At 54.5% G+C, this 57,671-nt stretch carries 49 protein-coding genes (2 of these 49 running past the window's edge); 24 read left to right on the top strand and 25 right to left on the bottom strand.

Annotated features, from left to right (window positions below; all coding sequences use genetic code 11):
- The 6 genes from menD to pmrD all read left to right on the top strand — a co-directional run.
- Window positions 1-224: the end of a 2-succinyl-5-enolpyruvyl-6-hydroxy-3-cyclohexene-1-carboxylic-acid synthase gene (menD, locus tag QQZ17_RS23320; RefSeq protein ID WP_152403392.1), read on the top strand. 1,447 nt of this gene lie to the left of the window's left edge; 224 of the gene's 1,671 nt are visible here — the last part of the coding sequence; the start codon falls outside the window, past its left edge; it ends in the stop codon at window positions 222-224.
- Entirely contained in the window at window positions 221-979 is a 759-nt protein-coding gene (gene menH, locus QQZ17_RS23315) for a 2-succinyl-6-hydroxy-2,4-cyclohexadiene-1-carboxylate synthase (RefSeq protein ID WP_152403394.1), read from the top strand. The genes menD and menH overlap by 4 nt, the downstream gene beginning before the upstream one ends.
- Before the next feature lie 14 nt (window positions 980-993).
- Window positions 994-1,851, top strand: a complete 858-nt coding sequence (gene menB, locus QQZ17_RS23310) for a 1,4-dihydroxy-2-naphthoyl-CoA synthase (RefSeq protein WP_046482766.1) — start codon at window positions 994-996, stop codon at window positions 1,849-1,851.
- Window positions 1,851-2,813 (top strand): o-succinylbenzoate synthase, encoded by a 963-nt coding sequence (gene menC, locus QQZ17_RS23305; RefSeq protein WP_152403396.1) that lies wholly within the window; start codon window positions 1,851-1,853, stop codon window positions 2,811-2,813. The genes menB and menC overlap by 1 nt, the downstream gene beginning before the upstream one ends.
- A complete protein-coding gene (gene menE / locus QQZ17_RS23300) occupies window positions 2,810-4,180 on the top strand; it encodes an o-succinylbenzoate--CoA ligase (protein WP_152403398.1) in 1,371 nt (456 codons plus the stop codon). Before menC ends, menE begins: the two co-directional genes overlap by 4 nt.
- Window positions 4,181-4,278: 98 nt before the next feature.
- Window positions 4,279-4,542, top strand: coding sequence for a signal transduction protein PmrD (gene pmrD, locus QQZ17_RS23295; RefSeq protein ID WP_152403400.1), 264 nt, complete (start codon window positions 4,279-4,281; stop codon window positions 4,540-4,542).
- 3 nt (window positions 4,543-4,545) lie between these two features.
- Here the strand turns inward: pmrD and arnF are convergent, their stop codons facing one another.
- Genes arnF through arnB form a run of 7 tightly spaced genes read right to left on the bottom strand, consistent with a single transcriptional unit; the run spans window position 4,546 to window position 11,919 of the window.
- The gene (gene arnF / locus QQZ17_RS23290) at window positions 4,546-4,932 is read right to left on the bottom strand and encodes a 4-amino-4-deoxy-L-arabinose-phosphoundecaprenol flippase subunit ArnF (RefSeq protein ID WP_152406286.1); all 387 of its coding nucleotides are present in this window, start codon (window positions 4,930-4,932) and stop codon (window positions 4,546-4,548) included.
- On the bottom strand, window positions 4,932-5,267 hold the full coding sequence (gene arnE / locus QQZ17_RS23285; RefSeq protein ID WP_152403402.1) for a 4-amino-4-deoxy-L-arabinose-phosphoundecaprenol flippase subunit ArnE: 336 nt from the start codon (window positions 5,265-5,267) through the stop codon (window positions 4,932-4,934). The genes arnF and arnE overlap by 1 nt, the downstream gene beginning before the upstream one ends.
- On the bottom strand, window positions 5,264-6,919 hold the full coding sequence (gene arnT, locus QQZ17_RS23280; protein ID WP_152403404.1) for a lipid IV(A) 4-amino-4-deoxy-L-arabinosyltransferase: 1,656 nt from the start codon (window positions 6,917-6,919) through the stop codon (window positions 5,264-5,266). Before arnT ends, arnE begins: the two co-directional genes overlap by 4 nt.
- A complete protein-coding gene (gene arnD / locus QQZ17_RS23275) occupies window positions 6,916-7,818 on the bottom strand; it encodes a 4-deoxy-4-formamido-L-arabinose-phosphoundecaprenol deformylase (RefSeq protein ID WP_152403406.1) in 903 nt (300 codons plus the stop codon). Before arnD ends, arnT begins: the two co-directional genes overlap by 4 nt.
- A complete protein-coding gene (gene arnA, locus QQZ17_RS23270) occupies window positions 7,815-9,797 on the bottom strand; it encodes a bifunctional UDP-4-amino-4-deoxy-L-arabinose formyltransferase/UDP-glucuronic acid oxidase ArnA (RefSeq protein ID WP_152403408.1) in 1,983 nt (660 codons plus the stop codon). The genes arnD and arnA overlap by 4 nt, the downstream gene beginning before the upstream one ends.
- Window positions 9,794-10,777 carry an undecaprenyl-phosphate 4-deoxy-4-formamido-L-arabinose transferase gene (gene arnC, locus QQZ17_RS23265; protein WP_152403410.1) on the bottom strand — a complete coding sequence of 328 codons (984 nt, stop codon included), beginning with the start codon at window positions 10,775-10,777 and terminating at the stop codon, window positions 9,794-9,796. The genes arnA and arnC overlap by 4 nt, the downstream gene beginning before the upstream one ends.
- 2 nt (window positions 10,778-10,779) lie before the next feature.
- On the bottom strand, window positions 10,780-11,919 hold the full coding sequence (gene arnB / locus QQZ17_RS23260) for a UDP-4-amino-4-deoxy-L-arabinose aminotransferase (protein WP_152403412.1): 1,140 nt from the start codon (window positions 11,917-11,919) through the stop codon (window positions 10,780-10,782).
- 280 nt (window positions 11,920-12,199) lie between these two features.
- Here arnB and QQZ17_RS23255 point away from each other — a divergent pair, with 280 nt between their 5' ends.
- Window positions 12,200-12,805 (top strand): histidine phosphatase family protein, encoded by a 606-nt coding sequence (locus QQZ17_RS23255; RefSeq protein WP_284554186.1) that lies wholly within the window; start codon window positions 12,200-12,202, stop codon window positions 12,803-12,805.
- Window positions 12,806-12,853: 48 nt separating this feature from the next.
- Here QQZ17_RS23255 and nudI read toward each other — a convergent pair whose 3' ends face one another.
- On the bottom strand, window positions 12,854-13,279 hold the full coding sequence (gene nudI, locus QQZ17_RS23250; RefSeq protein ID WP_152403416.1) for a nucleoside triphosphatase NudI: 426 nt from the start codon (window positions 13,277-13,279) through the stop codon (window positions 12,854-12,856).
- A gap of 311 nt (window positions 13,280-13,590) precedes the next feature.
- On the opposite strand from nudI, the gene QQZ17_RS23245 reads away from it, so the two are divergent.
- The 6 genes from QQZ17_RS23245 (at window position 13,591) to yfaU (ending at window position 19,833) form a co-directional block, all read left to right on the top strand.
- A complete protein-coding gene (locus QQZ17_RS23245; protein WP_152403418.1) occupies window positions 13,591-14,133 on the top strand; it encodes a YfaZ family outer membrane protein in 543 nt (180 codons plus the stop codon).
- Window positions 14,134-14,247: 114 nt separating this feature from the next.
- Entirely contained in the window at window positions 14,248-15,444 is a 1,197-nt protein-coding gene (locus tag QQZ17_RS23240) for a nicotinamide mononucleotide deamidase-related protein YfaY (RefSeq protein WP_152403421.1), read from the top strand.
- A 211-nt stretch (window positions 15,445-15,655) separates the two neighbouring features.
- Complete coding sequence (locus QQZ17_RS23235; protein WP_152403423.1) at window positions 15,656-16,438, top strand: IclR family transcriptional regulator; 783 nt, start codon at window positions 15,656-15,658, stop codon at window positions 16,436-16,438.
- Between the two features lie 14 nt (window positions 16,439-16,452).
- Window positions 16,453-17,658, top strand: coding sequence for an L-rhamnonate dehydratase (gene rhmD / locus QQZ17_RS23230; RefSeq protein WP_152403425.1), 1,206 nt, complete (start codon window positions 16,453-16,455; stop codon window positions 17,656-17,658).
- A gap of 56 nt (window positions 17,659-17,714) precedes the next feature.
- A complete protein-coding gene (locus QQZ17_RS23225) occupies window positions 17,715-19,004 on the top strand; it encodes an MFS transporter (RefSeq protein WP_152403427.1) in 1,290 nt (429 codons plus the stop codon).
- 25 nt (window positions 19,005-19,029) lie between these two features.
- Window positions 19,030-19,833, top strand: coding sequence for a 2-keto-3-deoxy-L-rhamnonate aldolase (gene yfaU / locus QQZ17_RS23220; RefSeq protein WP_152403429.1), 804 nt, complete (start codon window positions 19,030-19,032; stop codon window positions 19,831-19,833).
- Window positions 19,834-19,878: 45 nt separating this feature from the next.
- On the opposite strand, the gene QQZ17_RS23215 is transcribed toward yfaU, so the two are convergent.
- From QQZ17_RS23215 to glpA, 4 genes are all read right to left on the bottom strand, one after another.
- A complete protein-coding gene (locus QQZ17_RS23215; RefSeq protein ID WP_152403430.1) occupies window positions 19,879-20,817 on the bottom strand; it encodes an Rpn family recombination-promoting nuclease/putative transposase in 939 nt (312 codons plus the stop codon).
- A 182-nt stretch (window positions 20,818-20,999) separates the two neighbouring features.
- A complete protein-coding gene (gene glpC, locus QQZ17_RS23210; protein ID WP_152403431.1) occupies window positions 21,000-22,190 on the bottom strand; it encodes an anaerobic glycerol-3-phosphate dehydrogenase subunit GlpC in 1,191 nt (396 codons plus the stop codon).
- Complete coding sequence (glpB, locus tag QQZ17_RS23205) at window positions 22,187-23,446, bottom strand: glycerol-3-phosphate dehydrogenase subunit GlpB (RefSeq protein ID WP_152403432.1); 1,260 nt, start codon at window positions 23,444-23,446, stop codon at window positions 22,187-22,189. Before glpB ends, glpC begins: the two co-directional genes overlap by 4 nt.
- Window positions 23,436-25,064, bottom strand: a complete 1,629-nt coding sequence (gene glpA, locus QQZ17_RS23200; RefSeq protein ID WP_152403433.1) for an anaerobic glycerol-3-phosphate dehydrogenase subunit A — start codon at window positions 25,062-25,064, stop codon at window positions 23,436-23,438. The genes glpB and glpA overlap by 11 nt, the downstream gene beginning before the upstream one ends.
- A 272-nt stretch (window positions 25,065-25,336) precedes the next feature.
- Here glpA and glpT point away from each other — a divergent pair, with 272 nt between their 5' ends.
- From glpT to inaA, 3 genes are all read left to right on the top strand, one after another.
- Window positions 25,337-26,695, top strand: a complete 1,359-nt coding sequence (glpT, locus tag QQZ17_RS23195; protein WP_152403434.1) for a glycerol-3-phosphate transporter — start codon at window positions 25,337-25,339, stop codon at window positions 26,693-26,695.
- A 4-nt stretch (window positions 26,696-26,699) separates the two neighbouring features.
- Entirely contained in the window at window positions 26,700-27,776 is a 1,077-nt protein-coding gene (glpQ, locus tag QQZ17_RS23190) for a glycerophosphodiester phosphodiesterase (RefSeq protein ID WP_152403435.1), read from the top strand.
- Between the two features lie 214 nt (window positions 27,777-27,990).
- Entirely contained in the window at window positions 27,991-28,629 is a 639-nt protein-coding gene (inaA, locus tag QQZ17_RS23185) for a lipopolysaccharide kinase InaA (protein ID WP_152406287.1), read from the top strand.
- A 6-nt stretch (window positions 28,630-28,635) separates the two neighbouring features.
- Here the strand turns inward: inaA and yfaE are convergent, their stop codons facing one another.
- From yfaE to ubiG, 4 genes are all read right to left on the bottom strand, one after another.
- Entirely contained in the window at window positions 28,636-28,890 is a 255-nt protein-coding gene (yfaE, locus tag QQZ17_RS23180; protein ID WP_046482703.1) for a ferredoxin-like diferric-tyrosyl radical cofactor maintenance protein YfaE, read from the bottom strand.
- Window positions 28,890-30,020, bottom strand: a complete 1,131-nt coding sequence (gene nrdB, locus QQZ17_RS23175; protein ID WP_042317865.1) for a class Ia ribonucleoside-diphosphate reductase subunit beta — start codon at window positions 30,018-30,020, stop codon at window positions 28,890-28,892. Before nrdB ends, yfaE begins: the two co-directional genes overlap by 1 nt.
- Before the next feature lie 439 nt (window positions 30,021-30,459).
- The gene (nrdA, locus tag QQZ17_RS23170) at window positions 30,460-32,745 is read right to left on the bottom strand and encodes a class 1a ribonucleoside-diphosphate reductase subunit alpha (RefSeq protein ID WP_152403436.1); all 2,286 of its coding nucleotides are present in this window, start codon (window positions 32,743-32,745) and stop codon (window positions 30,460-30,462) included.
- Between the two features lie 436 nt (window positions 32,746-33,181).
- Window positions 33,182-33,910 carry a bifunctional 2-polyprenyl-6-hydroxyphenol methylase/3-demethylubiquinol 3-O-methyltransferase UbiG gene (ubiG, locus tag QQZ17_RS23165; protein WP_152403437.1) on the bottom strand — a complete coding sequence of 243 codons (729 nt, stop codon included), beginning with the start codon at window positions 33,908-33,910 and terminating at the stop codon, window positions 33,182-33,184.
- A gap of 146 nt (window positions 33,911-34,056) precedes the next feature.
- Here ubiG and gyrA point away from each other — a divergent pair, with 146 nt between their 5' ends.
- From gyrA to QQZ17_RS23140, 5 genes are all read left to right on the top strand, one after another.
- Complete coding sequence (gene gyrA / locus QQZ17_RS23160) at window positions 34,057-36,693, top strand: DNA topoisomerase (ATP-hydrolyzing) subunit A (RefSeq protein ID WP_046482694.1); 2,637 nt, start codon at window positions 34,057-34,059, stop codon at window positions 36,691-36,693.
- Window positions 36,694-37,046: 353 nt separating this feature from the next.
- Complete coding sequence (gene srlA / locus QQZ17_RS23155) at window positions 37,047-37,568, top strand: PTS glucitol/sorbitol transporter subunit IIC (RefSeq protein ID WP_042317872.1); 522 nt, start codon at window positions 37,047-37,049, stop codon at window positions 37,566-37,568.
- A 9-nt stretch (window positions 37,569-37,577) separates the two neighbouring features.
- On the top strand, window positions 37,578-37,976 hold the full coding sequence (locus tag QQZ17_RS23150; RefSeq protein WP_152403438.1) for a PTS glucitol/sorbitol transporter subunit IIA: 399 nt from the start codon (window positions 37,578-37,580) through the stop codon (window positions 37,974-37,976).
- Window positions 37,957-38,973: a PTS glucitol/sorbitol transporter subunit IIB gene (srlE, locus tag QQZ17_RS23145; protein WP_152403439.1), complete on the top strand. Its 1,017-nt coding sequence runs from the start codon at window positions 37,957-37,959 to the stop codon at window positions 38,971-38,973. Before QQZ17_RS23150 ends, srlE begins: the two co-directional genes overlap by 20 nt.
- 11 nt (window positions 38,974-38,984) lie before the next feature.
- On the top strand, window positions 38,985-40,001 hold the full coding sequence (locus tag QQZ17_RS23140; protein ID WP_152403440.1) for a Gfo/Idh/MocA family protein: 1,017 nt from the start codon (window positions 38,985-38,987) through the stop codon (window positions 39,999-40,001).
- Between the two features lie 95 nt (window positions 40,002-40,096).
- Here the strand turns inward: QQZ17_RS23140 and QQZ17_RS23135 are convergent, their stop codons facing one another.
- The 7 genes from QQZ17_RS23135 to atoS all read right to left on the bottom strand — a co-directional run bounded on the left by QQZ17_RS23135 (window position 40,097) and on the right by atoS (window position 48,333).
- Window positions 40,097-40,852: a MurR/RpiR family transcriptional regulator gene (locus tag QQZ17_RS23135; RefSeq protein ID WP_046482684.1), complete on the bottom strand. Its 756-nt coding sequence runs from the start codon at window positions 40,850-40,852 to the stop codon at window positions 40,097-40,099.
- Window positions 40,853-41,080: 228 nt separating this feature from the next.
- Entirely contained in the window at window positions 41,081-42,265 is a 1,185-nt protein-coding gene (locus QQZ17_RS23130; RefSeq protein ID WP_152403441.1) for an acetyl-CoA C-acetyltransferase, read from the bottom strand.
- 30 nt (window positions 42,266-42,295) lie between these two features.
- On the bottom strand, window positions 42,296-43,618 hold the full coding sequence (locus tag QQZ17_RS23125; protein ID WP_152403442.1) for a TIGR00366 family protein: 1,323 nt from the start codon (window positions 43,616-43,618) through the stop codon (window positions 42,296-42,298).
- Window positions 43,615-44,265 (bottom strand): 3-oxoacid CoA-transferase subunit B, encoded by a 651-nt coding sequence (locus tag QQZ17_RS23120; protein WP_152403443.1) that lies wholly within the window; start codon window positions 44,263-44,265, stop codon window positions 43,615-43,617. The genes QQZ17_RS23125 and QQZ17_RS23120 overlap by 4 nt, the downstream gene beginning before the upstream one ends.
- Window positions 44,265-44,927: an acetate CoA-transferase subunit alpha gene (gene atoD / locus QQZ17_RS23115; protein WP_046482674.1), complete on the bottom strand. Its 663-nt coding sequence runs from the start codon at window positions 44,925-44,927 to the stop codon at window positions 44,265-44,267. The genes QQZ17_RS23120 and atoD overlap by 1 nt, the downstream gene beginning before the upstream one ends.
- Window positions 44,928-45,124: 197 nt before the next feature.
- A complete protein-coding gene (gene atoC, locus QQZ17_RS23110; RefSeq protein ID WP_152403445.1) occupies window positions 45,125-46,510 on the bottom strand; it encodes an acetoacetate metabolism transcriptional regulator AtoC in 1,386 nt (461 codons plus the stop codon).
- Window positions 46,507-48,333 carry a two-component system sensor histidine kinase AtoS gene (atoS, locus tag QQZ17_RS23105; protein ID WP_152403447.1) on the bottom strand — a complete coding sequence of 609 codons (1,827 nt, stop codon included), beginning with the start codon at window positions 48,331-48,333 and terminating at the stop codon, window positions 46,507-46,509. Before atoS ends, atoC begins: the two co-directional genes overlap by 4 nt.
- Before the next feature lie 172 nt (window positions 48,334-48,505).
- On the opposite strand from atoS, the gene rcsC reads away from it, so the two are divergent.
- A complete protein-coding gene (gene rcsC / locus QQZ17_RS23100; protein WP_152403449.1) occupies window positions 48,506-51,352 on the top strand; it encodes a two-component system sensor histidine kinase RcsC in 2,847 nt (948 codons plus the stop codon).
- Between the two features lie 112 nt (window positions 51,353-51,464).
- Here rcsC and rcsB read toward each other — a convergent pair whose 3' ends face one another.
- Both rcsB and rcsD read right to left on the bottom strand, forming a co-directional pair.
- Complete coding sequence (rcsB, locus tag QQZ17_RS23095) at window positions 51,465-52,115, bottom strand: response regulator transcription factor RcsB (RefSeq protein ID WP_001061917.1); 651 nt, start codon at window positions 52,113-52,115, stop codon at window positions 51,465-51,467.
- A 15-nt stretch (window positions 52,116-52,130) separates the two neighbouring features.
- Window positions 52,131-54,800 (bottom strand): phosphotransferase RcsD, encoded by a 2,670-nt coding sequence (gene rcsD / locus QQZ17_RS23090; protein ID WP_152403452.1) that lies wholly within the window; start codon window positions 54,798-54,800, stop codon window positions 52,131-52,133.
- Window positions 54,801-55,540: 740 nt separating this feature from the next.
- Here rcsD and QQZ17_RS23085 point away from each other — a divergent pair.
- Together QQZ17_RS23085 and apbE are read left to right on the top strand one after the other, a co-directional pair.
- Complete coding sequence (locus tag QQZ17_RS23085; RefSeq protein WP_284554185.1) at window positions 55,541-56,671, top strand: porin OmpC; 1,131 nt, start codon at window positions 55,541-55,543, stop codon at window positions 56,669-56,671.
- Between the two features lie 115 nt (window positions 56,672-56,786).
- On the top strand, window positions 56,787-57,671 hold the 5' portion of the coding sequence (apbE, locus tag QQZ17_RS23080) for an FAD:protein FMN transferase ApbE (protein WP_152403456.1). 171 nt of this gene lie beyond the right edge of the window; 885 of the gene's 1,056 nt are visible here — the first part of the coding sequence; the start codon lies at window positions 56,787-56,789; its stop codon lies off the right edge, out of view.

Here is a 57,671-nt window from a genome sequence, read left to right as displayed (position 1 = left end):
GCGAACGTGAGCGCTTCTATCTGATGCCGCAGAATGTCCATTTTGAACACGCGGCCGCAATGTTTAACCTCAAGTACCATCGCCCGGAAAGCTGGGATGAACTGGAGGCGGCGCTGGCGGGTGCATGGCGTACCCCGGCAACCACGGTGATTGAACTGGTGGTCAACGACACCGACGGCGCACAAACTCTGCAACAATTGCTGGCGCAGGTAAGCCGTCTATGATCCTGCACGCGCAGGCAAAAGACGCACAGCCAGGTTCACCCTGGCTGGTTTTTCTGCACGGCTTTTCGGGTGACGGTCAGGAGTGGCAGCCGGTTGGCGAGCAGCTTACGAATTTTTCCCGGCTGTATGTTGATTTACCCGGTCACGGCGGATCGACAGATATTCGCGTCAGCGGATTTACCGATGTCATTGCTTTGCTGCGTAATACCCTTATTAGTTACAACATACTAAACTACTGGCTGGTGGGATATTCGCTCGGCGGCAGAGTGGCGATGATGGCGGCCTGTCAGGAGATGCCGGGGCTTTGCGGCCTGGTGGTTGAAGGCGGTCATCCGGGACTGCAAAGCGAGGCTGAACGCGACGCGCGCCGACGTTCCGATCATCGCTGGGCGGAACGTTTTCGCCATGACGCGCTGGCTGACGTGTTTACTGACTGGTATCAGCAGCCGGTGTTTGCCTCGCTGAACGCGCAGCAACGAGAAGCGCTGGTTGTTCTGCGTAGCCAGAATAACGGCGAAACGCTGGCGGCAATGCTGGAGGCCACTTCGCTGGCGGTCCAGCCTGATTTACGCGAGGCGCTCAACGCGCGCGCATTTCCGTTTTATTATTTATGTGGTGAACGTGACAGCAAATTCTGCGCTCTCGCGACGGAGTTAGCGGCGACCCGCCATGTGATTCGTAACGCCGGACACAACGCGCATCGGGAAAATCCCGCGGGCGTGGTGGACTGTCTGGCTCAGATTCTGCGTCTCTGACTAAAGGACACACTATGATCTATCCTGATGAAACAATGCTTTATGCGCCGGTAGAATGGCAAGATTGCTCCGAAGGCTACACCGACATTCGCTATGAGAAATCGACCGACGGTATCGCAAAAATCACCATTAATCGTCCACAGGTGCGCAACGCATTCCGTCCTCTGACCGTCAAAGAGATGATTCAGGCGCTGGCGGATGCCCGTTACGACGATAACGTGGGTGTGATTATTCTGACTGGCGCAGGCGATAAAGCCTTCTGTGCCGGCGGCGACCAGAAGGTTCGCGGCGACTACGGCGGCTATCAGGATGACTCCGGCGTGCATCATCTGAACGTGCTGGACTTCCAGCGCCAGATCCGTACCTGTCCGAAGCCGGTTGTGGCGATGGTGGCGGGTTACTCCATTGGCGGCGGTCATGTGCTGCATATGATGTGCGACCTGACGATCGCGGCGGAAAATGCCATCTTCGGCCAGACCGGCCCGAAAGTCGGTTCTTTCGACGGCGGCTGGGGCGCATCTTACATGGCGCGGATCGTTGGGCAGAAGAAAGCGCGTGAAATCTGGTTCCTATGCCGTCAGTACGACGCTAAACAGGCGCTGGATATGGGGCTGGTCAACACCGTGGTTCCGCTGGCGGATCTGGAAAAAGAGACCGTGCGCTGGTGTCGTGAAATGCTGCAAAACAGCCCGATGGCGCTGCGTTGCCTGAAAGCCGCGCTGAACGCTGACTGTGATGGTCAGGCCGGCCTGCAGGAACTGGCGGGTAACGCGACCATGCTGTTCTATATGACGGAAGAAGGTCAGGAAGGCCGTAACGCCTTCAACCAGAAACGTCAGCCTGATTTCAGCAAATTCAAACGGAATCCGTAATGCGTAGCGCGCAGGTATACCGCTGGCAGATCCCCATGGACGCGGGGGTGGTTCTGCGCGACAGGCGGTTAAAAACGCGTGACGGGCTGTATGTCCGTCTGCACGACGGCGAGCGTCAGGGATGGGGAGAGATCTCTCCACTGCCGGGCTTCAGTCAGGAAACCTGGGAAGAGGCGCAGGTTGCGCTGCTGGCCTGGGTTGACGGCTGGCAGCAAGGAGAAGACGCATTGCCGACAATGCCTTCTGTGGCCTTTGGCGTCAGCTGTGCGCTGGCGGAACTGGAAGGCGTCTTGCCAGAGGCAGCGGATTACCGGGCAGCGCCGCTGTGTACCGGGGATCCTGACGATCTGGTGCTCCAGCTTGCCGACATGCCCGGCGAAAAAGTGGCGAAGGTGAAGGTCGGACTGTACGAAGCGGTTCGCGACGGCATGGTGGTCAATTTGCTGCTGGAGGCGATACCGGAGCTGCAGTTGCGGCTGGATGCTAACCGTGCCTGGACGCCGCTGAAGGCCCAGCAGTTCGCGAAGTACGTGAACCCGGACTACCGCAACCGCATCGCTTTCCTCGAAGAACCGTGCAGAACACGCGATGACTCGCGAGTCTTTGCCCGGGAAACCGGTATTGCCATCGCCTGGGACGAGAGCCTGCGTGAAGCGGATTTTGCCTTTGAGGCAGAAGAGGGCGTCCGTGCGGTGGTTATCAAACCGACGCTGACCGGTTCGCTGGAGAAAGTACGCGAACAGGTGCAGGCGGCGCATGCGCTGGGGCTGACGGCGGTGATCAGTTCGTCTATTGAGTCGAGCCTGGGCCTGACGCAACTGGCGCGCATTGCCGCGTGGCTCACGCCAGATACCATTCCGGGACTGGATACGCTGAGTCTGATGCAGGCACAGCAGATTCGTCGCTGGCCGGGCAGCGCCTTGCCGCTGATTAACGACGACGCGCTGGAACGCCTGCGATGACCTTTCCTGACTGGCCGTGGCGTTACTGGCGGCAGGTTCAGGGAGACGTGCCAGCCTTACGCCTGAATGATGAGGTGCTAAGCTGGCGCGCACTCTGTAACCGGACTGATGCCCTGGCGAGCGGTTTTGCCGCACAGGGCGTCACCGAAGGCAGCGGCGTTATGCTGCGCGCCTGGAATCATCCGCAGACCCTGCTGGCGTGGCTGGCGCTGTTGCAGTGCGGAGCAAGGATTTTGCCGGTCAATCCACAACTTCCTCACCCGCTGCTGGCAACCCTGTTACCCGATCTCACGTTGCAGTTTGCGCTGGATCTGGAGGGAGAAAATTCGTTTCCCTTTCTGATCTCGCTGGACTGTCAGGACGCTGACGGTCAGCATGCCGTCGACTGGCAACCGCAGCGTCTGTGTTCCATGACGCTGACCTCCGGCTCGACGGGTCTACCGAAAGCGGCGGTCCATACCTGCCAGGCGCATCTTGCCAGTGCTGAAGGCGTGCTGTCGCTGATGACGCTGGCAAAAGAGGATGACTGGCTGCTCTCTCTGCCATTGTTTCATGTCTCTGGACAGGGAATTCTGTGGCGCTGGTTATCCGCCGGGGCGCGGATAACCGTGCGGGAAAAACAGCCGCTGGAACAGATGCTGGTCGGCTGTACGCATGCTTCGCTGGTGCCGACGCAACTCTGGCGACTGCTGGTGAACCAGACGCCGGTGGCGCTGAAAGCGGTTTTGCTGGGCGGCGCAGTGATTCCGGTCGCGTTAACCGAACAGGCGCGCGCACAGGGCATTCGCTGCTGGTGTGGTTACGGCCTGACGGAATTTGCCTCGACGGTGTGTGCGAAAGAGGCGGACGGTCTGGCTGATGTGGGTATGCCCTTACCAGGACGAGAAGTCAGAATCGTGAATGACGAAGTCTGGCTGCGGGCGGCCAGTATGGCGGAAGGCTACTGGCGAAACGGTAAACTGGTTCCGCTGGTCAACGATGAAGGCTGGTTTGCCACACGCGATCGCGGCGTGCTGAATGATGGCAAACTGACCATCGCCGGGCGTCTGGATAATCTCTTTTTTAGCGGCGGAGAGGGGATTCAGCCCGAAGAGGTGGAACGGGTAATTGTGACACATCCCCATGTGCTGCAGGCGTTTATCGTCCCGATCGCGGACGCCGAGTTTGGTCATCGTCCGGTGGCGGTGGTTGAATATGACGCTGATGTTTCACAGACCGCTCTTAGTGAATGGGTGAAGGACAAGCTGGCACGCTTCCAGCAGCCGGTCCACTGGCTTTCTCTACCTGCAGAATTGAAAAATGGGGGAATCAAGATTTCCCGACGGGCAATTGTTGATTGGGTGAATGAAATATTAAGAAAACATTAATTTCACCTCGCAATTTTACCAATTGATGCCCATTGCCACTTTGTTTATCTGCTACTGTGTAACGTAATGTAAACGTTCCCGATAAGTAAAGGTAAGCAATGGAATGGCAGGTGAAGAAGTCATGCTATGACAAAACGTCAGGGAAGCATGCATTAGTGTTGAGTGATGCCGGCGGTTCACTGAAAATGATCGCCGAAGTTCAGTCCGACATTGTGGTGAATGCCGGTGATATCCTTTCCCCGCAGAAGGATGCCCTGTATTCCGTCAACCGTGATAACGGGCGGACGGTGAAGATTCTGGATGCCAGAAGCTATACCTGCGACGAGTGGGAGCGCCTGAAGAGGCTACTGGTAAAAAAATGAGTATCAGCGAGTTCTCCGCTGCGCGGGCAGAAAAATGAACATCAGTCCGGCCATGATGCACAGTACGCCCAGCAACGCTTTCAGGGAAAATGCGCCTTGCCAGCCGGGTAAGGTCATCGACGCCACCCACACCAGCACATAACTCAGGCTGAGCAGCGCGTAAGCCTTGCTCAGCGCGAGGTGATGCAGCGCGTTATGCCAGCAGAAAACCGACAGCAAATAGCCCACCAGGCCGGCGAATAGCGCGAAGGTACCGGTATGACCGGAGAACAGCGCCGGGATAAACGTCTGCCACTGCGTCATCGGCGGCAGTTGTGCCATCGCATAGCCCAGACCCAGTTGCGCGACGGACGTGATGACAACGCTGCACAGTCCCCACAGTAATCCCATCACGCCGCGCTCCCCAGAATAAAAATACCGCTGATAATCAAGGCGATGCCCAGCCAGTGACGAAGTGTCACCGGTTCGCGCCAGATTTTCCATGCCAGCAGTGTGACCCAGACAAAATTCAGGCTGAGCATGGGGTAAGCAATACCCACAGGAATGCTCTGCAATACCAGCAACCACAAGACCATTGCCAGGCCGAGGCAGGCGAGCGCCAGCCCCAGCCACAGGGTAATATGACGTCTTCGCGCGCGTGTTGGCACGCGGAACGTCGCCTGCTTCTGGCATAACTGCCCCGCAACGCTGAGCAGGCTGGCCATCACTAAAACCAGCCAGATCATTTGGGACGATACTGAATCAGCACCAGACGCCCCTGATTATCGATTGTATCGGCAGGCGGAATGGCAAGGCGGTTGATGTCTTCATCTTTCGCGATAGTGAGCACGAGCGTAATAATCCCCTCCTGACGGTGTTGGCTGAGCCAGTCCGCAAAATCGGCATAGCGAATGAACCGGCCTTTGGCATCGGGATAGTTAAGGCCATATTTCAGTTCGCCTGTTTGCCCATACATTAAGATGTCATCCCGCTTCAGACTCCAGGCCAGACCAGCGGCGACCCCCACGCTATCGGTAAGAATGTAGCGGCTCGGCGCGAGGTTTTCTCGGGTCATTTCGACAAAAAACTGCGGCTGTTTGGATTCCATCACCCGATCGGGAACGGAAAAACCAAACAATAATGCCAACGCCAGTGGACACAACGCGGCGTAAACCCAGCTTTTCTCCGTGTTACTCAGCGTATACCAGCCGAAAAAGGTCCACAGGAAAAAAATACCCAGCGAGCAGAAGACCTTGTATACCTCGATGTGCACCCAGACCGGCGATTTCAGCGGCCCCCACGGCGAGACGACCAGCGTGGCAATAATCCCGATAATACCAAACAGGATATTGATCCAGCCGTTGATGCGCAGCGCGGCATAGCCCTTTTCCGCGGCGTTCAGCCCATATCTCGCCATCAGTATCGCGAGCGGGGCGAAACATGACAGGATATAGGTGGGCAATTTACCTTTGGCGATGCTGAAGAACACCAGCGGCATCACTATCCAACCGAGCAGATAGAGGGCACCGCGCGATTCATCGCGCTCCTGCCAGCCGGTTTTTAATGCTCCCGGAAGCAGCGCAAGCCACGGCAGACTTCCGGCGATCAGCACCGGCAGATAGTACCAGAATGGCGCTTTGTGCTGGGCGTCGTCCATCGCGAAACGCTGGATATGTTCAACCCAGAAAAAGTAGTGCCAGAAATCGGGTTCACGTTGGGTGATAGCCAGTCCCCACGGCAGGATGACGGCGACACAGCTGATGACCGCCAATCCGCCGTAAAGAAACAGGTCTTTCCAGCGTTTCTGCGCGGCGACCCACGGCAACACGCTGAGCACCGGTACGGCAAGCGCCAGAAAGCCCTTGGTCATGACGCCCATCCCGCAGGTCACGCCCAGCAGCAGGAATCCCATGCTTTTCCCTTGCCAGGTGGTGGACTGCATCGCCAGCCAGAAGCAGCACATTCCCGCCATCAGCCAGAGCGCGATCAGCGGATCGAGTACCGCATAGGTGCCAATCCCGTAAACAATGAACAACGACAAAAAGATAATGGCCGACAACAGCGCGGTACGCGTATCCCGCCATAAGCGCATGGCGAGCCATCCCACCAGTGCGGCGGTTACCAGCGTCGCAAAAATCGCGCCAGCGCGAACGCCGAAGTTGTTCGCTCCAAACAGCCATTGCCCGATGCTGTTGATCCAGTATCCGGCAATCGGTTTTTCAAAGTAACGCACTCCCAAAAAATGGGGGACAAGCCAGTCGCCGGATGCCAGCATTTCGCGACTGATCTCGGCATAGCGCGTTTCATCAGGCTGCCACAGCAGGCGCAGGTCGATGGGAATGATGTACCAGAACGCGATAAGTGCGATCAGTATCTGATAATAACGGGTGTTCTTCATCGTGTGACGCTCATCGCTTGCTGACAGCCTAACCATCCTTCTCTTCCCGCGATTTTACCGCGAATAATCTCTCCCGACGGCAAGGTATTGCGATCGGCAGGCAGCAGATCGCCAAGCGGGCAGAAGGTGATGCCCGCATCTGCCGCACGCTGGAGCAGATCCTCAAACTGGCTATGCCAGGCGCCGCCTTCGACTTCGGCATGGATGGTATACACGGGGGGACCGGGATCCTGCTGCATCCGGGAGAGGATCCAGTCGTTGAAATCTTCCGCCTGAACCTCGCGACCCACCGCTTCGTCCCACGTGGGCAGCGTGACCGGAATTTGCGGTGTGGCGAACGAACCATCCTCGAGAAGCGGACGGAACGGCGTCCTGCCGCGGCAATCGCTGTTGTAACGCAGAGGGAATGCCTCTTTGGCGAGAACCACACGCTGGTCAGCGCGCCAGCCTGCGACGGCTGAACAGGTCACCGGCTGGCCGGTGATCGCCTCCAGGGCGGTTATCCCGTGCAAAATATCGGCGATCAACTGCTGTTTGCTCCACTGAGGGCTACGGGCCTGCCAGGCATGGTGATCCCAGGCGTGTAGCCCGGTTTCATGCAGGCGCGCCGCTTCCCGGATAATCTCTGCGTTTGCGCGGCCGATTTCTTTCCCCGGCCAGGCGGTACCGGCCAGCAGAATATCCCAGCCGTAAAGAGAAGCCGCGTTTGAGCGCAGCATCTTCCACAGAAACTGCGGTTTGATCAGGCGCCAGAGATGGCGCCCCATGTTGTCTGGTCCGACGCTAAAGAAAAAACTTGCCCGAATGTGGTATCGGCTCAATGACGCTAACAGGCGTGGCACACCTTCGCGGGTGCCACGGAAGGTATCGACATCAATTCGCAAGCCTACTTTTGTCATGATGAATGTTCCGTGAGATCCACGCTGCGCAAGAAGAAATCCAGCGTCTCGTCGACCGTTTCGCGCATGTCGATGGTCGGTTCCCAGTCCAGGCAACGTTTTGCATTACGGATGTTGGGCTTACGGTGCTCAACATCCTGATAGCCTTTGCCATAGTAGCTGCTGCTCTCGACGACCCGTAACCCGGCAAACGGCGGGAAGTGATTGCGCAGTGGATGTTTGTCGAAACTCTCCAGCAGCATTTCCGCCAGTTCCTTGATGCTGGCTTCGTTTTCCGGGTTACCGATGTTGATGATTTCACCGTCACAGCGGCCACCCGCGTTTTCAATGATCCGGTATAGCGCTTCGATACCGTCGCGAATATCCGTAAAGCAGCGCTTCTGTTTCCCCCCTTCGATCAGCTTGATCGGCGAGCCTTCTACCAGATTGAGGATCAGCTGTGTAATGGCGCGCGAGCTGCCGATTCGCGCGGAATTCAGGCTGTCCAGACGCGGCCCCATCCAGTTGAACGGGCGGAAGAGGGTAAAGCGCAGTCCTTCTTTTTCGCCGTATGCCCAAATGACGCGATCGAGAAGCTGTTTGGACACCGAGTAAATCCAGCGGGGTTTATTGACCGGCCCGACAATGAGATTCGAGCTATCCTCATCGAACACTTTGTCGGTACACATTCCGTAAACTTCGGAAGTCGATGGGAAAATGATGCGCTTACGGTATTTCACGCAATAGCGAATGATTTTCAGGTTCTCTTCAAAATCCAGTTCAAAGACGCGCAGCGGGTTGCGGGTATATTCAATAGGGGTGGCAATGGCCACCAGCGGCAACACGACATCACATTTCTTAACGTGATATTCGATCCATTCAGAATGAATGCTGATGTCACCTTCCACAAAATGAAAACGCGGATGACTGAGGAAACGACTGATTGCGTCGCTGCCGATGTCCAGACCATAGATTTCATAGTGGTCTTCGCGTAACAGACGTTCGGTAAGATGGTTGCCGATGAAGCCATTCACGCCGAGGATCAGCACGCGGGTGCGGCGCTTGCTGGCGGCCAGCGATGGGGTGTTTAAACGAGAACCCGCAACCAGGCCGAGAATCTGTGCTAACTGTGCGCCTTGCACCGTGATGCCGTTGCCAGCCTGTCCAGTCACCACTTCCAGCGCACCTTCGGAACAGGCGATCAGCAGAGGGGAGACGGAAATCACGGTACCCGGTTGCGCGGTCTGGTTCTGAGCGTGGACGCGGGATGACCAGATAGTGAATTTCTGCGTACCGGAATAGCTGAACGCGCCCGGCCAGGGGGCCGCGACCGCCCGCACCATGTTGTGCAGCGTCGTTGCCGGTCTGTTCCAGGTCAGGAAGCTGTCTTCTGGCGTGCGGCGACCAAAGTAGGTCGCTTCACTCTCGTTTTGCTGGACGTCGTGTATCTCTTTTCGTTCGATGGCCGGTAATGCTTGTTCCAGCACCCGCCGTGCGGTCTGGCAAAGCTTATGATGTAGCGTAAGGGCCGTGTCGTCAGGCGAGATGGCGACGCGCTGTTGCGCGACAATGGCACCCGCATCGGCGCGTTTCACCATGCGGTGCAACGTCACGCCGGTTTCGCTTTCGCCATTCACCAGCACCCAGTTCAGCGGAGCGCGACCGCGATATTTCGGCAGTAGCGAACCGTGCAGGTTAAATGCGCCAGCCGGTGCCAGCGCCAGAATCGCATCGCTGAGCAGATGGCGATAGTAGAAAGAGAAAATAACGTCGGGAGCGAGTTGGCCGATACGCTCGGCCCAGATTGGGTGATTGACGTCATCGGGAGCATAGACCGGGATCCCCGCGTCAGCTGCCAGGCGAGAAACGGAGCCAAAAAACGCGTTTTCTCCCGGATTATCCGCATGCGTAAAAATGGCGGCAATTTCATAGCCGGCGTCGAGCACGGCCTGAACGCCCAAACACCCCATATCGTGATACGCGAAGACAACGGCTTTCATTGTTGGTTTTCCTTAGTAGAGTGCAGACTTTCCGGACGAATAACTTGCTGGACGAAATAGCGGGGACGGGCGCGTACATCGTTGTAAATCCGACCGATATATTCGCCGAGTAAACCCATGCCGATGAACTGCGCGCCAATAAAGGTAAACAGAACGGCAAACAGCATGAAAACCCCTTCTGCCGCCCATTGGGGGCCCAGCGTCAGGCGGAGGATGACGAGGAGTATCGACAGGGTAAATCCGGTGACGGCAATGACGCTGCCGAGCAGGCTCAGCATGCGCAGAGGCGTTGTCGTCAGGCAGGTCACCAGGTCGTACATCAGGTTAATCAGCCGCATAAAGCTGTATTTGGAGTCGCCAAATTCACGTTCAGCGTGATGAACGGGGATCTCCGTGGCGCGTCGGGCAAAGATATTCGCCAGAATCGGGATAAACGTGCTGCGTTCATGGCAATGCAGCATGGCATCAATAATGTGACGGCGATAAGCGCGAAGCATGCAGCCGTAGTCGCCCATCGCTTTGCCCGTGGTTCTCTGAATCAGATGGTTGATCATCTTCGAGGCTGTCTTGCGAAACAGACTGTCCTGACGATTCTGGCGCACGGTGCCGACCACGTCATACCCTTCGTCGGCTTTTGCCACCAGGCGAGGGATCTCTTCCGGTGGGTTTTGCAGATCGGCATCAAGCGTAATAATCAGGTCGCCGGTGACGTGACTGAATCCTGCCATGATGGCGGAATGCTGCCCGTAGTTGCGGTTCAGCAAAATCGAAACAACGTGGCTGCCTTCGGCTTCTGACGCGTCAATCAACAACTGTGCGGAGTTGTCGCTGCTGCCGTCATCAATCAACAGGATCTCATAATCTTTTCCCAGACTCTCGCAGGCTGCGGTGGTTCGCCTGAGCAGTTCCGGCAGGCTTTCCTGTTCGTTGTAGACAGGGATCACCACCGATACTTTCGTTATCGGGAGGGCTTCAAACATGGCTATTTTCCTGCAATCTGGCGAAGCGCGGTAATGACGCGAGCGGTATCCGCCGGGGTCATATCGGGAAACAGCGGTAGCGAGCAGATACGCGCACTGTTCCATTCGGTATTGGGGAGCGACAGGGTGTTAAAGCGTTCGCGGTAATATTTCTGCGTGTGTGCCGCGCGGAAATGCAAACCTGTACCGATCCCCTGGGCTTTAAGTGCCTCCATCAGCGCGTCGCGACTGATGCCGCACCGATCTTCGTCGGTACGAATAATAAACAGATGCCAGGCATGCACGTGGGGCCACGGCGGCAGACTCAGCGGCTGAAACGGGAGATCGGCCAGCGCGTGTTGGTACTCCAGGGCGATGACTGCCCGACGATGGTTGAGCGTCTCAAGCTTCTCTAACTGAACCAGGGCCATCGCCGCGTTAATGTCGGTCAGATTGTATTTATAGCCTGGCGTCAGGACCTCCGCCTGGGGCGCACGACCCCAGGTCTGGCGATCGAAGGCATCAACGCCGAGTCCGTGAAACTTCAGGTTGCGTAGCTGCCTGGCGAGTGACTCATCGTCGGTGACGATGAGTCCCCCTTCTGCACAAGTGACATTCTTGATGGCGTGAAAGGAGAAAATCGCGGTGCCCCGAGCGCCGACGTGGCGACCCTGATAATAAGTGCCGACCGCGTGGGCGGCATCTTCGATAACCGCAATACCGTGGCGTTCCGCGAGGGCGTAAATAGCATCCAGATCGGCCGGTGCGCCGGCGTAATGGACGGGAATGATGGCTTTCGTGCGCGGGGTGATGGCAGCTTCAATGTGTTCAGCGGTGACCATCAGCGTGTCGCGGTCGACATCCACCATGACCGGGGTTGCCCCCAGCAGCACAATCATGTTCAGTGTGGAAACCCAGGTCATTGACGGGGTGATGACTTCATCACCGGCACCGATTCCCAGCGCCATGAGGGCGATATGCATACCTGCCGTGGCAGAACTCACGGCAATGGCGTGTTGGTTTCCCGTCAACTGGCAGAAAGCCTCTTCCAGTTGCTGATTTTTCGGGCCAGTGGTAATCCATCCAGAATCGAGAACCGCTTTGATAGCGGCAAGTTCTTCCGTACCTACCGCCGGGCGAGAGAAAGGCAGAAAATCAGACATTATATTTCCTTCAGCCATTTGGATACTGCGAGCCTTTTATTTATTGCGTCATAAACAGGAGGCTAAATGAGGATTATCCAGTCAGACCTAAATAGTAGTATATGAATATTAAATTAACCTTAAGAACTTAACGTTATGGAAATATATGCTTTTTTACCCACGTTGCATTTGCAATGGCCGTGGCTTTCGGGCATTTTCCCCACATAAACGATCGTGCCTTTCATTAAGCAGTACGCTGCAAGGTTATATTTCTGTTTGCCGGTATCAAGTGGAGTTTAATGTGTTTGTAGTATCCCAATATTTTGTTAAATACAAAAAATATACCGTTGTTCTGCTATCGGCACTGGCGATCATGGTGGGGCTGGGCAGCCATTTCGCCTGGAGCAGCAACGGTCTACCGAGAATCGATTCCCGTACCCTGGCGGTACTGGCAAAACAGCATCCGGTAGTGGTGCTGTTTCGCCATGCTGAGCGCTGTGACCGGTCAGACAATACCTGTCTGTCGGATAAAACCGGCATCACTGAGCATGGGGCGATGCAGGCTCGCGCGCTGGGCGCCTCGTTTAGCAAAGAGATTAAAGACTACGATCTGTATGCCAGCGATACGGTGCGCACTGTTCAGTCAGCAACCTGGTTTGCTGCGGATAAAAAATTGACGGTGGATAAAGGCATGCATGCCTGTGGCCGGGGAACCGGGCAGGCCATTGAGCGTTTAGCAAATAAGTCGGAAAATAAAGACGTGGTTATTTTTACTCATAATCATTGCCTGACCTATCTGGCAAAAAATATGCGTGGCGTAAAATTGACACCGGATTATCTGGACGGTCTGGTGATGCATGTCGATAAGGGAAAACTGTATCTTGACGGTAAACTGGTCTCACCTTAACCAACATTATGAATAAAAGATGACAGCCGCAACAGCTGTCATCAGAGATTATAATAACCCTTTCAGTGTTAAGGTTTTCACTGTCGCAACGTTCAGATCGTATTGAGGTAAATCTTCCGGCTTGACCCAGGCAAACGCCTGAAATTCTTCATTGATATGCACTTCGCGATTGGCGGCGGTGCAGTCAAAAATCAGGTAAATCATATAGATCTCTTCCTGACTGCCATCGGGGTAGGTTTTCGTACGGATATCGTCACTGAAGGTCCAGGGTTTGATGTCAGTCAGAACCAGCGCACTGCCCAGTTCTTCGCGAATCTCACGGCGCAGGGCCTCTTCAATACGTTCTCCTGGCTCAACGCCACCGCCAGACAGCGCCCATTGACCCGGGAAAACTCCCCGATCGTTAGCCATCTGGCACAGGAGATAACTTCCTGCATTCTGTATTAAGGGGCAAACAATAGTCCTTTGACGCACGGTAATGTTCCTTGAAGCAGAGGTAGAGTTAGCAGGGAAAAGTTTATCCCCTGGCAACATCAGATAACATGTTTATTTTCCATTCACATGAGAAATGTACTGTAAGGGAAAGCGATAAATAAGAAATGGTTCCCGGACTCTCTCCGGGTCGATAAAAGGAATTAACGGCTCTCTTCTTCCTGCGTACCGGTATTATTTGGTTACAAAACGTTGAGCGATCGCTTTTTTAGCTCATTGATTCCTTTGGCGTTGGCAGTACAATCCCGCAGCTTTGGGAAACTTTATGTATTTGCTTGCTGGAAAGGGTAAAAATGAAGAAAAGCGTATTATTTGGAATAGCTGGAATGCTGTTCGTTTCTGCTTCTGCGAGTGCCATGAGCATCAGCGGTCAGGCGGGTAAAGAATATACCAACATTGGCGTCGGGTTTGGCACGGAGTCTACCGGACTGGCCTTGAGCGGTAACTGGATGCATAGCGATGACGACGGCGACGCTGCGGGGCTGGGATTGGGTATGAATATTCCACTCGGCCCGATGCTGGCGACCGTGGGCGGCAAAGGGGTCTATACCAGCCCGAACGACAGTGATGAAGGCTATGCGGCCGCCGTTGGCGGTGGATTACAGTGGCCGATAGGCGACAGCGTCCGCCTGTTCGGTGAGTACTACTACTCTCCGGATTCGTTATCCAGCGGTATCCAGAGCTATGAAGAGGCAAATGCCGGCGCGCGCTTGAAGATCATGCGTCCGCTTAGCATTGAAGCGGGTTATCGCTACCTGAATCTGGCGGGTAAAGATGGCAATCGCGATAATGCCATTGCGGACGGCCCATACGTTGGGGTCAACGCCAGCTTCTGACCCCGGTGGCGCGATCTCCTGTCGCGCCACTTTTATTCCCTTCAGGATATTTCTCTGCCACGCCACTTCCCCCTTTGCGTTATAGTATTTTCATCATAAAAGCAGGAGAACACGATGTTAAACGTGGAGATGTTATCCACCGGGGATGAAGTGTTGCACGGGCAAATCGTCGACACGAATGCTGCCTGGCTGGCCGATTTTTTCTTTAATCAGGGATTGCCCTTAACGCGCCGTAATACGGTGGGCGACAACCTCAACGATCTGGTCGCCATTTTGCGCGAGCGGAGTCAGCATGCTGATGTTTTGATCGTCAACGGCGGCCTGGGGCCGACCAGCGACGATCTCAGCGCGCTTGCTGCGGCGACGGCGAAAGGGGAAGGGCTGGTTCTGCACGAGGCCTGGCTTGCCGAGATGGAGCGATTCTTCCGGGAGCGCGGCAGAGTGATGGCGCCCAGCAACCGTAAACAGGCGGAACTGCCCGCCAGCGCCGAATTCATCAATAATCCTGTCGGCACCGCCTGCGGCTTTGCCGTGCAGCTCAATCGTTGTCTGATGTTCTTTACGCCGGGCGTACCGTCAGAATTTAAAGTGATGGTGGAACATGAGATCCTGCCACGTTTGCGCGAGCGTTTCTCTCTCACTGAGCCGCCGCTGTGTCTGCGTCTGACCACTTTTGGCCGTTCGGAAAGCGATCTGGCGCAAAGCCTCGACTCGCTTTCATTACCGGAAGGGGTGACCCTGGGTTATCGCTCATCGATGCCAATTATCGAGCTTAAACTGACCGGACCGTACGCCCAGCGTGAGGCGATGCGCAGCCTGTGGCAGGAGGTCAAGCGCGTTGCCGGGCAAAATCTGATTTTTGAAGGCACCGAAGGACTTCCTTTGCAGATTGCGCGCGAGTTGCAGAAAAGGCAGCTCAGCCTGACGTTGAGTGAGCAGTTCACCGGCGGGCTGGTGGCATTGCAGCTTTCTCGCGCGGGTGCGCCGCTGCTGGCCAGCGAAGTGGTACCTTCGCAGGAAGAGACGCTGGCGCAGACCGCGCACTGGACGTCGGAACGACGCGGTAAACATTACGCCGGACTGGCGCTGGCGATATCCGGGCTGGAAAACGATCACCTGAACTTTGCGCTGGCGACGCCAGATGGGACGTTTGCTCTGCGCGTGCATTTCAGCGTGACCCGTCACAGCCTGCTGGTCCGTCAGGAGGTCTGCGCGATGATGGCGCTTAACATGCTGCGTCGCTGGTTCAACGAACAGGATATTGCCAGCGAGCATGGCTGGATTGACGTGGTTGAATCGCTGACGCTGTAGTTTTTAATCGCCCGATGGCGCTGTGCTTTTCGGGCTGATTCTCTTTCTGTCCAACCCGCTGTACTCCTCGCGAAAAAATCCGTGATTCATCTCGCATTTTTGCACGTTATTTCTCCATTCTGCTGGAAGAAAGACGCGACATGACGCGCTTCACAAATTTACCCGCCATGACCGATCACACTGATTCCAGTATCTCAGACTGGAGTCCAGTATGTTGGAATCAAGCAAAGTCCCGGCGCTCACCCGCGCCATTGATATTCTCAATCTGATTGCGCGGATTGGCCCCTGCAGTGCCGCCACCATCATTGAAACGCTGGGTATTCCCAAAAGCACGGCTTACCTGCTGTTGAGTGAACTGAAGCGTCAGCGGTTTATCAGCGTCGATCATCAGGAGAACTTTTGTCTGTGGACTAAGCTGGTGGAGCTTTCCGGCCATGCGCTCAGCAAAATGGATCTGCGCGAACTGGCGCGTCCGCGCCTGACGAAACTGATGGATGAAACAGGGCTGCTCTGCCATCTGGGGATCATCGATCATGAGAGCGCGTATTACATTCTGAAGGTGGAATCGTCTTCGACCATCAGCGTGCGCTCCCATGAAGGGAAAAGCCTGTCGCTGTATCGCTCTGGCATTGGTAAATGTCTGCTGGCGTGGCAGCCTGCTGCCGTGCGCAACGCTATCATTGAGCAACTGGTGTGGGAGCAGGCGACCCCCACCACGATCACTCAACCTCAGCAACTCAGAGACGAACTGGAACGCATCCGCCAGCGCGGCTGGAGCTTTGATAACGGAGAAGATTATCCGGATGTGCGCTGCGTCGCCGCCCCCATTTTTAATGCCAATAACGAACCCGCCGCCGCCATTTCGGTGGTCGGCACCCGTTTAGAAATCAACGAAGAGAATCGTGATTATCTTGCTGGCAAAGCCATTGCCTGCGCGAAGGATATTTCACGTCTATTGGGATGGAAAAGTCCCTTCGATTCACTCGCATCATAATAATGGAGAACATCATGACCCTACCCAAAATTAAACATGTCCGCGCCTGGTTTACCGGTGGAGCAACGGCAGAAAAAGGAGCCGGCGGCGGCGATTATCATGACCAGGGCGCTAACCACTGGATTGACGATCACATCGCCACGCCGATGAGTAAATATCGTGAGTACGAACAGTCGCGTCAGTCGTTTGGGATTAACGTGCTGGGTACGCTGATTGTTGAAGTTGAAGCCGAAAACGGACAGACGGGCTTTGCGGTCTCCACGGCAGGAGAGATGGGCTGCTTTATCGTTGAAAAACATCTCAACCGTTTTATCGAAGGGAAATGCGTCAGCGATATCAAACTCATTCACGATCAGATGCTCGGTGCGACCATGTATTACTCGGGATCCGGCGGTCTGGTGATGAACACCATCTCTTGCGTTGATTTGGCGCTGTGGGATCTGTTTGGCAAGGTGGTGGGCCTGCCGGTTTACAAACTGCTGGGCGGCGCGGTGCGCGATGAAATTCAGTTCTATGCCACCGGCGCGCGTCCTGACCTGGCAAAAGAGATGGGCTTCATTGGCGGCAAAATGCCGACTCATTGGGGACCGCACGATGGCGACGCGGGGATCCGCAAAGATGCCGCCATGGTAGCGGAAATGCGTGAGAAGTGCGGCCCGGATTTCTGGCTGATGCTGGACTGCTGGATGAGTCAGGACGTGAATTACGCCACGAAACTGGCCCACGCCTGCGCGCCATCTAACCTGAAGTGGATTGAAGAGTGTTTGCCGCCGCAGCAGTACGAAGGCTATCGCGAACTGAAACGCAATGCGCCAGCTGGAATGATGGTCACCAGCGGCGAGCACCACGGCACGCTGCAGTCCTTCCGCACGCTGGCGGAAACTGGAATCGATATCATGCAGCCGGATGTCGGCTGGTGCGGCGGCCTGACCACGCTGGTCGAGATTGCTGCGATTGCGAAATCGCGTGGACAACTGGTCGTACCGCACGGCTCGTCGGTCTATTCGCACCATGCGGTGATTACTTTCACCAACACGCCGTTCAGTGAGTTCTTGATGACCAGTCCGGACTGCTCAACGATGCGTCCGCAGTTTGACCCGATTCTGCTTGATGAGCCGGTACCGGTGAATGGCCGCATTCATAAGTCCGTGCTGGATAAACCGGGATTTGGCGTCGAGCTTAACCGCGACTGTAACCTGAAACGCCCTTATAGCCACTAATGACCTGTGCGTTGCCGCAGAGACGGCAACGCCCTCATTTCTTTGAGGATCTTGCTATGAGTACCACTCTTCTTGACGGCGTAGTGAAGAAAAACCGCGCACGTTTGATCCCGTTCATGCTGGCACTGTATGTACTGGCGTTTCTGGACCGTTCGAACATTGGCTTTGCCAAAGAGACCTATCAGATTGATACCGGGCTGAGCAATGAGGCCTACGCGCTCGGCGCGGGGATCTTCTTCGTGGTCTACGCCTTTCTCGGCGTGCCCGCTAACCTGCTGATGCGCAAACTGGGGGCCAGAACCTGGATTGGCACCACTACGCTGCTGTGGGGATTCCTCTCCGCCGCGATGGCGTGGGCGGATACCGAGGCGAAATTCCTCATTATCCGTACTCTGCTGGGGGCGGCAGAAGCCGGTTTCTTCCCCGGCATGATCTATCTCACCTCACAATGGTTCCCACAGCGTAACCGCGCCAGCATTATGGGGCTGTTTTACATGGGGGCGCCGCTGGCGTTGACGCTGGGATCGCCGCTGTCCGGCGCACTGTTGGAGATGCACGGCTTTATGGGCTATCCCGGCTGGTTCTGGATGTTCGTTATCGAAGGTTTGCTGGCGGTAGGCGCAGGGATTTTCACCTTCTTCTGGCTGGATGACACCCCACAACAGGCGCGTTTCCTCAGCGTTGAAGAAAAAGCGGCGCTCATTAGCCAACTGGCGAGCGAAGAAGAGAAGAAGACCACGTCAAAACTCTCGGATGCCTTGCGTAACGGACGCGTCTGGCAACTGGCGATTATCTATCTGACGATTCAGGTGGCGGTGTACGGACTGATTTTCTTCCTGCCAACCCAGGTTGCCGCGCTGCTGGGAACCAAAGTGGGCTTCACGGCGTCGGTGGTCACCGCCATTCCGTGGGTTGCCGCACTGTTCGGGACCTGGCTTATCCCTCGCTACTCCGATCGCACTGGCGAACGCCGTAATGTCGCCGCGCTGACGCTGCTGGCTGCGGGGATTGGTATTGGTGTATCCGGCCTGGCATCACCGGTGGTGGCGATTCTGGCGCTTTGCGTGGCAGCGGTGGGTTTCATCGCCGTACAGCCGGTGTTCTGGACAATGCCGACGCAACTGCTTTCCGGCACAGCGCTGGCGGCGGGGATCGGTTTCGTGAACCTGTTTGGCGCGGTAGGCGGGTTTATCGCGCCAATTCTGCGCGTTAAGGCGGAAACGATGTTTGCCAGCGATGCCGCAGGACTGCTGACGCTGGCGGGTGTCGCGATTATCGGCTCATTGATTATCTTCACGCTGAGCGTGAACCGTCCCGCGTCGCAACCGGGTGCTGCGCATCAATAATTTTATCCACGTTGTAAGGATCATTATGAACGGATTGTTAGCAAACCCTTTTAAGGACGCACTCCGCAGAGGGGAAGTACAAATCGGACTGTGGCTGAGTTCGACAACCTCCTACATGGCGGAAATTGCCGCAACGTCGGGTTATGACTGGCTGTTGATCGACGGCGAACACGCGCCGAACACGGTGCAGGATCTCTATCATCAGTTGCAGGCGATTGCTCCCTACGCCAGCCAACCGGTGATCCGCCCGGTCGAAGGCGCTAAGGCGCTGATCAAACAGGTTCTGGATATCGGGGCACAGACGCTGTTGATTCCGATGGTTGATAGCGCAGAGCAGGCACGGCAGGTGGTTGCGGCCACCCGTTACCCGCCCGTTGGCGAGCGCGGCGTCGGGGCTAGCGTGGCGCGAGCGGCGCGCTGGGGGCGTATTGACAACTATATGGCGCAGGCCAATGCGTCACTCTGTTTGCTGGTACAGGTCGAAAGTAAAGCCGCGCTGGAGAATCTGGATGCGATCCTGGACGTGGACGGTATTGACGGTGTGTTTATTGGTCCTGCCGATCTTTCGGCGTCTTTGGGGTATCCGGACAACAGCGGACACCCGGAGGTGCAGCGGATTATCAAAGAGAGTATTCAGCGCATTCGTGCGGCTGGAAAAGCGGCGGGCTTTCTCGCCGTCGATCCGCTCATGGCGCAGAAATGTCTGGCGTGGGGCGCGAATTTTGTCGCCGTCGGCGTTGATACCATGCTGTATACCGAGGCGCTGGACCAGCGGCTGGCAATGTTTAAGCCCGGTCAGACGATGCCGAAACTGAAAAGCAGTTACTAAATCCATAGCCCGGCGGCACTGTGTCACCGGGCTATCTGTCAGGCTTTACGGACTGTTTGCCATGATATCATCGAGTGACAGTCCGGTTATCACCAGTACCTTGTCGCGTTCGATCCCGCTTTTCAGCATCATCCGCGCGATACGTAATGCCTCCTCCCTGGTGCCTTTTTGTAATCCTTCCTGTAGACCCTTTTGTAGTCCTTTCTGCAGCCCCGTGTGGTGGCCTTCCTGCCGAAGCCTTTCTGCAATCGTCATCAATTTCTCCTTGTGATGGGGAACGCGTCTGGCGACCTCATGGATAAAGTCACTGAAGCGGGACGCATCGCCGTACTGCACCAGGTAATTAAACAGCGTATGCAACTGGCTGTCATTAGCGGTACCGGTTATTAAAAGCGAAACCAGTCGGTCAACCAGCCCCATCAAATCACGATCGCGGATGTGTTTTTGCATCAGTTCCAGCAGGGCTATGCGCTTATGCTGCATGATTTCGTCGTCAGAGATGACCGTGATATCGACCAGCGGAAAGGCTTCCGTGTAGAGCCGCCGCGCCAGCTGTGGGTCGTCAAATTCGTCCAGCCAGTTCAGTGAAAAAGGGTATGGGCTTGGTTCGCCATGATAAAACAGCATCGGGATCACCAGCGGCAGGGTTTTATTTCCGCTATCAAGATGGTGTTGCATAGCGGCAGTGGCATAACGCATCAAACGAAATGCCATGTGCGGCACGGCGGTACTCTGATGTTCGATAACGCAGTAAATGTAACCCTCACCCTCGCGTGTTTTCAGCGACCACAAAACATCGGAATAGTAGGTTCTCAGGTTGTCTTCAATGAAGGTGGTGGATTCCAGCTTGAGCGTGGTTAAATCGCAGAGTTTGCATAACGACTCAGGAAGATGAATCTTAAGAAAATCCTGCGCAATTTCAGGATGGGTCATCATCTTTTTAAACACGGCATCGTGCTGTGTTGACGTCGTTGATTTCGCCATGGTTGTCCGTCACCAAAGAATCCAGTGACGTGACGATACGAGGTTATATTAAGGGCTGCATGCGCGAAATTCAGTCTTTGCGAAGAGGGGCGGGAGATAAATACGTACGACGGTAACGTATTCAATTTTGTGGAATGCTAAACGCAAAAACGCCCGGGGCACAGTACCGCCGGGCGAGTCATTTAGCCTAATGCTTTCGCCAGCAGGGTAATCGGATGTTCACAGCGTTTGCTGGTGGACATCTCGATTTGCCATTTGCAGGTCTCGCAGTCGGTAACCACAATATCTGCGCCGCTTTCTTCAATCTGTTTAAACAGTGGAGAGCCAATGGCTTGCGAGGTGGGGTAGTTCTCCTTCTTAAAGCCGTAGGTGCCGGCAATCCCACAGCACTGGGAATCCAGCACCGTGAGTTCCAGCCCCGGAATGCGACGCAGCAGTTCAAGGGTGTACAGCGTCCAGCCCATTTTTTCCATATGGCACGGGGTGTGGTAAACCACTTTCAACGGCAGTGTTTTCAGCGGCAGCGTTTTTCCTTCATCCAGTTTGCGCCACAGCCAGCGGGTCGCCAGTTCGATATGTTCCCGTAGACCGCTGTTGTCGACGTCCAGGACTTCCGGATACTCGTCACGCAGTGCAAAGGTACAGGTCGAAGACGTGGCAATCACCGGAATTCCCTTCACACTAATTGCTTCACGTAGAGACTCGACGTTGGTCACCGCCTGTTTACGCGCTTTATCGGTAAACCCGTTGGCAATCAGCGGTACGCCGCAGCACTTCTCTTTGCTCAATAACTGGACGCCTGTGCCCATCGCGTTCAGCACGTTGATCAAATCTTTGCCGAGCTGTGGGTGGTTGTAATTCACAAAGCAACCGTGGAAGAAGGCAACCTGATCGTTGTACTGCGCCTGCTGGGTCGCCACGCTGCGATACCAGCGGCGGAAGGTGCCAAAAGAGTATTTAGGCAATGTACGGCGATGATCGATTTTCAGCGCGTAATCGAGTAACTGGCGCACCGGTTTCAGCGAGGTTGCCGTATTGACAACTGGCGCGAACGGCGTGGAGACGCTGCCCATCAGGTCAGTATGGCTTAAGATAAAGTTACGCAGCGACGGACGCGACGTGTCATATTTGGCGCGCGCGCGCTGAATAATATCGCCGATTTTCACGTCAGATGGACAGGCTACTTCGCAGCGTTTGCAGTTAATGCAATATTTCAGCGCATCGTCATACAGTGCGCCATCTTTCAGGCGCAGGCGTTCGCCGTCGGGGCCGGCCTGTTTTGGGCCCGGATAGCTCGGGTTAACGCGGCTGACCGGACAGGCGGTGGTGCACACCGTGCATTTGATGCAACTTTCAAAACGGGTATCGCTCATTGCTCACCTCCTGCACGTGCTGCAATGTGATGGGCGGCATGTAAAGCAGTGACCGCACAGACGCCGCCTCCGCATCCCTGGGCAATCGGGTCGAATCCGCCGAGAACAGATCCAATGGCATACAGATTGTCTACCGTTTGTCCCGCCAGCGACGGGCGCAGCGTCTCATCGGTGGTGACGCCAAACTGCTGCCAGGGTTGCGCATCAAAGAAATCGCGTTGATACCATTCGGCGCGGGTCGCCGCTTGCTGAACATCCAGCCCCAGAATGGGCTCACGTATACCTTCACGTTCGGCGAGCAGGCCGCTGCTAAAGAAACTTCCGCTGGCGAGCACGGCAAAGCGCGGGCGCAGAGGGATGTCCGCGTGATTGCGCGTCCAGATTTCGCTCACCACGCCATTTTTACAGGTGACTTTCTTCACTTCATCGCCGGGCATCCAGAGTCCGCCCTGGCGGACGAACTGACGCTGTAACTGGTTATGCAGTCGGATCCCCAGCACCGACGGCGGCAAAGTGGGAAGTAACCTGAGCGAGCAGGGCAGGCGCTCGTTGAGCCAGCGCCAGAGACCGTCATCCGCCAGGCCAAAGCAGGCGGGCATGATGATCATTTCGCACGTTTTTGCTATCGGCAATAACGCGTCATACAGCAGGGGCCATTTGTCTTCGTTATCCAGAAAACGGGCGATGTTCACCGCCCGAAACTCGGTGGCGTTGTCGCGCAAAACGTCCAGTTCCGGCAGATCAATCTCGGCGGTTTCTACCTCCAGGTCGCGTTGACCAAGAGAGGCGGCAGCCAGGTGTGCCTGGAAATCAAGCAGGCCGCTAATGCCCACTACGCAGATACGTTTAGCCTCCAGCGGCCAGACAGGGACTTCCGGTGAACTGAGCCAGGTCGAACGCAGAGTACCTAACGGGGTGACCCGCTGATGCGACGACTGAACCTCGCCCTGCAGATGCGCACCGGATGCGTTTAGCAGCGCCTGCGCTTGCTCTGCGAGCATCAGCACCTGTTGGGTGCCGAGTGTCGTGTAAGGGTGTGTGGGAGCCTGTTCGCGCAGGGCGTTCAGGCCCGCAGTGATATCATGCACCGGCTGCCCATCCGGCAGCGCGCTGAGCAGATCCAGCGAGCCGGAGGAGAAGTGCAGCGCGCTCTGTCCACGGGTGACCACCGCGCAGCGTAAGCCGCTCTTTTGCAACTGTAGACCGCACAGGAGTCCGGCGAGACCGCCGCCCATAATGACCGTATCAAATCTCATCGCGCGGCTCCTTTTCCAGACCACATAATCCCTGGTACACCCAGCGGGTAAATTCGCTTTCGCGCAGCGCATCGCCCCAGGCGATCGGCTGCACGCCTTTCCAGCGTTCATTGAGAAAATCCGATAGCTGGGTGATGGATTGTGCAGCGGTGGTGATGTTAAAGCGTTGCAGCAACCCGGCAGCACGACAGGCGCAGAGTTCGCCCTGACAGGTGCCCATCCCTACGCGGGTGCGACGACGGAGATCCAGCAGGCTGTTAACGTTTAAATTTTCGACGGCGTACTGTACTTCACCCGCGGTGACGGCTTCGCACTCACAGACCAGGCTGCGGTGCTGGCGGCCATGGCTCAGCCACGCCGGCGTACGGTCGCCGTGGCGATACACCGCTGACCCTCGCAGTGGGGCGGGCAAGGAGATCACACGCTTCAGCGTGCTTTCCGTCGGTTCCTGTGAACCCGGTAGCGGTGTGTCTGCGGTGATGCAAGGGCGCGTGTTGCCAAGCTTACGGCAGACCGCGTCGGTAGCCCATTCCGCCATCAGGCGGTAGGTCATCAGTTTGCCGCCGGTAATGGTGATAAACCCGTCGAGGCCGTCGCGTTTCGCGTGATCGAACAGCACAATGCCGCGACTGACGTTACGACCACTCGGATCGTCATCACTGGCTACCAGCGGGCGCACCCCTGAGTAGGCGCGCAGAATACGGGTTTTCGCCATAATCGGCGCCAGCTTTTCACCTTCGCGCAGCAGAATATCGACCTCATCGGCGGTCACCCTGTTGCTGTCGATATCGTTGTAATCAATGTGGGTTGAGGTCGTGCCAATCAGCGAAATCGTGTCGCCGGGCACCAGAATATCGGCGTCAGACGGCTTACGGCAGCGGTTGATGACGTGCTGGTTGATGCGGTGGTCCATAATCAGCAGCGATCCTTTTGCCGGGAACATGCGGATACTCAAATCAGCATATTCCGCGATCCGTTGTCCCCAGATCCCGGCGGCATTAACCACCACCGGCGCATGCAGGGTTTGTGTTTCGCCGTTGAGATGGTTGCGCACATGGACACCGCTGACGGTCGCGCCTTCGCGGATAAGTCCAGTCACTTCGTGAGCGGTCAGGATGATGGCGCCGTGCTCTTTCGCATCGAGCATATTGGCCGCGGTCAGGCGGAACGGGTCAACGGTGCCGTCCGGCACTTTGACCGCGCCGATCAGTTGCGGATTTACCGACGGCTCAATAATCCGCGCCTGTTGCGGATCGACTGCTTCTGCACGAATCCCCGCTTCTTCGCAGGCGCGGATAAAGGTGGCCTGGAAGGAAAGTTCATCCTCCGGCAGGGTAATAAACAGACCGTCCGTTGGCTCAACGCAGTGGCGGGCGATACGTTTCAGAATTTGGTTTTCACTGATGCATTCACGGGCAGATTCCGCGTCAGTCACGGCATAGCGCGCACCGCTGTGCAGCAGTCCATGGTTACGGCCGGTTGCACCGGTCGCAATATCATGACGTTCGACTAAGATGACACGTAGACCGCGTAGCGCGCAGTCACGGGCAATTCCTGCGCCTGTGGCACCGCCTCCAATGATAATCACGTCACTTGTTTGCGAGTCGCGAGTTTTCATTGCTTTCCCTCACAGTTCGTTTTTTATCATTTAGCCACATAAAAAACATGGTTTGTTTGATTTCGCGCATATTCGCTCATGATTCGAAAATGAAACGTGATTTCGTGCGCCTTTCTGAACATTTGTCATAAATCTGTAACAATATGTGCTGCAATTCACATTCACGACAGGTATCTTTACCTAACATCGCCGCCATACGGGAATCTGCGGGGGGCGCTCGAACTACCTGCGGTGTTTACTACTTATAAAAGACGGGCCACGGAGGCTACATTATGTTGAGTATTTTTAAACCAGCGGCGCATAAAGCTCGCTTGCCAGCGGCGGAAATCGATCCGACTTACCGTCGGCTTCGCTGGCAGATATTCCTGGGAATATTCTTTGGCTATGCCGCGTATTATCTGGTGCGCAAGAACTTTGCTCTGGCGATGCCCTATCTGGTAGAGCAAGGCTTTTCGCGGGGAGATTTAGGTTTTGCCCTCTCGGGGATCTCCATTGCTTACGGATTTTCGAAATTCATCATGGGCTCGGTTTCGGATCGCTCGAATCCGCGCGTTTTCCTCCCTGCCGGCCTGATTCTTGCCGCAGCAGTGATGCTGTTCATGGGCTTTGTGCCGTGGGCGACATCGAGCATTGCCGTGATGTTTGTGCTGCTGTTCCTCTGCGGGTGGTTCCAGGGGATGGGGTGGCCGCCGTGCGGACGCACCATGGTGCACTGGTGGTCGCAGAAAGAACGTGGCGGAATCGTCTCCGTCTGGAACTGTGCGCATAACGTCGGTGGCGGGATCCCTCCGCTGCTGTTTCTGCTCGGGATGGCCTGGTTTAACGACTGGAAAGCGGCGCTGTATATGCCAGCGTTCGGCGCCATTCTGGTGGCAATTTTCGCTTTCGCGCTAATGCGTGATACTCCGCAATCCTGCGGTCTGCCGCCCATCGAAGAGTACAAAAACGACTACCCGGATGATTACAACGAAAAAGCGGAAGAAGAACTGACGGCGAAGCAGATCTTCATGCAGTACATCCTGCCGAACAAATTGCTGTGGTACATCGCTATCGCGAACGTGTTCGTCTATCTGTTGCGCTATGGCATTCTCGACTGGTCTCCGACTTATCTGAAAGAAGTGAAGCATTTTGCGCTGGATAAATCCTCCTGGGCCTACTTCTTCTATGAATACGCAGGGATCCCCGGGACGCTGCTGTGTGGCTGGATGTCGGACAAAGTGTTCCGTGGCAACCGTGGTGCGACCGGCGTGTTCTTTATGACGCTGGTGACTATCGCCACCATCATTTACTGGATGAACCCGGCAGGTAACCCGACCGTCGATATGATTTGTATGATTGTGATCGGCTTCCTGATTTACGGCCCGGTGATGTTGATTGGTCTGCATGCGCTGGAGCTGGCACCGAAAAAAGCCGCAGGGACGGCAGCTGGCTTTACCGGCCTGTTTGGTTACCTCGGTGGTTCCGTGGCGGCCAGCGCCATTGTCGGCTACACCGTTGACTTCTTCGGCTGGGACGGCGGCTTCATGGTGATGATCGGCGGCAGCATTCTGGCGGTTATCCTGCTCATTGTGGTGATGTTCGGCGAGAAACGCCACCATGCTGAGATGCAACTGAAACGCAACGGGGGCTAAGTGAATGAAGACAGCACTGAAAAACCTGAGTCTGACGCTGATGATGGCGGGCGTGGTAATGGGAAGTCATGCACTGGCGGCCACGACTACGGATAAAGTGGTGATTGCCCACCGTGGTGCGAGCGGATATCTGCCGGAGCATACGCTGCCCGCGAAAGCGATGGCCTATGCACAGGGAGCGGATTATCTGGAGCAGGATCTGGTGATGACCAAAGATGACCAACTGGTCGTTCTGCATGACCACTATCTGGATCGCGTGACGGATGTCGCCGAGCGTTTTCCGAATCGTGCGCGCAAAGACGGTCGTTACTACGCCATCGACTTTACGCTGGATGAAATCAAATCCCTGAAGTTTACCGAAGGGTTTGATCTGGAAAACGGCAAGAAGGTACAGACCTATCCAGGCCGTTTCCCGATGGGCAAGTCGGACTTCCGCGTGCATACCTTTGCCGAAGAGATCGAGTTTATTCAGGGGCTGAACCATTCCACCGGCAAGAACATCGGTATCTATCCGGAGATCAAAGCGCCGTGGTTCCATCATCAGGAAGGGAAGGACATTGCGACCAAGACGCTGGAAGTGCTGAAACAGTACGGCTACAGCGACAAGCAGGACAAGGTCTATCTGCAAAGTTTTGATGTAGCAGAACTCAAGCGCATCAAAAATGAGCTGGAACCCAAAATGGGGATGGATCTGAACCTGGTACAGCTGATCGCCTATACCGACTGGAATGAAACCCAGGAGAAGCAGCCGGACGGCAGTTGGGTCAATTACAACTATGACTGGATGTTCAAACCCGGGGCGATGAAGCAGGTGGCGGAGTATGCGGACGGCATTGGTCCGGACTACCACATGCTGATTGATGAGAAGTCGACGAAAGGCAATATCGCGCTGACTGGCATGGTGCAGGACGCCCATCAGAATAAGATGACGGTTCATCCTTATACGGTGCGCGCCGATCAGTTGCCGGACTACACGACGGATGTGAATCAGCTGTACGACATTCTGTACAACCAGGCGGGTGTGGACGGGCTGTTCACCGACTTCCCCGACAAAGCGGTGATGTTCTTACGTAAAGAGTAAAAACCGCGTTATCCCTCTCCACTGCACCCCAAAAGCGGGAAACCGCTGAGTAAGGTGCAGTTTTTTTATCTCATTTTCACGATAAGCCATAAAAAACGCACACCAGATCAAGAAATCCAGACCAGAACATAAATATCTTAAGAAATCCTTAAGCGGACGATTTATATTAATTGTCTGAATAGTTTATGACGTTATGGTAACGGATGAGGCCGAAATGGTGCAGGAAGAGTTTAATCACTGGTGGGCAACGGAAGGCGATTGGGTCGAAGAACCGAATTATCGACGCAAAGGGATGAGCGGTGTGCAATGCATCGAGCGCGACGGGAAGAAACTGTACGTGAAGCGGATGACTCAACACCTGTTTCACTCGGTACGCTATCCCTTCGGACGTCCGACGATTGTGCGTGAAATCGAGGTGATCAACGAACTGGCCCGCGCGGGCGTTATCGTGCCGAAAATTGTTTATGGCAAAGCGACAAAAATTGACGGTGAGTGGCGTGCGCTGCTGATCACCGAAGATATGAAAGGCTTTGTGAGCATCGAAGAGTGGTATAAACAGCATGCGGTGACGCCGTATCCTGATGAGGTGCGCGATGCAATGCTAAAAGCGGTCGCGCTGGCCTTTAAAAAAATGCACAGCGTCAATCGTCAGCACGGCTGCTGCTACGTACGTCATATCTATGTGAAAACGGAAGGGACGGTAGAAGCCGGGTTTTTAGATCTGGAAAAAAGCCGCCGCCGTTTACGTCGCCATAAAGCGGCACAGCATGACTTCTCCCAGCTTGAGAAGTACCTGAGTCCCATCCCGAAAGTGGACTGGGAACAGGTGAAGGCGTATTACTACGCGCTGTAGCGCACGCTACATCTCAATTTCAATGTCGCCTTTTGCCCGGCAACAGCAGGGCAAAATTTCACCCGGCTGAATGAACGCTAAAGGCTCGGCGATCCAGTCGACCTGGCCGGCAATCAGCCGGGTGCGGCACGAGCCGCAATAGCCTTCGCGACACTGGTATTCCACGTCAACGTTGTGCGACTCAAGCGCGGCGAGCAGGGAAGGGTGTTCATCCTGGCACAGCAACTGTGTGCCAGTGATGCGTAGCGTGACGCGTCCCATCAGAGCTGGAAATTACTCAGATCGTCGGTATCGACTTCGGAGTCGATCTGCCCGACCAGATAAGAGCTTACCTCCACTTCCTGCGGGGCCACCTGAACGTTATCGGACACCAGCCAGGTGTTGATCCACGGAATCGGGTTTGAACGGGTCTGGAACGGCAGATCCAGTCCGACCGCCTGCATACGAATGTTGGTGATGTATTCGACGTACTGGCAAAGAATGTCTTTGTTCAGGCCGATCATCGAACCGTCGCGGAACAGGTAGTCTGCCCACTCTTTTTCCTGCAGCGCGGCCTGCACAAACAGATCATAGCACTCCTGCTTACACTCTTCCGCGATTTCCGCCATTTCCGGATCGTCAACGCCGCTGCGCAGCAGGTTCAGCATATGCTGAGTGCCGGTCAGGTGCAGCGCTTCGTCACGGGCAATCAGGCGAATGATTTTGGCGTTGCCTTCCATCAGTTCGCGCTCGGCAAAAGCGAAAGAGCAGGCGAAGCTGACGTAGAAGCGAATCGCTTCCAGCGCGTTGACGCTCATCAGGCACAGATACAGTTTTTTCTTCAGCGCGCGCAGGTTCACGGTGACGGTTTTACCGTTCACGGTGTGCGTCCCTTCGCCCAGCAGATGCCAGTAGCTGGTCATCTCAATCAGCTCATCGTAATAGCTGGAAATCCCTTCCGCACGTTTCTGGATCTGCTCGTTGGTGACGATGTCATCAAACACGATTGCCGGATCGTTAACGATATTACGGATGATATGGGTGTAAGAGCGCGAATGAATGGTCTCAGAGAAGGCCCAGGTTTCGACCCAGGTTTCCAGTTCCGGAATGGAGATCAGCGGCAGCAGCGCCACGTTCGGACTACGTCCCTGAATGGAGTCCAGCAGCGTCTGGTACTTCAGGTTGCTGATAAAAATATGTTTTTCGTGCTCCGGCAGCGCCTGGTAGTCGATGCGGTCGCGGGAAACGTCAACCTCTTCAGGACGCCAGAAGAATGAGAGTTGCTTTTCGATCAGTTTTTCGAAGATGTCATATTTTTGCTGATCGTAGCGGGCCACGTTAACCGGCTGACCAAAAAACATCGGTTCCAGAAGCTGGTCATTTTTCGTCTGTGAAAAAGTGGTGTATGCCATGAATATGTCCTGTTTGGAGTTTAATGCCGGATGGCGTTACGCTTATCCGGCCTACAACACTTTAATGCCGGATGGCGCTACGCTTATCCGGCCTACAACGCTTTAATGCCGGATGGCGCTATGTTTATCCGGCCTACAACACGTTAATGCCGGATGGCGCTACGCTTATCCGGCCGACAACACGTTAATGCCGGATGGCGCTACGCTTATACGGCTTACAACACGTTAATGCCGGATGGCGCTACGCTTATCCGGCCTGCAACACGTTAAGGTCGGATGGCGCTATGCTTCCGGCCTACAACGCTTTAATGCCGGATGGCGTTACGCTTATCCGGCCTACAACGCTTTAATGCCGGATGGCGCTACGCTTATCTGGGCTACAACACGATGCATTTGTAGGCCGGATAAGGCGTTTACGCCGCCATCCGGCATCACAATATCAGATCTTACATGCGCCGCTTTCGCAGCCATCATCCTGAATGGAGGGCACCAGATCGTCCTGGGCATCTTCCGCGCCGTCGCGGGTGTTCTGATAATACAGCGTTTTGACCCCGAACTTATAGGCGGTGAGCAGGTCTTTCAGCAACTGCTGCATCGGCACTTTTCCTGACGGGAAGCGTGACGGATCGTAGTTGGTGTTGGCCGAAATCGACTGATCGATAAACTTCTGCATGATGCCGACCAGTTGCAGATAGCCGTCGTTGCCCGGCATTTCCCACAGCAGTTCATAGGCGTTGCCCAGGTGCTCGTAGTCCGGCACTACCTGACGCAGAATACCGTCTTTCGACGCTTTAATGCTGACGTAACCGCGCGGTGGCTCGATACCGTTAGTGGCGTTCGAGATCTGCGAAGAGGTTTCGGACGGCATCAGGGCAGAGAGCGTTGAGTTACGCAGACCAAAGGTCTTGATGGACTCACGAAGCGCTTCCCAGTCATGATGCAGTGGTTCGTCGGCGATAGCATCCAGATCTTTCTTGTAGGTATCGATCGGCAGAATGCCCTGCGCGTAGGTGGTTTCGTTAAACCACGGGCAGGCGCCTTGTTCGATAGCCAGTTCGTTAGAGGCCTTCAGCAGATAGTACTGAATGGCTTCAAACGTCTTGTGCGTCAGGTTGTTGGCGCTGCCGTCGGAGTAGCGCTTACCGTTTTTCGCCAGCCAGTAAGCAAAGTTAATCACGCCGATACCCAGCGTACGACGACCCATCGCTCCGCGTTTGGCGGCCGGGATCGGGTAGTCCTGATAATCTAACAGCGCATCAAGGGCGCGAACGGCCAGTACCGCCAGCTCTTCCAGTTCCTCGAGGCTGTTGATCGCCCCCAGGTTGAACGCGGAGAGTGTACACAGGGCGATTTCACCGTTTTCGTCGTTCACATCCATCAGCGGTTTGGTGGGCAGGGCGATTTCCAGGCACAGGTTAGACTGGCGTACCGGCGCAACCCGCGGATCGAACGGGCTGTGGGTGTTGCAGTGGTCAACGTTCTGAATGTAGATACGACCCGTAGACGCACGTTCCTGCATCATCAGAGAGAACAGTTCGACCGCTTTGACACGCTGTTTGCGGATGCTGTCATCGTTTTCATATTTTACGTACAGGCGTTCGAATTCATCCTGATCGGCGAAGAACGCGTCATACAGCCCCGGAACATCGGATGGGCTGAAGAGCGTAATGTCGCCGCCTTTCAGCAGACGGGTGTACATCAGCTTGTTGATTTGTACGCCGTAGTCCATGTGACGAACGCGGTTGCCTTCCACACCACGGTTGTTTTTCAGTACCAACAGGCTTTCAACTTCCAGATGCCACATCGGGTAGAACAGCGTGGCCGCCCCGCCGCGTACGCCGCCCTGAGAGCAGGACTTCACTGCGGTCTGGAAGTGTTTATAGAACGGGATACAGCCGGTGTGGAACGCTTCGCCACCGCGAATCGGACTGCCCAGCGCACGAATACGACCCGCGTTGATACCGATACCGGCACGCTGGGAGACGTATTTTACAATCGCGCTGGAGGTGGCGTTGATTGAGTCCAGGCTGTCGCCACACTCGATCAGTACGCAGGAACTGAACTGGCGCGTCGGGGTACGAACGCCGGACATAATCGGCGTCGGCAGCGAAATTTTGAACGTTGAGACCGCGTCATAAAAACGCTTTACGTATTCCAGACGGGTATCACGCGGGTAGTTAGAGAACAGGCAAGCCGCCACCAGAATATAGAGGAACTGGGCGCTTTCGTAGATCTCACCGGTGACACGGTTCTGGACCAGATATTTCCCTTCCAGCTGCTTAACGGCGGCGTAGGAGAAGGTCATATCACGGTCGTGTACGATAAACGAGTCCATCTGCTTGAACTCTTCTTCCGTGTAGTCTTCCAGCAGATGATTGTCGTATTTGCCCATTTCAACCATTTTCACCACATGGTCAAACAGTTTCGGCGGTTCGAACTCGCCGTAGGCTTTTTTACGCAGATGGAAAATCGCCAGGCGCGCAGCCAGGTACTGGTAATCCGGCGCTTCGCGAGAGATCAGGTCCGCCGCCGCTTTAATGATGGTTTCATGAATATCGGAGGTCTTGATACCGTCATAAAACTGGATGTGGGAGCGCAGTTCGACCTGAGAAATCGATACGTTATTCAGCCCTTCCGCCGCCCAATCCAGAACCCGATGGATTTTGTCGAGATTGATGCGCTCTGTACTACCATCACGCTTTGTCACCAGCAGACTCTGATTCATGTGGTTTTTACCTGTCCGTGAAAGAAAAAATATCCCCTGCATTATCCACAATGCCACCTTGTGACTAACTCTGTGGATAAATACTATATATAGGGGTTGAGTGTTAAAGTAAACGCTATATGGTGAGTATTCTAGTAGGGATTCTTTTCAGCACAAGAGTTGATTTTGAGGTTAAATTGAGGTTGCAAAAGGGTAAGAAAGGCTAAGTGCGCGTCTTATAAGGCCTGGCGGGGATGTCAATAATTTATAAAAAAAATAGATAATTTGATCGAGTGCTGATTTCTTCAACGAAGGTGTAGAATCTTCTTATGACCTGGCGCAAGTTTTGTAACCTGGGTACAGGCGAGAGATGCCGAATGGCGACGTAAACGTCTTATCCGGCCTACAGGGCATATTTCCGTAGGCCTGATAAGCGTAGTGCCATCAGGCAAGTGGATTATTCCGCGTTCGCCGTGGTGTGCACCATATAGTTCACATCAACGCCGGGGCCAAGCTTGAAGGTGTTGGTGATAGGGTTGAAATGCAACCCGGTCATATGGCGTTCCTGCAATACCGTCTGATCCACCCAGCCTAACAGCTCCGCAGGTTTAATAAATTTTTTAACATCATGGGTCCCTTTCGGCACCATGCGCAGAATATATTCCGCGCCGACAACGGCCATCAGCCAGGATTTGCCATTGCGGTTAAGGGTTGAGAAGAACACCTCGCCGCCGGGTTTGACCAGTTGCGCACAGGCTCTGACCACCGATTGCGGATCGGGCACATGCTCCAGCATCTCCATGCAGGTCACCACGTCATACTGGTGGGCATGTTTCGCTGCGTGTTCTTCCACGGTTTCCTGCACGTAATCCACCTGGATACCACTTTCCAGCGCATGCAGTTTTGCTACCTGCAAGGGCTCAAAGCCCATATCCAGACCGGTCACCGTGGCACCTTCACGGGCCATACTCTCTGCCAGAATGCCGCCGCCGCAGCCCACATCGAGCACCTTTTTACCAAACAGGCCGCCTGCGCGTTCAGCAATGTAACCCAGTCGCAGCGGGTTAATGCGATGCAATGGCTTAAATTCGCCTTCCAGATCCCACCAGCGTGACGCGACGGCTTCAAACTTGGCAATTTCTTCGTGGTCAACGTTGTGGTTTACCGGTGGTTTTACGGCATTCATCGGGGCTTTTACTCCTTCTATGGCTTGTTACAGGAGTATATCAGTCAACGCGGGTGAATAAAGCTTATTGGTTTACCTCAATCGGTGCGGATGTGTTATAATTTGCGACCTTTGAATCCGGGATACAGTAGAGGGATAGCGGTTAGATGAGCGACCTTGCGAGAGAAATTACACCGGTCAACATTGAGGAAGAGCTGAAGAACTCTTATCTGGATTATGCGATGTCGGTCATTGTTGGCCGTGCGCTGCCGGATGTCCGAGATGGCCTGAAGCCGGTACACCGTCGCGTACTTTACGCCATGAACGTATTGGGCAATGACTGGAACAAAGCCTACAAAAAATCAGCCCGTGTCGTTGGCGACGTCATCGGTAAATACCACCCGCACGGCGACTCTGCGGTATATGACACCATTGTTCGTATGGCTCAGCCGTTCTCGCTGCGATATATGCTGGTGGATGGTCAGGGGAACTTCGGTTCCATTGACGGCGACTCTGCGGCGGCGATGCGTTATACGGAAATCCGTCTGGCGAAGATTGCCCATGAGTTGATGGCGGATCTGGAAAAAGAGACGGTTGATTTTGTCGACAACTATGACGGCACGGAAAAAATCCCTGACGTTATGCCGACCAAAATCCCTAACCTGTTAGTGAACGGCTCCTCCGGTATCGCGGTTGGGATGGCGACTAACATTCCGCCGCACAACCTGACTGAAGTGGTCAACGGGTGTCTGGCGTATATCGACGATGAAGACATCAGCATTGAAGGGCTGATGGAATACATCCCGGGTCCGGACTTCCCGACGGCGGCGATTATCAATGGTCGTCGCGGCATTGAAGAAGCCTACCGTACCGGTCGCGGCAAAGTGTACATTCGCGCCCGCGCGGAAGTGGAAGCTGACGCGAAAACCGGTCGTGAAACCATCATTGTTCATGAAATCCCGTATCAGGTGAACAAAGCGCGCCTGATCGAGAAAATTGCGGAACTGGTAAAAGACAAACGCGTTGAAGGCATCAGCGCGCTGCGTGATGAGTCTGATAAAGACGGTATGCGCATCGTGATTGAAGTTAAACGTGACGCGGTTGGGGAAGTGGTACTCAACAACCTCTACTCCCAGACCCAGCTGCAGGTCTCTTTCGGTATCAACATGGTGGCACTACACCATGGTCAGCCGAAGATCATGAACCTGAAGGACATTATTTCAGCGTTTGTGCGCCACCGTCGTGAAGTGGTGACCCGCCGTACCATTTTCGAACTGCGTAAAGCCCGCGATCGTGCGCATATCCTCGAAGCGCTGGCGATTGCGTTGGCGAACATCGACCCGATCATTGAACTGATCCGTCGCGCGCCGACCCCGGCGGAAGCGAAAGCGGGGCTGATTGCGCGTCCGTGGGATCTGGGCAACGTGGCGGCGATGCTGGAACGTGCCGGTGATGATGCCGCGCGTCCGGAGTGGCTGGAGCCTGAATTTGGCGTGCGTGACGGTCAGTACTACCTGACGGAACAGCAGGCCCAGGCGATTCTGGATCTGCGTCTGCAGAAACTGACCGGCCTTGAGCACGAAAAACTGCTCGACGAATACAAAGAGCTGTTGGAACAGATTGCCGAACTGCTGCACATTCTGGGCAGCGCCGATCGCCTGATGGAAGTGATCCGCGAAGAGCTGGAACTGATCCGCGATCAGTTCGGCGACCAGCGTCGTACCGAAATCACCGCCAACAGCGCCGATATCAATATCGAAGATCTGATCAACCAGGAAGATGTGGTTGTCACCCTGTCTCACCAGGGCTACGTGAAGTATCAGCCGCTGACCGACTACGAAGCACAACGTCGTGGTGGGAAAGGCAAATCTGCTGCGCGTATTAAAGAAGAAGACTTTATTGACCGCCTGCTGGTGGCCAACACCCATGACACGATCCTCTGCTTCTCCAGCCGTGGTCGTCTGTACTGGATGAAGGTGTATCAGTTGCCTGAAGCGAGTCGTGGCGCGCGTGGTCGTCCGATCGTCAATCTGCTGCCGCTGGAAGCCAACGAACGCATCACTGCCATCCTGCCGGTACGCGAGTACGAAGAGGGCGTGAACGTCTTTATGGCGACTGCCAGCGGTACGGTGAAGAAAACGGCGCTGACCGAGTTCAGCCGTCCGCGTTCTGCCGGTATCATTGCGGTAAATCTGAACGACGGCGACGAACTGATTGGCGTGGATCTGACCTCCGGTTCCGACGAAGTCATGCTGTTCTCGGCGGCGGGCAAAGTGGTGCGCTTTAAAGAGAATGCCGTCCGTGCGATGGGCCGTACCGCGACCGGCGTCCGGGGTATCAAACTGGCGGGCGAAGACAAAGTCGTCTCTCTGATTATCCCACGCGGTGAAGGCGCGATCCTGACCGTAACGCAAAACGGTTACGGTAAGCGTACGGCGGCGGAAGAGTATCCGACCAAGTCCCGTGCGACGCAGGGCGTTATCTCTATCAAAGTGACCGAGCGCAACGGCTCCGTTGTTGGCGCGGTGCAAGTCGATGACTGCGACCAGATCATGATGATCACCGATGCCGGTACGTTAGTGCGTACTCGCGTGTCGGAAATCAGCGTGGTAGGGCGTAACACTCAGGGCGTGATCCTCATCCGTACCGCGGAAGATGAAAACGTGGTGGGTCTGCAGCGTGTGGCTGAGCCAGTGGATGACGAAGACCTCGATTCTATCGACGGTAGCGCGGCGGAAGGGGATGATGATATCGCCCCGGAAGCGGAAACCGACGACGATGTCGCAGACGATGCTGACGAGTAATTAGCGGGTTTACATACCACACAAAAGGGAGGCTTAGCCTCCCTTTTTTACGTCCTGAATTCACTATTCCCCTTGTCAACATTCGTGTCAGGGTGGTTTTGTATTTCATGTATAAAAATACAGAATTAAATGAATACTTATAACTCTGTGAAGGTGCTCACTGTTTGTTCAGCCATTTACCGCTAACTTTCCTCTTACCGAATACCGATATTTAAGATTCACTTCTGGAGGAGAACTGAAAAAATATTTAATAAAAACATCTGAGGTTTTGAAGAAAAAGCGTTGGCTGCCTTCGTCTGTCAGTTCACTTCTGACGGATGAATATACTTATACCTACACGTTGGGAGTTAACTATGATAGTTGAAATTGCAGAAGGCTTTATCCATCTTTTTCAGAGCGCAGGTAAGATATTCTCCGGGATGATCGTCAGTACCATTCCGATGCTGATAACCTTAATTTTGACCGTTAATTTTATTATGAAATTAATTGGCCAACAGCGAATGGAAAAAGTCGCCACCCTGATGGGGAAATCAAAAATATTAACCTATGGAATTTTACCCAGTTTTGCCTGGTTCTTCCTCAGCAGTCCGGGCGCGTTGACGATGGGTAAATTTTTACCAGAACGCTGTAAACCTGCTTATCAGGATGCACTGGGTAGCACCGTACACCCGCTGACGTCTCTGTTCCCACACATTGTACCATCGGAGCTCTTTATCTGGCTGGGCGTCGCCGCCGGTCTGACCCGACTCGACCTTCCGGTTGCCGATCTGGCTTTGCGCTATATCGCCGCGGGTATTCTACTCGGCTTTATCCGTGGTTTTCTTACGGAATATATCTTCACCCGGCTGGAGAAACGCGAACTTAATCAGGAATAAGGGAAAACAATGAAAGTACTATTTTCGGCTGACGTCGTAAAAGCTGGAAGAAAAGTGGAAGAGGGACTGCTTAATGGCATGTTGATTACCTTTAATGACCGCGCTCCGGAAGATTATCTCGACTACGTGCTGGTTATTAAGAATATTGTTTGTGATGTTACCCCATTACAAAAAACAATGGATTATGTTCTGCAGATGAATCATCACACCTGGAATATAACCTGCTGGGGGGAGGCTGCATGGCAAAATTTATGCGAGTTAGGTCATGTGACGGTGGTATTTGACGGGGCTGAAAAGCCAATAGCCTATGGTTCATTACACGTAAACAGTCATTGTTCTCCATCCGTAAATGAATTGATTGGCCCATTGAAAATAATGAGGAAAACCAATGAAAACTGTACTGATTAAAAAAGGTCATTCAGGGATTGGCGATGATATGTATTTATATCGCGATACCCGCATGGTGATTTTGTCGCTAACCGGGAAAACCATTGATCCGGTCGCGAAAAAACTGGGTGAAATGCTGGAGATGACCGTGGTTAACGGTTTTGATGCCATGCCGGATGATAAGAAAATCCTCTGTGTGGTGATCAACTGCGGCGGTTCACTTCGCTGTGGCATCTATCCGCAAAAAAGAATCAAGACGATCAACGTGCTGCCTACCGGTGCGATGGGGCCGCTGGCGAAATATATCACCGAGGATATCTACATCTCGGATGTCAGCCTTGACTCGCTTTCGCTGATTGAGACCATTAATCAACCGGTAAACGGGGAGGAAAACGTTGAGCACATTGAGCCGCTCCCCGCAGGCGACGTCTTCGCGGTTGCTCGCGATACCGAGGAGGTAAAACCGCGCGCCTCAGCGACCAACACCGCGCTGGAGTTGATGACGCGTTTTGCGACGGGGATCGGTAACTTTGTCAGCCTTCTCTACTCCTCTGCGCGTGAATCGGTTGAGTTGTGCATTAAAAACGTGATCCCCTTTATGGCCTTTATCTCGGTGCTGATCGCGCTGGTTCAGGAAACCGCGATTGGTCAGTGGACCGGGAATGCGCTATCGCCGCTTGCCGGATCGTTAACCGGGCTGTTTGTGATTGCAATTATCTGTGGCCTGCCCTTTATCTCTCCCATTCTGGCTCCCGGCGCGGCGATTGCGCAGGTTGTTGGCGTGCTGGTGGGAACGTTAATCGGTAGCGGGGTGGTTTCGCCTCTGATGGCGCTGCCGGCGCTGTTCGCGATTAACGTCCAGGTGGGGGCTGACTTCATTCCCGTTGGGCTTTCCATGCAGGAGGCGAAAGAGAAGACCATCCGTCTCGGTGTTCCCTCGTTCTTGTTATCACGGATGATTACCGCACCTCTGGCGGTGGCCATCGGTTATCTGTTTTCGTTTGGCTTGTTTAACTGAGGAATCGTGTAATGAACAAAATCAATGCCGCAGTGGTGGGGGCTGGTATTTACGGCAAACATCATATCAATGCGTATCACTATAATCCGTGGGTGAATCTGGTGGGTTTTTGCGAGATCAATCCGGAAATCCGCGCCAGAGTGGCGGCGGAGTTTCAGGTGCCGGGTTATGCCTCGCTGGCAGAGTTATTTGCCGCGACGGAGGTTGATCTGGTGTCAATTGCCACACCGGATCCGTTCCACTTTGATGCCACCATTGAGGCCATCAACGCGGGTAAACATGTGCTGATTGAAAAACCGATGGCGACAACGTCAGCGGAATGTCGGGAAATCATCCGTTGTGCACAGCAGCAGGGGGTGAAGATTGGTGTCGATTACCACAAGCGTTGGGACGGAATGGCACAGCATATTCATCATGAACTGTTGAAACCCGAAACCGGCCAGGTCCTGCGTGGCTACATGAGCATGGACGACATCATCGACGTGCCGAAAAACTGGCTGTCATGGGCGAACGAGAGCTCTCCCGTTCATTTCCTTGGAACACATTGTTTTGATTTGATTCGATATTATATGAATGGCGCCAATGCAGTGAGCGTCTATGCGATAGGACAGAAGAAGAAGCTGGTTGCGGAAGGCATCGATTCCTGGGACACCATTCAGTCTTTCGTCACGTTTGATAATGGCGCGCAATGGACTGTTGAAGTGGGGTGGTGCTTGCCTCCTTCCTTCCCCAAAGCAAATGACGGTCGTAGTTTTGTTATCACAGAGAATAACTATTATCGTGCCGACGCGCAGTTGCGGGGCTATGAAATGTTTACGCCACAGCGCAGCGCAACGCCAAATTATAATTTTATTAATTACGTTAATAATAAAGCCAGTGGGTATGGGATTCAGCCAATACATGATTTTGTTGAGCACGTTTTATTTGATACCCCTTATCTGGCAACCGCAGACGATGGGTTGCAAGCCACGTTAATTTGCGAAGCCGTGCATCACTCGTTATCAACAGGAAGTATTGTGCAGTTATAATTAATCTGCAATTTACGCCTCATAGACAGTCTTTTCTGGCTTTAATTTCTCTGATTAAGGCAGGGTTCTTTATTCCCCCGCAATCCGGTCGATGATCAGCGTTTATGAGGCGTCTTTTCATTATTCATATTCAGATAGCAATATTGCAGCGCATGGAAAAAAAGCGTATGCAATGACATTTTCAGCGCGGCAAAACTCAGTGGGCTGGCGCTGGACTGCGGCGTATATAAGGTCACATCGGCCAGCGACGCGCCGCTCTGATGGCAGGCTACCGCCAGCGAGGCTGCCTCATGCTCTCGAATCAAGGTAATCAATTGATTATCCGGCTCATCTTTAAGTCCTGGCAGCAGGATCACCGAATCGCAATCCGTCAGGGCGTTTGTCAACAGTGAATGGGCATTCTGGTACTCCACGGGAATACAGACTTTACCAATATCGCTATAGTCCTGAATGATATTGCTGAGTAAGGAACTCAATTCCCGTGGATGACAGAAATAGAGGTTACGACTGGAATTAATAATTTCAAAGAAGGTATTGAGTGCCGCCGGGTTATTATTATTAATAAACTCGCTAAGGATAACGTTGTTCTTCGTTGCCTGGGCCGGGAGTAGCGTCTCAGGTTCACTACGCAGACATTTAATTAAATCATATTTAAATGAAGTAAAACCCGTATAACCGAGAGATTGCGCAAAACGAACGATGGAGGGTTGGCTGGTCTGTGTCTTTTTTGAAATTGCCGTCGACGTCAGTTTTTCCGCGCCCGATAATGTCGCCAGAATGTAACGGCTAATTGTTTGTTCCGCGTGCGAGCCTGTTTTTACCAGTAACTGAAGTTGTTCGATAATGTTCATTAAGGTCCCTCGGTTTTGTTTATTATGACAGATACACTTTATCCTTCAAGCGGCCTCTGTGTTGGCTACGGCATTACTCGGCTCATCCATGAACCTCGTTCTTACGGACCGTCGCTTTGCCGGGTTGTAAAAAACCCCTGGCACATCGTTATCTCTGTGCCAGGGGTTTACAGGAGCGGCATCCATGCCAACTGAATGATGTTGTGTATAACCGGGGGACTCCAGGTATTAATTCATCCTTTCCACAATCATGGCTATTCCCTGACCGCCGCCGATACACAGCGTCGCCAGACCCAGCGTTTTATCTCTCGCGGCAAGCGCATGCAGTAATGTCACCAGAATTCGCGCGCCGCTGGCACCGATCGGATGACCAAGCGCAATCGCGCCGCCGTTAATGTTCACCTTCTCTGGGTCGAAGCCCAGCGTCTTGCCGACGGCGAGGAACTGCGCGGCAAACGCCTCATTGGCTTCAATCAGATCGATATCCGAAAGCTGTAGTCCGCTGTATTGCAGCGCCTTTTGCGTGGCGGGCTCCGGCCCCATTCCCATCAGCGCCGGGGCGACGCCGCCGCTGGCGTAGGCCTTAATGCGTGCCAACGGTTTCAGCCCCGCCGCCAGTGCCGCCGATTCTTCCATTACCACCAGCGCCGCCGCACCGTCGTTGATCCCTGAGGCGTTACCGGCGGTGACGGTGCCAGCTTTATCAAATGCCGGACGCAGCGCGGCAAGACCTTCCGCTGTTGAGTCAGCTTTGGGGAATTCATCGCGGTCAAAGACGATGGTTTTCTTCCGCGACGTGACGCTGACCGGCACAATCTCGGCCTGGAAGGCACCAGAATTGATGGCAGCTACCGCTTTTTGCTGGGAGAGCAACGCCAGCTCATCCTGCATTTCGCGGCTGATACCGTATTCGCGGGCGACGTTTTCGGCGGTGATCCCCATGTGATAGCCGTGGGTGGCACAGAGCAGGCCATCGCGCAAAATCACATCTGATAACTGACCGTCGCCGAGGCGATAGCCCCAGCGGGCTTTCGCATCCAGCAGATACGGTGCCAGACTCATGTTTTCCATGCCGCCGGCGACCAACGCCTGCGCCTGACCGGCCTGAATCGCCTGGGCGGCCAGCGCGACGCTTTTCAGGCCGGAGCCGCAGACTTTGTTGACGGTAAAACCGCAGACCGTCTCGCTAAGGCCGCTCTTTAGCAGCGCCTGGCGCGCCGGGTTTTGTCCCAGACCGGCCTGCAGCACGTTGCCCATGATCACTTCATCCACGCGCTGCGGATCGAGTTGTGCGCGTTCCAGCGCGGCGCTAATCACGGTTGCGCCAAGATCGATGGCGCTGGTTGTTGCCAGCGCGCCGTTGAAGCTGCCGATGGCGGTACGTGCTGCGCTGACGATGACACAATTTTTCATCTTCTGTTCCTTAAAAGTGAGTGGCTGCCGTCAGAAAAAGGTCAGGCCGACAACAAAAATGACGCCGGAGAAAAGCAGGGCGGTGATGCAGTAACCCATGATGTCGCGAACCCCCAGCCCGGCGATGGCCAGTGCGGGAAGCGCCCAGAAGGGTTGCGCCATGTTCATCCACTGCTCGCCGTAGGCGATCGCCATGACGGACTTGCCGAGATCGGCTCCTAACGCCTGCGCGGCTGGCATGACGAACGGTCCCTGAATAACCCAGTGACCGCCGCCTGACGGCACGGCAAAGTTGATCAGCGCGGAGCTGAAGAAGGTCATGACCGGGAAGGTGTCTTTATTGGCGACGTTGATGAAGAATTCGGTGATAAGTCCCCCGAGGCCGGAATGTTCCATCATTAACTGGATCCCGGCATAGAACGGGAACTGCACCAGGATACCGGCGGTGCTGCGCGCGGCGGCGCTAATGGCGCGCATATAGGCCATTGGCGTTTTGTGCAGCAGTAGACCGGCAATCATGAACATCAGGTTGACGGTGTTGATGGTGATGTTGAATCCTTTCTCGGCGAAGTAGATCCCGAGATAGGCGATGCCTAATGCCCCAATGATCAGCGCCAGGATACGGCTCTCTTCCAGTTTTTCTGACGGAGGCGCATTTGCCGGCAAGGTCTTCTGGAAATCAGGCTCTTCCATCAACAGTTTCGGATCGACGCTGACCACATCTGACGGTTTTGGCGTCATCATGCGAGTGATAAACGGCATGACCACAATCAACCCGAGAGTGATGAAGATGTTGAAACCGGTGAACAGGGTATCGCTGACCGGAATTAAGCCCGCGATGTGTTCAACCGGGTTACCCGGCGTTGCCGCCAGCAGGGGCATCGAACCGGAGAAGCCGCCGCCCCAGGTCAGAAAACCGATATAGGCGCAGGCAATCAGCAGCGGATAATCGGAACCCGGCACGCGACGGGCAACTTCACGGGCAAACATCGCCCCAACCACCAGGCCGAAGCCCCAGTTGATGACGCAGGCGACGGAGCCAAAGAAGGTCACCAGCATTACGCCCTGAGCGGGCGTTTTAGCGGCAGACGCGGCGGTGCGCAGCAGGTTTTTCACCGGACCAGAACTGGCCAGCGCGTGGCCTGTCACGATGATCAACGCCATCTGCATCCCGAAGGCCAGCAGGTTCCAGAAGCCGTCCCCCCAGAAACGCACCATCGCGACGGGCGTTTGCGGTGTTAACCACAGCGCGATGCCGAACGTCAGCAGCGTCAGCAGCATGGCGAAAATCAGGGGATCGGGCAGCCAGCGGCTGACAAAGCGCGTCATGAAACGCGAGATACGGCCAATCATGCGTCACCTCGCTGAACGACCAGATCGGCGGCAACGTCAAAGTGAGCTTCGGTTTTTGCGCGCAGGGTATCAAGGTCACACCCGTCGACGATTTCCGTCAGCCACATTTTACCGTCGATAAAGCGGAACACCGCGAGTTCAGTGACCAGCACATGTACCGCATGCTGGGCAGTCAGCGGCATGGTGCAGTGGCGGAGGATTTTCGCCGAGCCGTCTTTCGCGCAGTGCTCCATCGCGATAATGACGTTGCGCGCGCCGGTCACCAGATCCATTGCCCCCCCCATGCCGGGAACCATTTTGCCGGGCACCACCCAGTTCGCGAGGTTGGCCTGTTCATCAACCTGCAACCCGCCCAGAACGCAGGCATCCACATGACCGCCACGGATCAGGGCGAATGACATCGCGCTATCGAACATCGCCGCACCCGGCAAAATCCCGCAGGGTTGTCCGCCAGCGTTCACCAGATCGGGATGCGCGGTGGTGACCGGCCCCAGTCCAAGAAATCCGTTTTCTGATTGCAGAGTGATATGAATGTCATCCGGCAGGTAGTTGGCGACCATCGTCGGCAGGCCAATACCTAAGTTCACGACGTCACCATCATGAAGTTCTTGCGCCACGCGGCGCGCAATACGTTGTTTCGCATCCATTATTTGCTCTCCTGTGGAATGACGATATGGTCGATAACCGCACCGGGGGTGACTATCTGGTCAGGCAGCAGATCGCCTGTCTCAACGAGTTCGTCAGGTTCCACCAGGGTGATATCGGCGGCGAGGGCAATAAGTGGGTTAAAGTTGCGGGCGCTGAGTTGGTAGGTCAGGTTGCCGAGAGGGTCGGCACGGTGCGCGCGGATGAGCGCCAGATCGGCGCGCAACGGGCGCTCCAGCAGCCAGGTTTTTCCGTCGAGCGTCAGGGTTTGTTTGCCATCTTCCACGATGGTGCCGACGCCGGTGGGGGTCAGGAAGCCGCCGAGTCCTGCGCCGCCGCAGCGGATCTGCTCAATCAGCGTACCTTGCGGCACCAGTTGAACCTCCATCTCTTTGGCAATCATCCGACGCCCCGTTTCCGGGTTGGTGCCGATATGAGACGCAATGACTTTGTTTACCCGGCCATTGACGATCAGTGGGCCAATACCGGTATCGACAAAGGCGGTATCGTTGGCGATCAGCGTCAGGTCTCTGACGCCGGATTCAAGTAAGGCTTCGACAAGACGGGGTGGGGTCCCTACCCCCATAAAACCGCCAACCATGATGGTCATGCCGTCACGAAAGAACCCGGCAGCGTTTTGTAAGGTAATCAGTTTTGTTTTCATTATGTTTCCCTTTTGCATACTCCATTTTGGGTACGCAAAGGGAATAGCAAGCGGGATGCCAGAATGGCTAACGGGTGAGGAAATTAATTAACTGATTGAATTAAAAAAGTTATTTGTTTGTGTGCAGTGGGCTTATCGCGCGGAGGCTATGCAGAATTTTGCGCACTGTGCAAAATTCTGCATAGCAGATTCTGGTGCTACAACCCGGCCGTATCGATACCGTATTCCTGCAGTTTGTACATCAGAGCGCGTCGACTGATACCTAACATCAGCGCGGCGCGGGTGCGGTTGCCTTCATGCTGCTCGAGCACCTCGATAATAATTCGCTTCTCTTCACGTTTTATCTCTTCTTTCAGATTGCGTTCACCGGGCTGCGTGGCTTTTATCTCGCTGCTACCACTCACCGGCTGGCGGAGCGGGGCGGGCAGATCTTCAGCAAAAATAACCGCCCCGGTATTCATCACGACCGCCCGCTCAATGACGTTAGACAACTCCCGAATGTTGCCGGGCCAGGGCCAGGTGGTAAGCATCGACATGGCCGCAGGATCGATTTCAATAATATCGCGCTGATTTTCCGAACTGAATTTCTGTAAGAAGTGGTTAGCGAGTAGCGCAATATCTTCCCGTCGTTCACGCAGCGGGGGAAGTTGCAGATGAATGACGTTCAGACGGTAAAACAGGTCTTCGCGGAAGGCGCCTTCTTTTACCATTGCAGGGAGATCCCGGTTGGTGGCGGCAACGATACGGATATCTACCTGAATGGTCTGGTGTCCGCCCACGCGTTCAAACTCTCTTTCCTGCAGGATGCGCAGTAGCTTCGCCTGCAGTACCAGCGGCATTTCGCCAATTTCATCGAGCAGCAGCGTTCCCTGATGGGCGCGTTCAAACAGTCCCTGACGCTGAGTCTGTGCCCCGGTGAAGGCGCCTTTTTCATGACCAAACAGCTCGCTTTCCAGCAGTGACTCCGGCAGCGCGGCACAGTTGATTTTGATAAACGGCCCGTTTGCCCGGCGCGAGTTGTAGTGAATGGCGCGTGCAATCAGCTCTTTACCGGTGCCGCTTTCGCCACTGATCAAGACGTTGGCCTGCGACAGGGCAATTTTTGCCGTGTCTTTGCAGATATCCATCATCCGTGGACTGTTGGTCAGGATATGCCCCCACTGCCAGCTGGTGCTCAGCGCCTGATGCAGGCTGCGGATCTCCTGTTTCATCGCCTGCAATTGCAGTGCGCGTTGGATCAGTAAATTGAGTTCATCGAGATCGAAGGGTTTGATCACGTAGTCAAACGCGCCGCTGCGCAACGCTTCGACGGCGGTTTCGACTTCAGCGTAAGCGGTCATCAGGATCACGGGGATGCGCGGCTGCCGGGTGCGCATGACTTTCAGTGCATCAATCCCGTTCATTTCCGGCATACGGATATCCATCAGCACCACATCCGGCGGTGCGTCGACAAAGCGCTGCAAGGCTTCCTCACCGTTACTGGCGCAGTGCGTTTCATGCCCCTGTAGCGAGAATGCGGTAGTGAGCATGCGACGAACGTTGTCTTCGTCATCCACGATGAGGATACGATAGCGGGTTTTCATACTGACAAATTTCCCTGCGGGTTAATGGGTAAAATGAGGGTAAATGTCGCGCCGCATCCGGGCATGCTGGTGACGCGAATATCGCCCTGATGGGCATTGATGATGCGCTGGCTGAGCGCGAGTCCAAGCCCCGTTCCTGAGGCTTTGGTGGTGAAAAAGGGGTCAAAGATCTTTTTCTGTAGCGCGATATCGATCCCACAGCCGTTGTCTTCAATCGTCACGGCTTGTTGCGTGGCTGAATATTGCCAGGTGCGAATGCGAATTTCGCCGCGCGCGTTGATGGCCTGTACGGCATTAATCAGAATATTGAGGATCACCTGTTTCAACAGTTCGCGATCGGCAACGATGGCAGGTAATCCTTTATCCTGTTCGACGTTGAACGCGATCCGCGCCTGTACACCGGAGGTTTGCACCAGAATCAGCGTCTCTTCGATCAACGAATTAAGCAGCACTTGCTGCCACTGGCTTTGTCGTGGGCGGGAGAAATCCAGCAACTGCTGAATGACTCTATTGATGGAATCAATTTCTTTCAGTACCACGGACAGATATTCCTGATGTACCGGCAGGCTGGTTTGCTGACGGATGATCTGCACATAGCCGCGGATAGCGGTAAGCGGATTACGCACCTCATGCGCCACCCCGGCCATCAGTTCACCCAGCGTGGCAAGTCTCTCCGTCTGGGCCAGGCGACGCTGTGTTTCTTTGCGAGCGGTCAGGTCGGAAAAAATCACCAGTGCGCCGATCAATTCACCATTGGGGTTATGAATGCGGCTGGTGGTGACGCTGAGTTCGATGGTGCGATCGCGCGCCGGAAAACTGACTTCTTGTGCCAGATGTTCTGTACCGTGTGCCAGGGTATCGAGAACCGGGCTGGCAAAATGAGGGTCGGAAAACAGAGTGGCATAAGGCTGACCGACCAGTTCATTCAGCGTGTAGCCGGTAATCATTTCCGCTGCGGGGTTCATGGTGGTGACATCGCCCTGTCTGTCGATAGCAATCACGCCGTCGGCGGCGTTTTCAATGATCAGGTCGTTCAGGGTTTTGGTTTCACGCAGCGTTTGCGCCAGGGCGTTGACGCTGCGGCTGATTTGCCCCAGTTCGCCGGGGAGATTGGGAAGTTGTGCCGGCGTCTTCTGCGCCAGCGTCGACAGACCGTCCGTGATAATGTCGATATTCGCGCCAAGACGTCGGGAAAACAGCACAATCAGTAACAGGCTACAGAGCAGACCCGCCGCCAGTACCGCAATGATGCGCACGTCCATCCTCCAGGCCTGACGCTGAATATCTTCCGTCAGCTCATTTGCCCAGATGTAACCCATCACGTTACCGTCCCGGGTGATGGGGATCATCGAGTTGAGAATATCGCCACGCACCTGGCGACCGGAAAAGACCACCGGGGCATTGCTGCGCATCACTTCACGTCCGGGGTGATCGGCGGCAATCGTCACGCCGACGTTATTTTGATACAGCGCGGAAGGGGCGTAGGTCACAATCGCATCCAGCGCTTTGTTATAGTAGCCCGCGCCAATGCCCGGAAACGCCAGGGTTATCTGTTCGGTGATGGGGCCGAGTTCGGCATTCAGCGCCCGGATCCGCTCCTCCCGTGGCAACGTCGTAAAATCGTCAAAGCGTTCGCCGAGCGCCTGATCGAGCAGGTGTACGACGGCAGATAATTTTTTCTCTTTTTCGGATAAGACTGCTGACCGGCCTTCGGTTTCTACGATATAACCGATCGACAGCGTCGGCACGATGACCATCAGGATCGCCATCAGTATCATTTGATTGCGTAAGCGTCGCGGGTATAACCCTCTCAAAAAGCGCATGCTGGCATCCCTGTGGCTCTGTACGGCAAATGATGATTATCGATGGTTGCGGCAATGGTTTCTCAGCGGTGTATCATATTCCCGCAAACGGAGGCGCGGGCATTGCGACGCCGCGCATTTACCGCTACCTTAACCACACTCCATTTATCGCCTGAGGCGGAGCTTCGCCCTTTTGAAATACCTTGCTTCCTTTCGCACGACACTGAAAATCTCGCGCTACCTGTTCAGAGCGTTGGCGCTGTTGATTTGGCTGCTCATTGCCTTTGCCTCGGTGTTCTACATCGTGAACGCCCTGCATCAGCGGGAATCAGAGATTCGCCAGGAGTTTAATCTCAGTTCCGATCAGGCCCAGCGCTATATTCAGCGCACGGCGGATGTGATGAAAGAGCTCAAGTATATCGCTGAGAACCGCCTGACGGCGGAGAACGGCGTGCTGACTTCGCGGGCGCGTGACGATAAAACCGAGGTCCCGACCTTTCAGCCGCTGTTTGCTGATTCAGACTGTGCGGCAATGGGCAATGCATGGCGCGGATCGCTGGAGTCGCTGGCGTGGTTCATGCGCTACTGGCGCGACAACTTCTCTGCCGCCTACGACCTGAATCGCGTATTTCTCATTGGTAGCGATAATCTCTGCATGGCGAATTTCGGCCTGCGCGATATGCCCGTCGAGCGCGATAACGCGCTGAAAACGCTGCACGAGCGGATTATGAAGTACCGCAATGCGCCGCAGGATGAGTCCGGAAGCAATCTTTACTGGGTAGGGCAGGGGCCGCGTCCGGGGATCGGGTATTTCTACGCGCTGACGCCGGTCTATCTGGCAAACCGTCTGCAGGCGCTGTTAGGCGTTGAGCAGTCCATTCGGATGGAAAATTTCTTTACGCCGGGCAGTCTGCCGATGGGGGTGACCATTCTGGATGAAAATGGTCATGCGCTGATTTCACTGACCGGACCGGAAGGCACCATTAAGGCGGAGCCTCGCTGGATGCAGGAGCGTTCCTGGTTTGGCTATACGCCGGGTTTTCGTGAACTGGTGCTGAAGAAAAACCTGCCGCCGTCCTCGCTGAGCATTGTCTATTCCGTCCCGGTTGATCTGGTGCTGGAACGGATCCGGATGCTGATTCTGAATGCCATTCTGCTGAACGTGCTGGTGGGCGCGGCGCTGTTTACTCTCGCGCGGATGTACGAACGGCGGATCTTTATTCCGGCGGAAAGCGACGCCCAGCGTCTGGAAGAGCATGAGCAGTTTAACCGTAAGATTGTCGCTTCCGCGCCGGTCGGGATCTGCATTCTGCGCACCGTTGACGGTATTAACATTCTCAGTAATGAGCTGGCGCACACGTATCTGAACATGCTCACCCATGAGGACCGACAGAGGCTGACGCAAATCATCTGCGGACAGCAGGTGAACTTTGTCGATGTGCTGACCAGTAATAACACCAACCTGCAGATTAGCTTCGTCCATTCCCGCTATCGCAATGAAAACGTGGCGATCTGTGTGCTGGTGGATGTCTCCGCCCGCGTCAAAATGGAGGAGTCGTTGCAGGAGATGGCGCAGGCGGCTGAGCAGGCGAGTCAGTCGAAATCGATGTTCCTGGCGACCGTCAGCCACGAGCTGCGTACCCCGCTGTATGGCATCATCGGTAACCTCGATCTGCTGCAAACCAAAGCGTTACCCAAAGGGGTCGATCGCCTGGTGACGGCGATGAATAACTCTTCCAGTCTGCTGCTGAAAATCATCAGCGACATTCTCGACTTCTCGAAAATTGAATCTGAGCAGTTGAAAATTGAGCCGCGTGAATTCTCACCGCGCGAGGTGATGAGCCACATTACGGCGAACTATTTGCCGCTGGTGGTGCGCAAGCAGATAGGGTTGTACTGCTTTATCGAACCGAATGTGCCGGTTGCCCTCAATGGCGATCCGATGCGCCTGCAACAGGTGATTTCTAACCTGCTCAGTAATGCGATTAAATTCACCGACATTGGCTGCATCGTACTGCATGTTAGCCGTGACGATGATTACCTCAGTATTCGGGTGCGGGATACCGGCGTAGGGATCCCGGCGAAAGAGGTGGTGCGCCTGTTCGACCCGTTTTTCCAGGTCGGTACCGGCGTGCAGCGCAATTTCCAGGGGACGGGGCTGGGACTGGCGATTTGCGAAAAGCTGATCAGCATGATGGACGGCGACATTTCGGTCGATTCTGAACCGGGGATGGGCAGCCAGTTTACGGTGCGTATTCCGCTGTATGGCGCGCAGTATCCGGCGAAAAAAGGTCTCGATGGACTCGCCAGAACACGCTGTTGGCTGGCGGTGCGTAATGCCTCGCTGTGTCAATTTATTGAAAACAGCCTGACGCGCAACGGCGTCGAAGTGATGCGTTATGAAGGCCAACCTCCGGCGAGTGACGATGTATTGATCGCTGACGATGAGCTGGAACAGCCCTGGCAGGGGCGTGCGGCGGTTATTTTCTGTCGCCGTCACATTGGCATTCCGCTGGAAAGGGTGCCGGGGGAATGGGTTCACAGCGTCGCGTCGCCGCATGAACTGCCGGCGCTGCTGGCCCGGATCTACAGTATTGAACTCGACGATGACGAGCTCTCTTCCGCGTTACCGGCCCCGGAAAAAGCGGCGGCCACCAATGATGACATGATGATCCTGGTGGTTGACGATCATCCAATCAACCGTCGCCTGTTGGCCGATCAGTTGGGTTCGCTGGGGTATCAGTGCAAGACCGCGAATGACGGCGTGGATGCCCTGAACGTGCTAAGCAAAAACCACATCGATATCGTGCTGAGCGACGTCAACATGCCGAATATGGACGGCTATCGTCTGACGCAGCGTATTCGTCAGTTGGGGCTGACGCTACCGGTAGTCGGGGTGACGGCAAACGCCTTAGCCGAAGAGAAGCAGCGCTGTCTGGAGTCGGGGATGGACAGCTGTCTGTCGAAGCCGGTCACGCTGGACATTCTCAAGCAGACGCTGGCGGTGTATGCGGAGCGGGTCAGGAAAACACGGGGTTAAAAATGCCGGATGGCGGCTTTGCCTTATCCGGCCTACAGAACGGGGATGTTTTCCGTAATGAGTAGGCCTGATAAGCGGAGCGCCATCAGGCATTTTGCAACGGAAAGAGAAATTAGTCTTTGTCTGCCGGGCTCAGGGTCACGGAAGAAAGATAGTTCAGCAGTGCGATATCGTTCTCAACGCCCAGTTTCATCATGGCTGATTTCTTCTGGCTGCTGATGGTTTTGATACTGCGGTTCAGTTTCTTGGCGATTTCAGTGACCAGGAAACCCTCGGCAAACAGACGCAGGACTTCACTCTCTTTCGGAGAGAGACGTTTGTCGCCGTAGCCGCCCGCACTGATTTTTTCCAGCAGGCGAGAGACGCTTTCCGGGGTGAACTTTTTGCCTTTTTGCAGCGCCGCGAGCGCTTTCGGCAGATCGGTTGGCGCGCCCTGTTTCAGGACAATTCCTTCGATGTCGAGATCAAGAACCGCGCTCAGGATTGCCGGGTTATTGTTCATGGTCAGAACAATGATCGACAGGCTCGGAAAATGGCGCTTGATATATTTGATCAGAGTGATCCCATCGCCGTACTTGTCGCCCGGCATGGAGAGATCGGTAATCAACACGTGCGCATCTAATTTTGGCAGGTTGTTGATCAGTGCTGTGGAGTCTTCAAATTCGCCAACAACATTCACCCACTCGATTTGCTCAAGTGATTTGCGAATACCGAACAGTACAATCGGATGGTCATCGGCAATAATTACGTTCATATTGTTCATGTAAAGGCTACCTTGCTACAGCAAGCTCTTGACGTAGGCGTCAATGTCGCTGATGTATTTTTCTATTCCTGGAGCATCTTTCTCGCGAATCAGATGTTCCAGCGTTTCACATAACTGCTTGCCGGGTACCAGATTTAGCATGGCAAACACGCCTTTCAGGCGGTGAGCCGTTTGGGCTAGCGCAGCAAAATCGCTGATTGCTGCCTCAGTATACAACCTCTTAACATCATCCGGTACTGTGTCTACAAATAGTGCGTAATAACCGCTGGCATGAAGTTCGGCGTTTTCATCACCTCCCAGAGGGGATTCCGGGATCGCTTCCTGCGCCAGTTGCTCTTCAATTAGTTGTAGTACAGCTTCCTGCATAGCGTTGCTCATATTAAAGTTGACGCGAAGCTGGCCAGGGCCTATTTTCCGCACGCCTGACTCATCATCGCTTAAAAGCAAGCCGGAGGCAGTAAGATTAGACGGATTATCAGTTAAAAAGAGATCATATTCTTGACTTATGAGTCTCTCATCCGGGGTGATGCAGGTCGCCCCCCAGTTTTCCAACTGACGAAGCACAATGTTGCGAACCTCGTTAGAGGTCACGTCGATCATGACGCTGACATCATCCAGCAGACGCTCTTCGTCTTCTCTATGCTGGTCGAGCGGAGTCATTTTAACATGGACTGTATAGCGTGTACCCAGCGCATCTCGCGCTTTTATGTTCAAATGCCCGCCGAGTTTACGTGCCAACTGATCGCATAGCCAGAAGGCCAGCGGATTGGCTTTGCCGTAACGATCTTTCTGCGTCTCGCTGATGAACGGGAAATGTAGGTTGTCGATTTCGCTTAACGTCACGCCTTCACCGGTATCCAGAATGCGGAAAGTCAGGCGCTCCGCCACCGACTCATCCTGACTTACCTCAAGCGTGATTTTACCAATCTGGGTGGTCGTCACCGCGTACTGCATCAACAACAGTAAGATCCGTCGCAGCGCATCGCGATCGCCACGCCGCTCGTCGTTGGCCTTCAGATGGTTGTTGATGAGCAGTTGCAGCCCTTTGCGCTTCATGGCCGGCAGCACTTCCGGTACGACTTCGTCAATCAGCGCCTGAACCGAGAAGAGGGTCGGCTCGCTCTTCCAGGCGTCGCTTTCCAGCATGTTCGCCAGTTGAATTTCATCGATCATGCGGATCAATACATCGGCATGATTCGCCAGTTGCTGTGCATCAGACGTTTGCACCTGCGCGACCTCCGCCGCCAGCTTTTTGACCGGGTCTTTTAACGCCTCGCTGATGTTTTGCATAAAGGCGGTGCGGCCCTGCTGATTTTTTTCGTACAACCGCTGTGCCTGTTTGAGCTTTTTGTTCACCAGCACTTCACGATCCTGGTCACGGATAATAAAGATCTGGGTGCGCGGAGCGACCTGGCTGCGGAACAGGCGTATCTCATACAGCTCATTATTGACGGTTGCCTGGATCACGCCCTGATGCTGTTCCGCCATACTGGTGATGTTTTGCAGATTCAGATGCGGCAACAGATGGTCGGCAATTTTGTTACTCATCACCGTGCGGTTCGCCTCCTGGTCATGCACCAGCAGACCCAGCGGCAGCAGGGAGACAATTTCTTCATTAATCGCACGCAGAATACGTAGCTCATTATTGGCCGCGGTATTCGGCGCGACTTCGGTTGTGCGTCCCGGCTGGTTACGAAAGGTGGTATAGCCAAACAGCGCGAGGGCCAGCAGGCCAATATTCAGCAACAGCGGTAACAGGATGTTTTGCAGCGTATCGAGCAACAGCGTACCGAACGGCACCTGCCAGACCAGTCGCATTCCCGTCGAGTTCAGCGCCGAAGAGATTTCAATTTTCGAACTGTTAAAGCTGATGCTTACGCTGTCTGGTGATTCTTTATCCGCGTTGCGTGTGCTGACTGGGGTGGTGTCAGGCTCAAGGCGGAAGCTGTCCAGCGGCATGCCGGGGGGAATTAAGTCATTGATGGGCAGATCAAATGCGACAACGGTCGCCAGATGCCCCGGCTGGTTAAAGGTGGTCCGCAGGGTAAAGTAGTGGCCGTTTTGCCAGGCCAGACGACGCAGCGATGAAAAGCTTTCCCGCTCGTCCAGCGCATTGGCCTGCTGAAGCATCTCGGCCCGGCGTGAGTCGACAATGCTGCCAATGGTTGACTCTTTAAATCCCGAAGAGAGGTCTTTCAACGGCAGCGTCGAGATGAGGGTCAGACTGTTGTCCTGCCCGTTGAGATAATACATGGACCACGGCACCGTTTCGGCACCCCACAGCGTGTCGAGGTAGGTCGAGATGCGCTGTGTCATTTCCAGCGTTGAACTGTCATGCGAGCCAAAGATCAGCGCTTCGGTTTTACGACGCGGTTTTTCGAGATAGTAAACGTCCTGTTTCAGGCGCGTTTCCTGCAATCCTTCGCTGCTCGATGGATTCGTGGTCGCCGCGATGTTGTCATAGATTTGCCAGGTCGCGTAACGCCAGGTATCGACACGCTTATGGATAGCATGTGTGATATCGACGATTTGATAGCTCTTATCTTTTAGCCATGCGTTAACCGCGCTTTGCACCATCACGCCCATCGTTACCAGCAACACAATGATCAGCAATAAAAAGAAACGGGTAATGCTTCCCGGCAGGAGGGAGAATCGGGACGTAGCCGTTGTATCAGACTGACTCATTCGTGGTTATGACCTGTAAAACAACGCCGAAGGTGAAAGGGCAGTATAAAGGGTACGGTGTGAATTTCCACATTCTCTACTCATTGATGTTCTGCATTTTTTGCCAAAAAGAATTCATCGGTTAGATGACGTAAAAGTGTACAGCCCCGCAAGCTACGTACAAATATGACCCGACGCGTGATGACAAATAGCACGAAATAACAAGAAATCGGTTTCTGATATCAGTCAGTGACTGAATGAAGGTAAATAGTTAATAGTTGTTATTATTTTTGTGCGGTAGCACATAAAGAGAAAATAAGTGTAAAGAAGGGTAAAAAAAAACCGGACGCATCGCATCCGGTTGAAATAGGGGTAAACAGACATTCAGAAATGAATGACGGTAATAAATAAAGTTAATGATGATAGCGAGAGATATTTTAGTGATGCGCGACGATTTTGTTTTGTCATTCAGTGCTATGAAATTTATTTTAGTAACCTCTTGTTTTTGTTGTTATTTTTATATTTCTTGAGTGATTGTGCTTATTTTTTGTCTTTTTGAAGCAAAAAAAAAGTTCCCTCATATTTACATTTTGAAACACCTATGTGGATAAATGAAACATCTTAAAAGTTTTAGTATCATATTCGTGTTGGATTATTCTGCAATTTTGAGGAGAATGAACTTGCCGACTGGTTAATGAGGGTTAATCAGTATGCAGTGGCATAAAAAAGCAAATAAAGGCATATAACAGAGGGTTAATAACATGAAAGTTAAAGTACTGTCCCTCCTGGTACCAGCACTGCTGGTAGCAGGCGCAGCAAATGCGGCTGAAATTTACAACAAAGACGGCAACAAATTAGACCTGTTCGGTAAAGTCGACGGTCTGCATTATTTCTCCGATGACAAGAGTCTTGATGGCGATCAGACCTATATGCGTATCGGCTTCAAAGGCGAAACTCAGGTTAACGATCAGATCACCGGTTACGGCCAGTGGGAGTATCAGATCCAGGGTAACGCACCTGAATCCGAAAACAACTCCTGGACTCGTGTCGCATTTGCGGGTCTGAAATTCGGCGACGCGGGTTCTTTCGACTACGGTCGTAACTACGGCGTTGTGTATGACGTTACGTCCTGGACCGACGTTCTGCCAGAATTCGGTGGCGACACCTACGGTTCTGACAACTTCATGCAGCAGCGTGGTAACGGCTTTGCGACTTACCGTAACGCTGATTTCTTCGGTCTGGTTGATGGCCTGAACTTTGCCCTGCAGTATCAGGGTAAAAACGGCAGCCCGTCAGGCGAAGGTGCTGATGGCTTAGCTTACACTGGCGTGACTAACAACGGTCGTGGAGCGCTGCGTCAGAACGGCGACGGTGTCGGCGGTTCCGTGACTTATGACATCGGTGAAGGCTTCGGTCTGGGTGCAGCAGTGAGCAGCTCCAAACGTACTGATGAGCAGAACAAAGCGATTTATCTTGGTAACGGCGATCGCGCTGAAACCTACACCGGCGGCCTGAAATACGACGCTAACAACGTTTATCTGGCAGCACAGTACACCCAGACCTACAACGCAACGCGCGTAGGCGGCGAAGGGTGGGCAAACAAAGCGCAGAACTTCGAAGTGGTTGCTCAGTACCAGTTCGACTTCGGTCTGCGTCCGTCCGTTGCTTACCTGCAGTCCAAAGGTAAAAACCTGGGGACTCTCAACGGTCGTAACTACGACGATGAAGATCTGCTGAAATATGTTGATGTTGGCGCAACCTATTACTTCAACAAAAACATGTCCACCTACGTTGATTACAAAATCAACCTGCTGGATGACAACAGCTTCACTCGTGATGCCGGTATCAGCACCGACGACATCGTTGCACTGGGCCTGGTTTACCAGTTCTAAGTTTGCTTAATGTCGATAAAAGGCCCTGCGGGGCCTTTTTTTGTGCGGTTCTACGACGCACAATCGGCGGTTTTTGGTGTACTCTTGCGCCTCTTTTGCAGGAGAACAATCACGTATGGAAATGAACATTGCTCGCGTGGCCTTACTGGCGATGACCGTCTTTTTTACCGGGTGCGATAACGCGCCGGACGCGGCGCAAACGCCAGCGACGGCTCCGGTAGTGCTGGAAGGGAAAACGATGGGCACCTTCTGGCGCGTGAGTGTGGTCGGTATTGATGCTAACGCGTCAGCGGCGCTACAAACGAAAATTCAGACGCAACTGGATGCCGACGACCAGTTGCTCTCAACCTATAAAAATGATTCGGCGCTGATGCGCTTCAACCTGTCGAAAAGCCTTTCTCCCTGGCCTGTCAGCGAAGCGATGGCGGATATTGTGACCTCAGCGCTGCGTATTGGGCAAAAAACGCAGGGCGCGATGGACATCACCGTCGGGCCATTGGTGAATTTGTGGGGATTTGGTCCCGACAAGCAGCCGGTCCAGATCCCGACGCAGGCGCAAATTGATGCGGCAAAAGCCAACAGCGGGTTGCAGCACCTGACGGTGATCAACCAGGCGAAACAACAGTATCTGCAAAAAGATCTGCCGGATTTGTTTGTCGATCTCTCCACCGTCGGTGAAGGTTACGCTGCCGATCACCTGGCACAGTTGATGGAGCGGGAAGGTATTGCCCGCTATCTGGTCTCTGTCGGCGGGGCGCTGAACAGTCGTGGGATGAACGCCGAAGGGCATCCGTGGCGGGTGGCGATCCAGAAACCCACCGATCGCGAGAATGCGGTTCAGGCGGTGGTGGATATTAACGGGCACGGCATCAGTACCTCCGGCAGTTACCGCAACTATTACGAGCTGAACGGCAAACGCCTCACCCATGTTATCGATCCGCAAACGGGTCGTCCCATTGAGCACAATCTGGTGTCGGTGACGGTGATTGCGCCAACGGCG

This window comes from Citrobacter sp. T1.2D-1, from assembly GCF_950098555.1.
GTDB lineage: Bacteria > Pseudomonadota > Gammaproteobacteria > Enterobacterales > Enterobacteriaceae > Citrobacter_A > Citrobacter_A telavivensis.
This window is presented reverse-complemented; position numbering and strand designations above follow the sequence as displayed.

Bases quoted from the DNA above. Each gene is read 5' to 3' on its own strand.
- menH (WP_152403394.1), top strand. From the start codon at position 221: ATGATCCTGCACGCGCAGGCAAAAGACGCACAGCCAGGTTCACCCTGG.
- menB (WP_046482766.1), top strand. From the start codon at position 994: ATGATCTATCCTGATGAAACAATGCTTTATGCGCCGGTAGAATGGCAA.
- menC (WP_152403396.1), top strand. From the start codon at position 1,851: ATGCGTAGCGCGCAGGTATACCGCTGGCAGATCCCCATGGACGCGGGG.
- menE (WP_152403398.1), top strand. From the start codon at position 2,810: ATGACCTTTCCTGACTGGCCGTGGCGTTACTGGCGGCAGGTTCAGGGA.
- pmrD (WP_152403400.1), top strand. From the start codon at position 4,279: ATGGAATGGCAGGTGAAGAAGTCATGCTATGACAAAACGTCAGGGAAG.
- arnF (WP_152406286.1), bottom strand. From the start codon at position 4,932: ATGGGATTACTGTGGGGACTGTGCAGCGTTGTCATCACGTCCGTCGCG.
- arnE (WP_152403402.1), bottom strand. From the start codon at position 5,267: ATGATCTGGCTGGTTTTAGTGATGGCCAGCCTGCTCAGCGTTGCGGGG.
- arnT (WP_152403404.1), bottom strand. From the start codon at position 6,919: ATGAAGAACACCCGTTATTATCAGATACTGATCGCACTTATCGCGTTC.
- arnD (WP_152403406.1), bottom strand. From the start codon at position 7,818: ATGACAAAAGTAGGCTTGCGAATTGATGTCGATACCTTCCGTGGCACC.
- arnA (WP_152403408.1), bottom strand. From the start codon at position 9,797: ATGAAAGCCGTTGTCTTCGCGTATCACGATATGGGGTGTTTGGGCGTT.
- arnC (WP_152403410.1), bottom strand. From the start codon at position 10,777: ATGTTTGAAGCCCTCCCGATAACGAAAGTATCGGTGGTGATCCCTGTC.
- arnB (WP_152403412.1), bottom strand. From the start codon at position 11,919: ATGTCTGATTTTCTGCCTTTCTCTCGCCCGGCGGTAGGTACGGAAGAA.
- QQZ17_RS23245 (WP_152403418.1), top strand. From the start codon at position 13,591: ATGAAGAAAAGCGTATTATTTGGAATAGCTGGAATGCTGTTCGTTTCT.
- QQZ17_RS23240 (WP_152403421.1), top strand. From the start codon at position 14,248: ATGTTAAACGTGGAGATGTTATCCACCGGGGATGAAGTGTTGCACGGG.
- QQZ17_RS23235 (WP_152403423.1), top strand. From the start codon at position 15,656: ATGTTGGAATCAAGCAAAGTCCCGGCGCTCACCCGCGCCATTGATATT.
- rhmD (WP_152403425.1), top strand. From the start codon at position 16,453: ATGACCCTACCCAAAATTAAACATGTCCGCGCCTGGTTTACCGGTGGA.
- QQZ17_RS23225 (WP_152403427.1), top strand. From the start codon at position 17,715: ATGAGTACCACTCTTCTTGACGGCGTAGTGAAGAAAAACCGCGCACGT.
- yfaU (WP_152403429.1), top strand. From the start codon at position 19,030: ATGAACGGATTGTTAGCAAACCCTTTTAAGGACGCACTCCGCAGAGGG.
- QQZ17_RS23215 (WP_152403430.1), bottom strand. From the start codon at position 20,817: ATGGCGAAATCAACGACGTCAACACAGCACGATGCCGTGTTTAAAAAG.
- glpC (WP_152403431.1), bottom strand. From the start codon at position 22,190: ATGAGCGATACCCGTTTTGAAAGTTGCATCAAATGCACGGTGTGCACC.
- glpB (WP_152403432.1), bottom strand. From the start codon at position 23,446: ATGAGATTTGATACGGTCATTATGGGCGGCGGTCTCGCCGGACTCCTG.
- glpA (WP_152403433.1), bottom strand. From the start codon at position 25,064: ATGAAAACTCGCGACTCGCAAACAAGTGACGTGATTATCATTGGAGGC.
- glpT (WP_152403434.1), top strand. From the start codon at position 25,337: ATGTTGAGTATTTTTAAACCAGCGGCGCATAAAGCTCGCTTGCCAGCG.
- glpQ (WP_152403435.1), top strand. From the start codon at position 26,700: ATGAAGACAGCACTGAAAAACCTGAGTCTGACGCTGATGATGGCGGGC.
- inaA (WP_152406287.1), top strand. From the start codon at position 27,991: ATGGTGCAGGAAGAGTTTAATCACTGGTGGGCAACGGAAGGCGATTGG.
- yfaE (WP_046482703.1), bottom strand. From the start codon at position 28,890: ATGGGACGCGTCACGCTACGCATCACTGGCACACAGTTGCTGTGCCAG.
- nrdB (WP_042317865.1), bottom strand. From the start codon at position 30,020: ATGGCATACACCACTTTTTCACAGACGAAAAATGACCAGCTTCTGGAA.
- nrdA (WP_152403436.1), bottom strand. From the start codon at position 32,745: ATGAATCAGAGTCTGCTGGTGACAAAGCGTGATGGTAGTACAGAGCGC.
- ubiG (WP_152403437.1), bottom strand. From the start codon at position 33,910: ATGAATGCCGTAAAACCACCGGTAAACCACAACGTTGACCACGAAGAA.
- gyrA (WP_046482694.1), top strand. From the start codon at position 34,057: ATGAGCGACCTTGCGAGAGAAATTACACCGGTCAACATTGAGGAAGAG.
- srlA (WP_042317872.1), top strand. From the start codon at position 37,047: ATGATAGTTGAAATTGCAGAAGGCTTTATCCATCTTTTTCAGAGCGCA.
- QQZ17_RS23150 (WP_152403438.1), top strand. From the start codon at position 37,578: ATGAAAGTACTATTTTCGGCTGACGTCGTAAAAGCTGGAAGAAAAGTG.
- srlE (WP_152403439.1), top strand. From the start codon at position 37,957: ATGAAAACTGTACTGATTAAAAAAGGTCATTCAGGGATTGGCGATGAT.
- QQZ17_RS23140 (WP_152403440.1), top strand. From the start codon at position 38,985: ATGAACAAAATCAATGCCGCAGTGGTGGGGGCTGGTATTTACGGCAAA.
- QQZ17_RS23135 (WP_046482684.1), bottom strand. From the start codon at position 40,852: ATGAACATTATCGAACAACTTCAGTTACTGGTAAAAACAGGCTCGCAC.
- QQZ17_RS23130 (WP_152403441.1), bottom strand. From the start codon at position 42,265: ATGAAAAATTGTGTCATCGTCAGCGCAGCACGTACCGCCATCGGCAGC.
- QQZ17_RS23125 (WP_152403442.1), bottom strand. From the start codon at position 43,618: ATGATTGGCCGTATCTCGCGTTTCATGACGCGCTTTGTCAGCCGCTGG.
- QQZ17_RS23120 (WP_152403443.1), bottom strand. From the start codon at position 44,265: ATGGATGCGAAACAACGTATTGCGCGCCGCGTGGCGCAAGAACTTCAT.
- atoD (WP_046482674.1), bottom strand. From the start codon at position 44,927: ATGAAAACAAAACTGATTACCTTACAAAACGCTGCCGGGTTCTTTCGT.
- atoC (WP_152403445.1), bottom strand. From the start codon at position 46,510: ATGAAAACCCGCTATCGTATCCTCATCGTGGATGACGAAGACAACGTT.
- atoS (WP_152403447.1), bottom strand. From the start codon at position 48,333: ATGCGCTTTTTGAGAGGGTTATACCCGCGACGCTTACGCAATCAAATG.
- rcsB (WP_001061917.1), bottom strand. From the start codon at position 52,115: ATGAACAATATGAACGTAATTATTGCCGATGACCATCCGATTGTACTG.
- rcsD (WP_152403452.1), bottom strand. From the start codon at position 54,800: ATGAGTCAGTCTGATACAACGGCTACGTCCCGATTCTCCCTCCTGCCG.
- QQZ17_RS23085 (WP_284554185.1), top strand. From the start codon at position 55,541: ATGAAAGTTAAAGTACTGTCCCTCCTGGTACCAGCACTGCTGGTAGCA.